Genomic DNA, 57,671 nt, shown 5'->3' with positions numbered 1-57,671 from the left:
CGTCGAGGAGAGCGCGGAAGGACCCCGCCTCGGCGCGACCTGGACCTGGGCCGCCGACGTGCTCACCGAGGACGACGTACGGGCCTTCGCCGACGGCTGGTTCGAGGCGCTGTCCGCCCTGGCGGGCTACGCCCAGCGGCCCGACGCGGGCGGTCTCACCCCGCATGACGTCGGGCTTATAGAGATCACACAGAGCGAGATCGAAGAGTTCGAGGACGAACTGGCCTCGGACTGGGAGAACTGAAGTGGCCCGAACCACCCGCACGGTCGAAGACATACTGCCGCTCTCCCCGCTCCAGAGCGGCCTGCTCTTCCACAGCGTCTTCGACGAGGCGACCCCGGACATCTACACCGTCCAGTCGACCTTCCACCTGGCCGGCCCGCTCGACGCGGGCCGGGCCCGGGAGGCCGCCGAGGCCCTGCTGCGCCGGCACGCGAGCCTGCGGGTGGCGTTCAGGCAGCGCAAGGACGGGGAGTGGGCGCAGATCGTCGCGGCCCGCTACCGGCTGCCGTGGACCGAGATCGACCTCTCCGGCCTCGCCGAGGAGGAGGCCGACGCCGAGGCCCGCCGGGCCACGCTCGCCGACCGGGAGCGCCGCTTCGACATCGGCCGGCCGCCCCTGATCCGCTTCACCCTGATCCGGCTCGGCCCCGCCAACCACCGGCTGGTCTTCACCATCCACCACACGGTGCTCGACGGCTGGTCGCTGCCGACCCTGCTCAAGGAGTTCCACAGCCTGTACGTCTCGGGCGGCGACGCCCGGCGGCTGCCGCCGGTCGCCCCCTACCGCGACTACCTCGCCTGGCTGTCCCGCCAGGACGCCGACGCGGCCCGCGCCGCCTGGGACGGCATGCTCGCCGGCCTCGCCGCCCCCACCCTGGTCGCGGGCTCCGGCGAGCACACCCCGCAGGACCCCGGGCGGCACGAGTTCGGGCTCACCGAGGAGCGGACCCGGGCGCTGACCGCCCGGGCCCGCGCCGCCGGCGTCACCGTCAACACCGTGGTCCAGGCCGCCTGGTCGCTCGTACTGGCCGGTCTCACCGGCACCGACGACGTGGTCTTCGGCGTCACCGTCAACGGCCGCCCGGCCGAACTGCCCGGCATCGAGTCCATGGTCGGCCTGTTCATCAACACCCTGCCGCTGCGCATCCGGCTGTCCCCCGAGGAGACGGCGGGCGAGCTCCTCGGCCGGGTGCACCACGCCCAGGCGGAGCTGATCAACCACCAGTACGTGGGCCTGTCGCAGATCCAGCACCGCACCGGACTCGGCCCCCTCTTCGACAGCTCCGTCGTCTTCGAGAACTTCCCCTTCGACTCCGCGCCGGCCGTCTCCGCCGACGCCGACCCGCTGCGGGTGGTGGGCGCCGAGAGCCACTCGGCCAACCACTTCCCGCTCAGCCTGGTCGGGATGCCGCAGGACACCCTGCGCTTCAAGCTCTTCCACCAGCGCGACCTCTTCGACGACGACGCGGCGGCCCGGATCTCCGAACGGTTCCTGGAGCTCCTGGACACCCTGGTGAGCTCACCGGAGCTGCCCCTGGGCCGGATCGACGTGATCGGCGCCGCCGAGACCGCCCGCGCCCTGGCCGCGGCGGCCGGCCCCGTCGCCGCCGACACGGGCGCCGCCGCAGCCGCCGCCGGCCTGCCCACGCTGCCGGAGCTCTTCACCGAGCAGGCCCTGCTCACCCCCGACGCGCCCGCGGTGCGCGCCGGCGGCCGGGTGCTGACCTACCGCGAACTGGACGCCCGGGCCAGCTTCGTGGCCCGCGACCTCGTCCGGCGCGGGGTCGGCCCCGGCCGGAACGTGGCCGTGCTGCTGCCGCGCGGCATCGACCTGGTGGTGGCCCTCCTCGGCGTCGCCAAGTCCGGCGGCGCCTACGTGCCGCTCGACCCCGAGCACCCGGCCGAGCGGATCGCGGCCGTCCTCGCCGACGCCGCCCCCGTACTCGCCCTCACCGCGCCCGGCACCGACCTGGGCGGCATCCCGACCCTGGCCGTCACCGAGCAGGAGGCCGCCTCCTTCACGGCCGCCCCGCACCCCCACGACCCCGCCTACCTGATCTTCACCTCCGGCTCCACCGGCCGCCCCAAGGGCGTCGTCGTCGAGCACCGCTCGGTGGGCGCCTACCTCGCGCGGGCCCGCCGGGCCTACCCCGACGCCGCCGGCCTGACCCTCGTACACTCCTCGGTCACCTTCGACCTCACCGTGACCGGCCTGTACAGCCCGCTCGTCTCCGGCGGCTGCGCCCACCTGTCCGAACTCCCGGAAGCCGTCGGCGGCCCCCGCCCCACCTTCCTCAAGGGCACCCCCAGCCACCTGGAACTCCTGGACACCCTCCCGCAGGAGGTCTCCCCCTCCGGGACCCTCGTCCTCGGCGGCGAGGCCCTGCGCGGCGAGGCCCTGCGGGCCTGGCGCGCGGCCCACCCCGACGCCACCGTGATCAACGCCTACGGTCCCACCGAGGCCACCGTCAACTGCCTGGAGTTCCGGATCGAGCCCGGCGCCGAGGTCGCCGACGGCCCCGTCCCCATCGGCCGCCCCTTCGACGACGCCCGCGCCTACGCCCTGGACGCGGCTCTGCGCCCGGTCGCCCCCGGCGTCCCCGGCGAGCTGTACGTGGCCGGCGTGGTCCTGGCCCGCGGCTACGAGGGCCGCCCCGACCTCACCGCCGAGCGCTTCGTCGCCGACCCGTGGGGCCCGCCCGGCGCCCGCATGTACCGCACCGGCGACCTCGTCCGCCGCCGCCCGGACGGCACCTTCGTGTACGCCGGCCGCGCCGACGACCAGATCAAGCTGCGCGGCTTCCGCATCGAGCCCGGCGAGATCGAGTCGGCCGCCGCCGCCCACCCCGCCGTGACCCGCGCCGTCGTCCTCGCCCGCGAGGACCGCCCCGGCGACACCCGCCTGGTCGCCTACGTCACCCCCGAGTCCGTGGACGCGGACGCCCTGCGCGCGCACCTCGCCGGCGCCCTGCCCGCCTACATGGTCCCGGCCGCCGTCGTCACCCTCCCCGCCCTGCCGCTCACCCCCAACGGCAAGGTGGACCGGGCCGCCCTGCCCGCCCCCGAGGAGACCGCCACCGCCCTGCCCGTCCAGCGGGCCCCGCGCGACCCCCGCGAGGAGCTCGTCCGCGACCTCTTCGCCGGCGTCCTCGGCCACCCCGGCGTCGGCGCCGACGACGACTTCTTCGCCCTCGGCGGCCACTCCCTCCTCGCCATCCGCCTGGTCAGCCGCCTGCGCGCGACCCTGGGCGTCGAACTCTCCGTCAAGCACCTGTTCCAGAACCCCACCCCGGCCGGCCTGGTCCGCTCCCTGGCCGACGCCGAGGAGGCGCGCCCGCCGCTGCGCCGCCAGGAGCGCCCCGACCGGCTGCCGCTCTCGCACGCCCAGCAGCGGCTGTGGTTCCTGCACCGCATGGAGGGCCCCAACCCCGTCTACAACCTGGCCTCCGCGCTCCGCCTGACCGGTCCGCTCGACCACGAGGCGCTGCGCGCCGCCTACGCCGACGTCCTGGAGCGCCACGAGAGCCTGCGCACCGTCATCGCCGAGGACGAGCAGGGCGCCCACCAGGTCGTCCTCACGGACGTCCGCCCCGAGCTGCGCCACGTGCGCTGCTCCGAGGAGGAGCTGGAGGGGCTGCTCGCCGAGCACGCCCGCCACCCCTTCGACCTGTCCGCCGAGATCCCGCTGCGCCTGTCCCTGTTCGAACTCGCCGAGGACCGGCACGAACTGCTCGTCCTGCTCCACCACGTGGCGGGCGACGGCTGGTCCACCCCGCTGCTCACCCGCGACCTGACCCGCTCCTACGCCGCCCGGGCCGCGGGCCACGCCCCCCAGTGGGACGAACTGCCCGTCCAGTACGCCGACTTCGCCCTCTGGCAGCACGGCCTGATGGGCTCCGAGGACGACCCCGACAGCCGCGCCGCCCGCCAGCTCGCCTTCTGGCGCGAGACCCTCGCCGATCTGCCCGAGGAACTCGCCCTCCCCACCGACCGGCCGCGCCCCGCCGTCGCCTCCTACCGCGGCGACAACATCGCGATCGCCATCCCCACCGACCTGCACCGGGCCGTCGCCGAGCGCGCCCGCGCCGCCGACGTCACCGTCTTCATGGTGGTCCAGGCCGCCCTCGCCGTGACCCTCTCCCGGCTCGGCGCCGGCGAGGACATCCCCCTCGGCTCCCCGGTGGCCGGCCGCATGGACGAGGCACTCGACGACCTCGTCGGCGACTTCATCAACACCCTGGTGCTGCGCACCGACGTCAGCGGCGACCCGACCTTCACCGAACTGCTGGGCCGGGTCCGGGAGACCGACCTCGCCGCGTGGTCCCACCAGGACCTCCCCTTCGAGCGGCTGGTCGAGGTCCTCAACCCGGCCCGCTCCCTGGCCCGCTCCCCGCTCTTCCAGGTCCTCCTGGCCTTCAACAACACCGGCGGCCGCGGCGAGGGCGGACAGGCCGACACCGAGGCCGGCGAAGCCCTGCTCGGCGAGCTGTCCGTGGCCGCCCGCGGCGGCGTCGGCGGCGGCGTCGCCAAGTTCGACCTCGCCTTCAACCTGCGCGAACGCCTCACCGCCGACGGCGCGGGCGACGGCATGACCGGCATCCTCGAATACGCCGGCGACCTCTTCGACCACGCCACCGCCGAACGCCTGGCGACCCGCTTCACCACCGTCCTGGCCCGCCTCGTCGAGGAGCCCGACCGGCGCGTCGGCGCCGTGGACGTCCTGCTCGACGGGGAACGCCCCGCCGCCCTCGCCGGCCCCGCCGAGACCGCCCGCCCGGCCCAGGAGCGCTGGTTCCTCGACCGGTTCGAACAGCACGCGGCCGACCACCCGCACGCGCCCGCCGCGCACGCCGGCGACACCACGCTCACCTACGCCGAACTCAACGCCCGGGCCAACGCCCTGGCCCGGCTGCTCCGCGCGCGCGGGGCCGCCCCGGAGCGGTTCGTCGCCGTCGCCCTGCCCCGCACCGCCGACCTGCTCGTCACCCTCCTCGCCGTCCAGAAGGCCGGCGCCGCCTACCTGCCCATCGACACCGGCTTCCCCGCCGACCGCATCCGCCGGATGATCACGAACGCCGATCCCGCCATCCTCGTCACCACCGGCGAACTGCTGCCCGCCCTGCCCGCCGTGGCCGTGCCGACCGTCCTCGCCGACGAGACCGACACCTCCCCGTACGCGAACGGCGACCTCGACGACGTCCGCGTGCCCGCCGCGAGCGCCGCCTACGTCCTGCACACCTCCGGCTCCACCGGCATCCCCAAGGGCGTGGTGGTGCCCCGCTCGGCCCTCGACAACTTCCTGCGGGCCATGGCCGACCGGTGCGCCATGACCCCGGCCGACCGCCTCCTCGCCGTCACCACCGTCGGCTTCGACATCGCCGCCCTGGAGCTGTACCTGCCGCTGGCCACCGGCGGCGCCGTCGTCATCGCCGGACCGGACACCGTCCGCGACCCCGAGGCGCTGCGCGCCGCCGTCACCCGGCACGGCATCACCGTCATGCAGGCCACCCCCACCCTGTGGCGGGCCGCCACCGGCCGGGACGCCTCCTTCCTCGCCGACGTCCGCGTCCTGATCGGCGGGGAGGCCCTGCCCGCCGACCTCGCCGTCGTCCTGACCGCCTCCGCCCGCTCCGTCCTCAACGTCTACGGGCCCACCGAGACCACCGTCTGGTCCACCGCCGCCCCGATCACCGACCCCACCGCCATCCACCTCGGCGAGCCGCTCGACAACACCGGCGTGTACGTCCTGGACGACCGCCTGCGGCCGGTCGCGCCCGGCGTCCCCGGCGAGCTGTACCTTTCCGGCGCCGGCCTCGCCCGCGGCTACCTCGCCCAACCCGGCCGCACCGCCGAGCGGTTCGTGCCCGACCCGTACGGCGCCCCCGGCACCCTGATGTACCGCACCGGCGACGTGACCCGGCGCACCGCGCACGGCCGGCTGGAGTACGTCGGCCGCGGCGACCAGCAGGTCAAGCTGCGCGGCTTCCGCATCGAGGTCGGCGAGATCGAGAGCGTGCTCGCCGCCCACCCGGACGTCACCGCCGCCGCCGTCGGCGTACGCCCCGACGGGGGCGGCGAACCCCGCCTCGTCGCCTGGGTGGTCGGTGGCATCGACCCGCTCGCGCTGCGCGCCCACCTGGCCGCCGCCGTCCCCGAGTACATGGTCCCCGGCGCCTTCGTGATGCTGGCCGAGCTCCCGCTCACCGCCAACGGCAAACTCGACCGCAAGGCCCTGCCCGACCCCGCCGAGACCCACGACACCACCGGCCGGCCGCCCCGCTCCCCGCAGGAGGAGATCCTCTGCGGCCTCTTCGCCGAGATCCTCAGCCGCCCCCGGGTCTCCATCGACGACGACTTCTTCGCCGTCGGCGGCCACTCCCTGGCCGCGATGCGCCTGGTCGGCCGGATCCGCTCGGTCCTCGACGTGGACGTGCCCATCAGCGCCCTCTTCGAGGCACCCACCGTCGCCGCCCTCGCCGCCCGCCTCACCGGAGCCGCCGCGACCCGCGCCCCGCTGGTCGCCGGCCCCCGCCCCGACCGCCTGCCCGCCTCACCCGCCCAGCAGCGCCTGTGGTTCCTGGGCCGCTTCGAGGAGCCGGGCAGCCCCACCTACAACGTGCCCGTGGTCCTGCGGCTGACCGGCACCCTGGACGAGGACGCGCTGCGCACCGCCCTCGCCGACGTCGTCACCCGCCACGAAACCCTGCGGACCGTCTTCGCCGAGGACGCCGACGGACCCCACCAGGTCATCCTGGACCCCGTCCCGGTCCCGCTGGCCGCCCGGCCCGCCACCGAGGAGGAGCTGCCCGCCCTGCTCACCGAGGCCGCCCGGATCGGCTTCGACCTCGCACGGGAGATCCCGCTGCGCGCCCACCTCTTCGCCCTCGCCCCGGACGAGCACGCCCTGCTCCTGGTCATGCACCACATCGCCGGCGACGGCGGCTGGTCGGTCCCCCTGCTCGTCAAGGACCTCACCACCGCCTACGCCGCCCGGCGCGGCGGCACGGACCCGGCCTGGCGGCCCCTGGCCGTCCAGTACGCCGACTACACCCTGTGGCAGCGCCGGGTGCTCGGCTCCGCCGACGACCCGGCGAGCGAGCTGGGCCGGCAACTCGCCTACTGGCGGGACGCGCTCGCGGACCTGCCCGAGGAACTGACCCTGCCCGCCGACCGTCCCCGCCCCCGCCGGGCCACCGGCCACGGCGCCGAACTGCGCTTCCGGATCCCCGCCGAACTCCACACGGAACTGGAGGCCCTCGCCCAGGCGCACCGGGCCAGCCTGTTCATGGTCGTCCAGGCCGCCCTCGCCGTGACCCTCTCCCGGCTCGGCGCCGGCGAGGACATCCCCCTCGGCACCCCCAGCGCCGGCCGCGTCAACGAGGCACTCGACGGCCTCATCGGCTTCTTCGTCAACACCCTCGTCCTGCGCACCGACCTGTCGGGCGACCCCGCCTTCACCGAGGTGCTCGACCGGGTCCGCGCGACCTCCCTGGCCGCCTACGGACACCAGGAAGTGCCCTTCGAACGGCTGGTGGAGACCCTCAACCCGGACCGCTCCCTGGGCCGGCACCCCCTCTTCCAGACCATGGTCACCTGGAACAACGCCGGCCACGAGACCACCGGCCGGCTCACCGAGGACCTGCCCGACCTGCGGATGCGCGTCGGCGAGGTCGGCACCGGCGTGGCCACCTTCGACCTCCTCTTCGCCTTCTCCGACCTGCGCACCGAGCACGGCGCCCCGGACGGGCTCACCGTCCGCCTGGAGTACGGCACCGACCTCTACGACCCGGCCACGGCCGACCTCTTCGCCTCCTCCCTGCTCGCGGTCCTCACCGCCGTCGCCGCCGACGCCGAACGCCCGGTGCACCGCATCGACGTACTGCCCGAGGCGACCCGCGCCCGCCTGCTCCCCGCACCGCCGGCCACCGGCGCCCGCGCCCACCGGCCGCTCGCCGAGACCTTCGCCGCACAGGCCGCCCGCACCCCCGACACCCTCGCCGTCACCGACGACCGGGGCGCGCTCACCTACCGGGAACTGCTGGAGCGGGCCCGCGCCCTGGCCTCCGAACTGCGCCGCCGGGGCCTGGGCCCCGAGGACCGGGTGGCCGTCGCCCTGCCCCGGGGCACCGACCTGGCCGTCGCCCTCGTCGCCGCCCTCACCGCGGGCCCCGCGTACGTGCCGATCGACCCCGAACTCCCGGCCGAGCGGATCGCCCTGATGCTCGCCGACACCGCGCCCGGGGCGCTGGTCACCACCGCCGCGATCGCCGCGGACCTGCCGGCCGCCGACACCGCCCGGATTCTCGTCGAGGACCCGCTGCCCGCGGCCGACCCGGCCGAGACCTTCCCGGCCGCGCTGCCCGACCACCCCTCCTACGTGATCTACACCTCCGGCTCCACCGGCCGCCCCAAGGGCATCGTGATGCCGCACCGCGCCCTGGCCGGCCTGCTCGACTGGCACGAGCGGGCCGTCCCCGGCGAACCCGGCACCGTGGTGGCCCAGTTCACGGCCGTCGGCTTCGACGTCTCCGTCCAGGAGATCCTCTCCGCGCTCCTGGCCGGAAAGACCCTCGCCGTCTGCCCCGAGGACACCCGCCGCGACCCCCGCGAGCTGGCCCGCTGGCTGGCCGAGCAGGCGGTGGCCGAGCTGTACGCGCCGAACCTGGTCGTCGACGGCGTCCTGGAGGCGGCCCGCGAATGCGGCGCCGACCTGTCGGCCCTGCGCCACATCGTCCAGGCCGGCGAGGCCCTGACCCTGCGGGAGCCGGTCCGCGCCCACCACGCGCACGCCGACACCCTCCTGCACAACCACTACGGACCCGCCGAGACCCACGTGGCGACCGCGTGGACGCTGCCCGCCTCCGTGGCGGACTGGCCCGCCACACCGCCGATCGGCAAGCCCGTCGACGGCGCCCGCGCCTACCTCCTGGACGGGAGCCTGCTGCCGGTCCCGCCCGGCGTCACCGGCGAGCTGCACCTGGCCGGCGAAGCCCTCGCCCGCGGCTACCTCGGCCGGCCCGACCTCACCGCCGAGCGGTTCACCGCCGACCCGTTCGGCGCGCCCGGCGCCCGCATGTACCGCACCGGCGACCTGGCCCGGCTGACCGCCGACGGCGACCTCGTCTACGTCGGCCGCGCCGACCACCAGGTCAAGATCCGCGGCTTCCGCATCGAACCCGGCGAGATCGAGGCCGTCCTGACCGCCCACCCGGACCTGGTCCGGGCCGCCGTCACCGTCCGCGAGGACCGTCCCGGCGACAAGCGCCTGGTCGCCTACGCCGTCCCCGACCGGGGCCGCCCGGCACCCACCGCCGGCGAGCTGCGCGCCCACCTCGCGAGCCGGCTGCCCGCCCACATGGTGCCCGCCGCGTACGTGACCCTCGACGAGCTGCCGCTGACCCGCACCGGCAAGCTCGACCGGGCCGCGCTGCCCGCCCCCGCCCACGAGCAGGCCGCCGCCCGCGCCCCGCGCACCCCGCGCGAGGAGGCCCTGTGCGCGCTGTTCGCCGAGGTCCTCGGGATCCCGGCGGTCGGCGTCGACCAGGACTTCTTCGACCTGGGCGGCCACTCGCTGCTCGCCACCCGCCTGGTCGCCCGGGTCCGCTCCGTCCTCGGGGTCGAACTCGCCGTACGGGGCCTCTTCGAGGAGCCCACCCCAGCCGGCCTCGCCACCCTCCTCGACACGGCCGAAGGCGCCCGCCAGGCCGTGACGCGCCGGGAGCGGCCCGAACGGATCCCCCTCTCGCACGGCCAGCGGCGCCTGTGGTTCCTGCACGGCCTGGAGGGGCCCACCGCGACCTACAACATGCCCACGGCCCTGCGGCTGTCCGGCCCCCTGGACATCGAGGCCCTGTGGGCGGCCGTCGGCGACGTCGTCACCCGCCACGAGTCCCTGCGCACCCTCTTCGCCGACGACCCCGACGGCGGCCACCAGGTGATCCTCACCCCCGAGGAGGCCATCGCCCGCCTGGGCGCCCCGCGCACCGTCACCGCGGCGCCGGACGTCCTCGGGGAGCGGCTCGACGAGGCCGCCGCCCGGCCCTTCGACCTGGCCGCCGAACCGCCGGTGCGGGTCACCGTGTTCCGCACCGGCCCCGACGAGCACGTGCTGATGCTGCTCCTGCACCACATCGCCACCGACGGCTGGTCGGCCCCCGTCCTCGCCCGGGACCTCACCTCGGCCTACGCGGCCCGCCACGCCGGCGGCGCCCCCGGCTGGGAGGAGCTCCCGGTCCAGTACGCCGACCACACGCTCTGGCAGCAGGACGTCCTCGGCTCCGAGACCGACCCGGACAGCGCCGCCGCCCGGCAACTCGCCCACTGGCGGCGGACCCTCGCGGACCTGCCCGAGGAACTGGCCCTGCCCGCCGACCGCCCCCGGCCCCCGGTCGCCTCCCACCGCGGCGACGCCGTGGCCTTCCGGGTGCCCGCCGACCTGCACGCCGGCCTCGCCGGCCTCGCGGGCGAGCGCCGGGCCAGCCTCTTCATGGTCGTCCAGGCGGCCTGGGCCACCCTCCTGTCCCGCCTGGGAGCGGGCGAGGACATCCCGGTCGGCACGCCCATCGCCGGCCGCACCGACGAGGCACTGGACGATCTGGTCGGGTTCTTCGTCAACACCCTCGTCCTGCGCACCGACCTCTCCGGCGCCCCGAGCTTCGCGGAACTCCTCGACCGGGTGCGGGAGACCGCGCTGGCCGCGTACGCGAACCAGGACGTGCCCTTCGAACGGCTGGTGGAGGTGCTCAACCCGGCCCGCTCGATGGCCCGCCACCCGCTGTTCCAGACCATGCTGATGTGGAACAACACCGACGACCGGCTGTCCGACGCCGTCGCCGACCGGTTCCCCGGCCTGACCGCCCGGGCCCTGCCGCTGGGCACGCGGGTCGCGAAGTTCGACCTCACCCTCGCCCTGAAGGAGGCCCACGCGCCCGACGGCACCCCCGCCGGCCTGCACGGCCACCTCGAGTTCGCCGCCGACCTCTTCGACCGGGCCACGGCCGAGGACCTCGTCGAACGGTTCACACGGGTGCTGCGAGCGGTGGTGGCCGCGCCGGGGACGCCGGTGACGGACGTGGACGTGATGGCCCCGGGCGAACGGGAGAGGGTTCTCGGTGAGTGGAACGACAGCGACCGTGAGATTCCGGGGCACTCGGTCCCGGAGCTCTTCGCGGCGCGTGCTGCGGTCGCGCCTGAGGCGCCTGCTGTGGTCTTCGGTGGCGTGGAGGTCTCGTACGGGGAGCTGAACGCGCGGGCGAACCGGTTGGCGCGTTGGCTGGTGGAGCGTGGTGCGGGTCCCGAGCGCCTCGTCGCCGTGGTGCTGCCGCGTTCGGTGGACCTGGTGGTGGCGCTGCTGGCGGTGCTGAAGTCGGGCGCCGGGTACGTGCCGGTGGACCCGGAATTCCCGCAGGAGCGCATCGACCACATCCTGGGCGACGCGAACCCGGTGCTGACGCTCACCGAGGCCGATCTCGCGCAAGCGGATCTGTCCGGGTACGCGGCCGACGACCCGGCGGTGCCGGGCCGGTCGGGCGACCAGGTGGCCTACGTCATCTACACCTCGGGCTCCACCGGCCGCCCCAAGGGCGTGGCCGTGCCGTCCGCGGCGCTCGTCAACTTCCTGACCTCGATGCAGGACCGCTTCGCGCTCACCCGGCAGGACCGCCTGGTCGCCGTGACCACGGTCGGCTTCGACATCGCCGGCCTCGAACTCTTCCTCCCCCTCCTGCACGGCGCCCGGGTGATCCTGGCCGCCAGGGAGACGGTCCGGGACACCGCCGCACTCGCGGCCCTGATCAGGGACTCGTCCGCGACCATCGTCCAGGCCACCCCCAGCCTGTGGCACGCACTGGCCGAGGCGGACGGCGTGCCCGCGGGGCTGCGGGTCCTGGTGGGCGGCGAAGCACTGCCGGCCCCGCTGGCCCGCACCCTCGCGGAGGGCGGCCGGTCCGTGACCAACCTGTACGGGCCGACCGAGACGACGATCTGGTCCACGGCGGCGCCGGTCCCGGCCTCCGGCGAGGTCTCGATCGGCGACCCCGTCGCCAACACCCGCGTCTACGTCCTCGACGCCGGCCTGCGGCCCGTCCCCCTCGGTGTCGCGGGCGAGCTCTACATCGCGGGCGCCGGCCTGGCCCGCGGCTACCACCGCCGGCCCGGCCTCTCGGCGGAACGTTTCGTCGCCGACCCGTTCGGCGCGCCCGGCACCCGCATGTACCGCACCGGCGACCTGGTCCGCCGCACCGCCGACGGCCGGCTCGACTACCTGGGCCGCACCGACTTCCAGGTCAAGGTGCGCGGCTTCCGCATCGAACTCGGCGAGATCGAGGCGGCGGTCCTCGACCATCCGGACGTGACCCGGGCCGCCGTCGTCGTACGCGAGGACCAGCCCGGCGACAAGCGCCTGGTGGCCTACCTCGTCCCGACACCGGACGGCGCCCCCGACGGGGACGTGCTCCGCAAGCACGTCGCCGCCGCCCTGCCCGACTACATGGTGCCCGCCGCCTTCGTCACCCTCGACGCCCTGCCGCTGACCCCCAACGGCAAGCTCGACCGGGCCGCCCTGCCCGCCCCCGCCCTCGGCGGCCTCGGCGAGGGCCGCGCCCCGCGCACCCCGCAGGAGGAGATCCTGTGCGGCCTGTTCGCCGAGGTCCTCGGCGTCGCCGCGGTCACCATCGACGACGACTTCTTCGTCCTCGGCGGGCACTCGCTGCTCGCGGGCCGCCTGGCCGCCAAGGTCCGCTCCGCCCTCGGCAAGGAGATGAGCATCCGCGGCTTCTTCGAGAAGCCCACTGTCGCGGCCCTGGCCGAGAGCCTCGAACGCGCGCAGGCCACCACCACCCGTCCCGCGCTGCGCCGCCGGACCGGGAACAAGGAGAACTCGTGACCACGCTGTCCTTCTCGCAGCGCCGCCTGTGGTTCCTCAACCAGTTGGACGGCCCGAGCGCGATCTACAACATCCCCACCGCCCTGCGGCTGTCCGGCTCGCTGGACCGCGACGCGCTGCGCTCCGCCCTCGCGGACGTCGTGACCCGCCACGAGACCCTCCGTACGGTCCTCGCCGAAGGGGCCGACGGCCCCCGGCAGCTCGTCCTGGACGCCGCCGAGTCCGCCCCCGCCCTGTCGGTGGTCCGGCTCGGCGAGCCCGAGCTGGACGGGGCCCTGGAGGCCGCGGCCCGGCACGAGTTCGACCTGCTCGCCGAGGCCCCGATCCGCTGCACCCTGTTCGAACTCGGCCCGGACGAGCACGTCCTGCTCGTACTCCTGCACCACGTGGCCGGCGACGGCTGGTCGATCCCCGTGCTCGTCCGCGACGTCCTCACCGCCTACACGGCCCGGCTGGCGGGCCACGCCCCGGGATGGGAGGAACTCCCCGTCCAGTACTCCGACTTCACCGTCTGGCAGCAGGAGGTCCTGGGCTCCGAGGACGACCCCGCCAGCGTGATTTCGCAGCAGCTCGCGCACTGGCGCGAGGCGCTCGCCGACCTGCCCGAGGAACTGGGCCTGCCCACCGACCGCCCCCGCCCGGCGGCCGCCTCCCACCGCGGCGACACCCTGCCCTTCACGGTGCCCGCCGACCTCCACGCACGCCTCCTGGAACTGGCCCGCGAGCACCGGGCCAGCCCCTTCATGGTCGTCCAGGCCGCCCTGGCCATCCTGCTGTCCAAGCTCAGCGGCAGCACCGACGTCCCCATCGGCACGCCGATCGCAGGGCGCACCGACGAGGCCCTGGAGGACCTGGTCGGGTTCTTCGTCAACACCCTCGTCCTGCGCACCGACCTCTCCGGCACCCCCACCTTCCGGGACCTCCTGCAGCGCGTCAGGGACACCGACCTGGCCGCCTACGAACACCAGGACGTGCCCTTCGAACGGCTGGTGGAGGTCCTCAACCCGGCCCGGGCCATGGCCCGTCACCCCCTCTTCCAGACGCTGCTCACCTGGAACGACAACGACCAGCGGCAGGCGCGCACGGCGGCGGCCAGCCTGCCCGGCCTGACCGTCTCCGGCCACACGGCCGAGACCCGCACCGCGCGCTTCGACCTCTCCTTCACCCTGGAGGAGCGGCGCGGGCCCGCCGGCGCACCCGACGGCCTCACCGGAGCCCTGAACTACAGCACGGACCTGTTCGACCGGGCCACCGCCGAGTCCGTCGCCGAACGCTTCACGCGGGTGCTGGGCGCGGTGGTGAGCGCACCGGACCTGCCGGTGTCGCGCGTGGACCTGCTGTCCCCGCAGGAACAGGACCAGGTCCTGGAGACGTGGAACGCCACGGACCGCCCGATCGAACCGGTCTCCGTCCCGGAGCTCTTCGCGGCGCGTGCCGCGGTCGCGCCCGAGGCGCCCGCCGTGGTCTTCGACGGTGTGGAGGTCTCGTACGGGGAGCTGAACGCGCGGGCGAACCGGTTGGCGCGTTGGCTGGTGGAGCGTGGTGCGGGTCCCGAGCGGCTCGTCGCCGTGGTGCTGCCGCGTTCGGTGGACCTGGTGGTGGCGCTGCTGGCGGTGCTGAAGTCGGGTGCCGGGTACGTGCCGGTGGACCCGGAGTTCCCGCAGGAGCGCATCGACCACATCCTGCAGGACGCCGATCCGGTGCTGACGCTGACCGCGGCGGATCTCGCGGAAGCGGATCTCTCGGGCTACGCGGCCGATGACGTCGAGGTGGCGGACCGGTCCGGCCGGCAGGTGGCGTACGTCATCTACACCTCGGGCTCCACCGGCCGCCCCAAGGGCGTCGCGGTGCCGGGGGAGGCGCTCGTCAACTTCCTGGCCTCGATGCAGGACCACTTCGCCCTGACCGCACAGGACCGCCTGGTCGCGGTCACCACGGTCGGCTTCGACATCGCCGGCCTCGAACTCTTCCTCCCCCTCCTCCACGGCGCCGGGATCGTGCTCGCCTCGCGCGACACCGTCCGCGACGCCCCGGAACTGGCCCGCCTCCTGCGGGAATCGGGGGCCTCCGTCATGCAGGCCACGCCGAGCCTGTGGCACGCCCTCACCGAGGCCGGCCCGCTGCCGGCCGGGCTGCGCGTCCTGGTCGGCGGCGAGGCGCTGCCCGCCGAGCTGGCCCGTACCCTCGCCGCGGACGGCAGGTCCGTGACGAACCTCTACGGTCCGACCGAGACGACGATCTGGTCCACCTCGGCCACCGTTCCCGCCTCCGGCGACGTCTCCATCGGCCGCCCCATCGCCAACACCCGCCTCTACGTCCTGGACGCGGGCCTGCGCCCGGTGCCGGCCGGCGTGGCCGGCGAGCTCTACATCGCCGGCTCCGGCCTGGCCCGCGGCTACCACCAGCGGGCCGGCCTGTCCGCCGAGCGGTTCGTCGCCGACCCGTTCGCCGCGCCCGGCAGCCGCATGTACCGCACCGGCGACCTGGTCCGCCGGCGCGCCGACGGCAGCCTCGACTACCTGGGCCGCACCGACTTCCAGGTGAAGGTCCGCGGCTTCCGCATCGAACTCGGCGAGATCGAGACGGCCGTCGCCGCACACCCCGACGTCGCCCGCGCCGCCGTCCTCGTCCGCGAGGACCACCCCGGCGACAAGCGCCTCGTGGCCTACGCGGTCCCCGCCGCCGACCGGGCGATCGACCACGCCCTGCTCCGCAAGCACGTGGCCGCCGCCCTGCCCGAGTACATGGTGCCCGCCGCGTTCGTCACCCTCGACGCCCTGCCGCTGACCCCCAACGGCAAGCTCGACCGCGCCGCCCTGCCCGCCCCCGCGTACGGGGTGGAGAGCACCGGCCGGGCCCCGCGCACCCCGCAGGAGGAGATCCTGTGCGGGCTGTTCGCCGAGGTCCTCGGCGTCGCCCGGATCTCGGTCGACGAGGACTTCTTCGCCCGGGGCGGCCACTCCCTGCTCGCGCTGCGGCTCATGACCCGCGTCCGCGCCACCCTCGGCGTGGACCTCCCGGTCCGGCAGCTGTTCGAGACCCCGACCGTCGCCGGCCTCGCCGGGCTGCTCGGCTCCGGCGACGCCGCGCGCCTCCCGCTGACGGCCCGCCCCCGCCCCGAGCGGGTGCCGGTCTCCTTCGCCCAGCGCCGCCTGTGGTTCCTCGGCCGGCTGGAGGGACCGACCGCCGCCCACAACATCCCCACCACCCTGCGCCTGTCCGGCTCGCTGGACCGCGACGCGCTGTCCTCCGCCCTCGCGGACGTCGTGACCCGCCACGAGACCCTCCGTACGATCTTCGCCGAAGACGCCGAGGGCCCCCACCAGATCCTCCTCACCCCCGAACAGGCCCGGCCCGAGCCCGTGTTCGCGCGGACCGACGAGGCCGGCCTGGCCGAGGAGCTGCGGCGGGCCGCCCGCCGCGGCTTCGACCTGGCCGTGGAGCCGCCCCTGCGGGCCCACCTGTTCCGGCTCGGCCCCGACGAGCACGTGCTCATGCTGCTCGTGCACCACATCGCGAGCGACGGCGGCTGGTCCACCCCGATCATGGTCCGCGACCTCACCACCGCCTACGCCGCGCGCTGCGCCGGCGAGGCACCCGCCTGGACGCCGCTGCCGGTCCAGTACGCCGACTACACCCTGTGGCAGCGCGAGGTCCTCGGCTCCGAGGACGACCCCGACAGCCCCGTCTCGCGGCAGCTCGCCCACTGGCGCGAGACCCTGCGGGACCTCCCCGAGGAACTGGGCCTGCCCACCGACCGGCCCCGGCCGGCCGCGAGCTCCTACCGGGGCGACAGCGTGCCGGTGGCGATCCCCGCCGCCCTCCACCGCCGCCTGGAGCTCCTGGCCCGCGAGAACCGGGCCAGCCTCTTCATGGTGGTGCAGGCCGGCCTCGCCGCCCTGCTGTCCAAGCTGAGCGGCACCGCGGACATCCCGATCGGCACCCCGATCGCCGGCCGCACCGACGAGGCCCTGGAGGAGCTCGTCGGGTTCTTCGTCAACACCCTCGTCCTGCGCACCGACCTCTCCGGCGACCCGACCTTCACCGAGCTGGTGGCCCGGGCCCGGCAGACCGACCTGGCGGCCTACGCCCACCAGGACGTCCCCTTCGAACGGCTGGTGGAGGTGCTCAACCCGGCCCGCTCGATGGGCCGCCACCCGCTGTTCCAGACCATGCTGGCCTTCAACAACGTCGACCAGAAGGCCGCCCTCGGCGAGGGCCGGCTGCCCGGACTGACCGTCTCCGGAGACCACGTCGGCACCGGCGTCGCCCAGTTCGACCTGCTGCTCGCCGTGGCCGATGCCCGGGCCGAGGACGGCGCCCCCGACGGGCTCACCGGCCACCTCGAATACAACGCCGACCTCTTCGACCGGTCCACCGCCGAAACCCTCGTGCGGCGCCTGACGCTCCTGCTCGACTCCGTCAGCCAGGACCCCGAGCGGCCCCTGAGCCACGTCGAGCTGCTGGAGGAGGACGAGCGCCGCCGCATCCTCGGCACGTGGATCGACACCGCCCGCGAAGTGCCCCGCGCCACCCTGCCCGCCCTCTTCGAGGCGCAGGCCGCCCGCACGCCCGACGCGCCCGCCGTGCTCTTCGGGGACCGCTCCCTGACCTACGCCGAACTCAACGGCCGGGCCAACCGCCTGGCCCGCCTGCTCACGGAGCGGGGCGCGGGCCCGGAGGGCTTCGTCGGCATCGCACTGCCGCGCACCGAACTGACCCTCGTCGCCGTCCTCGGCGTCCTCAAGTCCGGCGCCGCCTACGTGCCGATCGACCCCGAGTACCCGGCCGACCGCATCGCCCACCTGCTCCGCGACGCCGCCCCCGGCCTGCTGCTCACCACGCGGGACGTGCTGTCCCGGCTGCCCGACGAGGGGCCCGTGCGGATCGTCCTCGACGACCCGCAGACCGGGGCCGCGCTGTCCCGGCAGCCCGCGCACGACCCCTCCGACGACGACCGGGCCGCGCCCCTGCGCCCCTCGCACGCCGCCTACGCCATCTACACCTCCGGCTCCACCGGCCTCCCCAAGGGCGTGGTGGTGCCCCACGAGAACGTCGCCGACCTGGCGGCCTGGGCGGCCGGGGAGTTCGGCGCCGAGGGCATGGCCCACGTCGTGGCCTCCACCTCGCTCAACTTCGACGTCTCCGTCTTCGAGATGTTCGGCCCGCTGCTGTCCGGCGGCACCGTCGAGGTGATGCGGGACGTCCTGGAACTGGCCGACCCCGCCCACGCCGGCCGCTCGGTCTCCCTGGTCAGCGGCGTCCCCTCGGCGATGGCCCAGATCGTCGGGGACGGCGGCCCGCTGGTCACCGCCCGCGAGGTCGTCCTCGCCGGCGAGGCCGTCTCCGCCCGCGACGCCAACGCCATCGTGCGGGCCGTCGGCGCCGGACGGTTCGCGAACATCTACGGCCCCACCGAGGCCACCGTCTACGCCGCCGCCTGGTACACCCGGGACGAGATCGCCGGCGTCCCCCCGATCGGCGCCCCCCTCCGCAACACCCGGCTCTACGTCCTGGACGCGGCCCTGCGCCCCGTCCCGGTCGGTGTCGCGGGCGAGCTCTACATCGCGGGCGCCGGCCTGGCCCGCGGCTACCACCGCCGGCCCGGCCTGTCGGCGGAACGTTTCGTCGCCGACCCCCACGGCCCGGCCGGCACCCGGATGTACCGCACCGGCGACCTGGTCCGCTGGAGCGCCGAAGGCAGCCTCGACTACCTGGGCCGCACCGACTTCCAGGTCAAGGTGCGCGGCTTCCGCATCGAACTCGGCGAGATCGAGACGGCCGTCGCCGCACACCCCGACATCGCCCGCGTCGCCGTCGTCGTCCGCGAGGACCGGCCCGGCGACAAACGCCTCGTCGCCTACGTGGTCCCGGCCACCGGCCGGACCGTCGACGGGGCCCGCCTGCGCGGACACGTCGCCGCCTCGCTGCCCGACTACATGGTCCCCTCCGCGTTCGTCACCCTCGACGCCCTGCCGCTCAACCCCAACGGCAAGCTCGACCGGGCCGCCCTGCCCGCCCCCGCCTACGGGCCGGCCCGCCTCGGCCGGGCCCCGCGCACCCCCCGCGAGGAGATCCTGTGCGGGCTGTTCGCCGAGGTCCTCGGCGTCCCGAAGGTCTCCCTCGACGACGACTTCTTCACCCTCGGCGGCCACTCGCTGCTCGCCACCCGCCTCGCCGGCCGCATCCGCACCACCCTCGGCGAGGAACTGACCATCCGGCAGTTCTTCGAGACCCCGACCGTGGCCGGCCTCGCCGCCGTCCTCGGCTCCGGCGGCCCCGCCCGGACCCCCCTCCTGGCCGCCGCCCGCCCCGAGCGCGTCCCGCTCTCCTTCGCCCAGCAACGCCTGTGGTTCCTCGGCCGGTTCGAGGGCCGCAGCCACACCTACAACGTGCCGACCGGCCTGCGGCTGTCCGGCGCGGTGGACCGGGACGCCCTGCGCTCCGCCCTCGCCGACCTCGTCACCCGCCACGAGACCCTCCGCACGGTCTTCGCCGAGGACGCCGAAGGCCCGTACCAGACCGTGCTCGCCCCCGAGCTCGCCCGGCCGGACCTCCCCGTGATCGAGACCACCGAGGCGGAGCTCGTCGACGCCCTGGAGCGGGAGGCCCGCCACGGCTTCGACGTCAGCGTCGAACCCCCGCTGCGGGCCCGCCTGTTCGCCGTCGGCCCCGAGGAGCACGTGCTGCTGCTCCTCGTCCACCACATCGCCACCGACGGCTGGTCGATGCCGCTGCTCGTCCGCGACCTCACGGCCGCCTACGCCGCCCGCTGCCGCGGCGAGGCCCCCCGATGGACGGCCCTGCCGGTCCAGTACGCCGACTACACCCTGTGGCAGCGCGAGCTGCTCGGCTCCGAGGACGACCCCGACAGCCTCGTCTCCCGGCAACTCGCCCACTGGCGGCAGACCCTGGCCGGGCTGCCCGAGGAGCTGGACCTGCCCACCGACCGCCCCCGCCCGGCCGTCGCCTCCTACCGGGGCGACGTCCTGGACGTGGAGATCCCGGCCGCCACCCACGCCCTGCTCACCGACCTGGCCCGGGAGAACCACGCCAGCCTCTTCATGGTGGTGCAGGCCGCCCTGGCCACCCTGCTGTCCAAGCTGAGCGGGGCCACCGACATCCCGATCGGCACCCCGATCGCCGGCCGCACCGACGAGGCCCTGGAGGACCTGGTCGGCTTCTTCGCCAACACCCTCGTGCTGCGCACCGAGGTGGCGGCCGACGAGACCTTCGCCGACCTCGTCGGCCGGGTCCGGGAGACCGACCTCACCGCCTACGCCCACCAGGACGTCCCCTTCGAACGCCTCGTGGACGTCCTCAACCCGGCCCGCTCGATGGCCCGGCACCCGCTCTTCCAGACCATGCTGACCTTCGACAACGTCGCCGCGCGCGACACCTCCGAGGCCGCCGGCACCGCGCCGCTGCCGGACGTGGCCGCCTCCGGCCAGGGCGTCGGCACCGGGGTCGCGCGCTTCGACCTGATGTTCCGGCTCGGCGAACGGCACACCGCCGACGGCCGGCCCGGCGGGATCGCCGGCGTCCTGGAGTACGCCGGCGACCTCTTCGACCGGGAGACCGCCCGCGGCCTCGCCGACCGGCTGGTGGCCGTCCTGACGGCCGCCGCCGCCCGCCCCCACGCCCCGATCGGCTCCCTCGACACCCTGCCCGAGCAGGACCGCGGCCGGCTGCTCGTGACCTGGAACGACACCGCCCGCGCACTGCCCGCCGACCACCTGCCCGAGCTGTTCCGGCAGCAGGCCGCCCGCACCCCCGACGCGCCCGCCCTCGTCTTCGAGGACCTGACCCTCGACTACCGCGAGCTCGACACCCGATCCGACCGCCTCGCCCACGCCCTCGCCGCGCGCGGCGTCGGCCCCGAGGACCTGGTGGCCGTGGCCCTGCCCCGGACCGACACGATGGTCACGGCCCTGCTCGCCGTCCTCAAGACCGGCGCGGCGTACGTGCCGATCGACCCCGAATACCCGGCCGACCGCGTCGCCTACATGCTGGCCGACGCCGCCCCGGTCCTCCTCCTCACCGACCGCGAGACCTCCGCCGCGCTCCCCGCCGACGGCACCCTCCCCGAGGTCCCGCGCCTGGTCCTCGACGACCCGGCGACCCTCCGCGCGCTCGACGCCACGACCGCGGCCGAACTCGAAGAGGTCCGCCGGCTCGCCCCGCCCCACCCCGAGCACCCGGCCTACGTCATCTACACCTCCGGCTCCACCGGCCGCCCCAAGGGCGTGGTCGTCGGCCACGGCAACCTGCTCAACCTCCTCAACGCGATGCGCGACCACCTGCGGCTGACCGAGGACGACCGGCTGCTCGCCGTCACCACCATCGGCTTCGACATCTCCAACCTGGAGCTGTGGACCCCGCTCGCCCACGGCGCCCGGCTCGTCCTCGCGGCCCGCGAGACGGTCAAGGACCCGCTCGCACTGGCCCGGCTCGTCGAGGAATCCGGCGCCACCGTGCTCCAGGCCACCCCGACCGCCTGGCAGGGCCTGGTGACCGCCCGCCCCGAAGCCCTGCGCGGGCTCGTCAAACTCGTCGGCGGCGAGGCCCTGCCCGGTCCCCTCGGCCGCGCCCTGCACGAACTGGGAGGCTCCCTCACCAACGTCTACGGGCCCACCGAGACCACCATCTGGTCCACCGCCGCCCGCCTGGACGCCGAGACCTGCGAACGGCCGCCGATCGGCCGGCCCCTCGACAACACCCGCGTCTACGTACTGGACGGCGGCCTGAGCCCGGTGGCCCCCGGCGAGGCCGGCGAGCTGTACATCGCCGGCCTCGGGGTGGCCCGCGGCTACCTGGGCCGCCCCGGACTGTCCGCCGAACGGTTCACCGCCGACCCCTTCGGCCCCGCCGGCACCCGCATGTACCGCACCGGCGACCTCGTCCGCTGGAGTGCGGACGGGACCCTCGAATACATCGGCCGCACCGACCACCAGGTCAAGGTGCGCGGCTTCCGGATCGAACTCGGCGAGATCGAGGCCGCCCTGACCGCGCACCCAGAGGTCGCCCAGGCGGTGGTCGTCGCCCGCGAGACCACCCCCGGCGACAAGCAGCTGGTGGCCTACGCCGTGCCCGACCGGGGCGACGGGGCGCGCGACACGGAGCGGGAGACCCGCCAGGTCCGGGAGTGGGAGGCCGCCTACGACGCCCTCTACGACGAGCCCGGCTCCGACACCTTCGGCGAGGACTTCGGCATCTGGCGCAGCACCTATACCGGCGAGCCGATCCCCCTGGAGGAGATGCGGGAGTGGCGCTCCGGCACCGTCGAGCGCATCCTCGCCGGCCGGCCCCGCCGGGTGCTGGAGATCGGCGTCGGCACCGGCCTGATCCTCGCCCACGTCGCCCCGCACTGCGAGAGCTACTGGGGCACCGACCTCTCGGGGGCCGTCGTCGAACGGCTCCGCGCCGAGGTGGCCGGCCGGCCCGAACTCGCCGACCGGGTCACCCTGACCACCCAGCCCGCCCACGACATCGACGGCCTGCCCCGGGGCGCCTTCGACACCGTCGTGCTCAACTCGGTGGTCCAGTACTTCCCGAGCGCCGACTACCTCACCGACGTACTGGCCAAGGTGACGGAACTGCTCGCGCCCGGCGGCACCGTGTTCGTCGGCGACGTCCGCAACCTGCGCACCCTGCGCCCCCTGCGCGGGGCCGTCGCCCTGCACGGCCGGGACGCCGACACCCGATCCGACGCCGACCGGGACCGGCTGCGCGCCGGGATCGAGCGCAGCGTGAGCCGGGAGAAGGAACTGCTGCTCGCCCCCGAGTGGTTCACCGAGCTGCGGGCGAGCCTGCCCGCGGTCCGCGGCCTGGACCTGCGGATCCGGCGCGGCGTCCACCACAACGAGCTGACCCGGCACCGCTACGACGTGGTGCTGCGCACCGGCGCCGCCCCCGGCCTGGACGTGGCCGACGCCCCCGCGCTGGCCTGGGGCGAGCGGATCCGCGCGATCGAGGACCTGGCCGCCGAACTGGCCGGGTCGGCCCCCCGCCTGCTGCGGGTCACCGGCATCCCCAACCGCCGGGTGCTCGCCGAGGCCGAAGCCGTCCTGGAACTGTTCGGCCGGGAGCCCCGCCCGGTCGCCGGGCCCGCCGGGGGAGTCGACCCCGAGGAGCTCCACGCCCTCGCCGACCGCGCCGGCTACCGGGTGGCGATCACCTGGTCGGGCGCGGCCGCGGCCGCGGGTACGGACGAGGACGGCGAGGCGGGGGCGCTGGACGCGGTCTTCGTCGCCGCCGGACCCCAGGCGGCTCCCGTACCGGACGAGCCCGCCGACCTCGCGCTGACGGGGGTGTACCGGGCGGCGCCCGACGCCGGCACCGGCCGCGCCCACGCCAACGATCCCGCCCGCTGGCGCGAGACCGACGGCCTGGGGACCGCTCTGCGGGACCGGCTGAAGGACACCCTGCCCGCGCACATGGTGCCCGCGGCCGTCGTCACCCTCGACGCGCTCCCGCTGACCCCCAACGGCAAGGTCGACCGCAAGGCGCTCCCGGCCCCCGACTTCTCGGCCCGGGTCGCAGGCCGGCCGCCGACCACCCCGCGCGAGGAACTGATGTGCGCCCTGTTCGCCGAGGTGCTGGGCCTCGCACGGGTGGGTCTGGACGACAACTTCTTCGAGTTCGGCGGGCACTCCCTGCTGGCGACGAGGCTGTCCGGCCGGGTCGGCGCCGTCCTCGGCGTGGAGGTGCCGCTGCGCCGGCTCTTCCAGGCACCCACCCCCGCCGAGCTGCTCCGCGCCCTGGAGCCGGCGGGCGAACCGGACGGGCACGGGGTGCTCGTACCGCTGCGGGCGTCCGGTTCCGCCTCACCGCTGTTCTGCGTGCACCCGGCCGCCGGCCTCAGCTGGTGCTACCTCGGACTGCTCGCACACCTCGGCCCCCAGTACCCGCTGTACGGGCTGCAGGCGCGCGGGACGGACGGCGCCGAGCCGCTGCCCGCCTCGATCGAGGAGATGGCCGCCGACTACGCCGACCGGATCCGCTCGGCGTCCCCCGAAGGCCCGTACCGGCTCGTCGGCTGGTCGGTCGGCGGGACCATCGCCCACGCGATCGCGGCCGAACTGGAGCGGCGGGGCGAGCGGGTGGAACTGCTGGCCATCCTCGACGCCTACCCGGTGGCCGACGCCGTCGGCACCGAACCGCCCGGCGAGGCCGCGATCGTCGCCCGCAACCTGCGGGCGATCGGCTTCGACTTCCAGGAGTCCGAGCTCACCCCCGAGACCTTCCCCATCGACCGCTACCGGGCCTTCCTGGCCCGCGAGAACAAGGTGATGGCCCGGTTCGAGGCGCACGAGATCCTCGCCATGAAGGACGTCTACGTCAACAACACCCGGCTCATGTGGTCCCACACCCCCGGCCACTTCAGCGGCGACGTCCTGTTCGTCACCGCCGAACGCGACCGCGGGGCGCTCGCCCTGGAGCGGGGCCACCGGGCCTGGGAACCCCACGTGGGGGGAGTCGTCGAGAACCACCCCGTCGACTCCGACCACGAGGGCCTGATGACCCGGCCCGGACCCATCGCCCACGTCGGACGGCTGCTCGCGGAGCGGCTGGAGGCCCTGGACGCGGCCGCGGCGGCCGGCGGGGCGGGCGGGGCGGGCGGGGCGGGCGTGCGTAGAAACGGCGTAGACGCCGCACGCAGGCTCGGCGCATGACAACGGTGGACGAGAGGACGGTTGCGGCGCTCCCCCTTCGCCGCAACCGTGACTTCCTCCTGTTGTGGACGGGCAACTGGCTGCAGTTCTTCGGCTCCCGCATGGGCGGGGTCTGCTACCCACTGCTCGCACTCCAGATCTCCGGCGGGTCGGCCCGAGCCGTCGGCCTGGCCTCGGCGGCGGCCGTGCTGCCGTACGCCGTGGTCCAGTTGCCCGCCGGAGTTCTGGTCGACCGCTGGGACCGGCGCACGGTGATGCGCGTGTGCGCGGCGGGCCGGACCCTGGTCCTGGGGACGGTGGCCGCGGCGGTGTTCCTCGGCGGGCTCGGCATGGGCTCACTGCTGGCGCTGATCGCCGCCGACGTCTCCCTGACCATCGTCGCCGGCCTCGCCGAACGGGCCGCCGTACGCACCGTCGTCCCGGCGGCCCACCTGACCGCCGCACTCTCCCAGAACGAGGCCCGCGGCAGGATCGCGGGTCTCCTGGGCGGGCCGGCGGGCACCGTGCTGTTCACCTGGGCGCGCTGGAGCCCCTACCTCGCCGCCGCCGTCGGCGCCGTCATCGCGGCCGTCAACCTCCGCTTCATCCGGGCCGACTGCAAACCGGCCGCCGCGGCCGGGCACCGCCGGATCCGCGAGGACCTGGCCGACGGACTGCGCTGGCTGCGGGGGCAGCACGGGCTGCGCGCCATGCTGCCCGTGCTGACCCTGGCCGCCGCCCTGCTCCAGGTGGTCTCGCTCGGACTCGTCGTGATCCTGGTCAAGGAGCAGGGCCACGCGGAGTCGACGGTGGGCCTGGTGCTCGGGATCAGCGGATGCGGCGGGGTGCTCGGCGCGCTCACCGCCCGCTGGTGGATGGCCCGGTTCTCGCTGCCCGTCCTCCTGATCGGCGGCCTGGCCCTGTGGTCCGCGCTGATGGCCGCCATGGCCTGGGCCACAGGACCGATCGCCCTGGGGGCGCTGTTCGGCGCGATGAACACGATCGGCGCGATCTTCGGGGTGGCCACCGCCGTCTACCAGATGACCGCCACCCCGGAGGCGCTCCAGGGCCGGGTCGCGGCCCTGGCCGGGCTCGTCACCGCCGCCGGCACCACGGCCGGCGCGTTCGGCGCCGGCGGGCTCCTCGGCGAGTGGGGCGGCTCCCGCGCCCTGCAGGCCGCCGCCGCCGGGATGGCCCTGCTCGCCCTGGTGGCCGGGCTGGTCCCGGCGGTACGGCGGGCCAGGATCGCCGGACCGGAGCCGGCCGCCCCACGGCCCGAGGACACCCCCACGTCCCCGGCGTCCCCCGCGTCCCCTGCTCCCGCTTCCCCCGCCCCCAAGTCCTGACCGACCCCCACCGGTCCCACCTCCGAACTCCCCCCACCCGCACTCCCGCCCGCTCCCCCCACCCCGCCCGCTCCCCCACCCGCACCCACCCGGACCACCGAAGGACCGTCCATGGACCTGAGCCTTTTCTACTTCGCGCACGACTCCACCGCGCCGGGTCAAGCCGGCCGGTACGAACTGCTGATCGAGGGGGCGAAGCTCGCCGACCGGGCGGGGCTCGCCGCCGTGTGGACGCCGGAGCGGCACTTCGACCCCTTCGGCGGGGCCTACCCGAACCCGGCCGTGCTCGGCGCCGCCCTGGCCATGTCCACCCAGCGGGTGGGCATCCGCGCCGGCAGCGTCGTCGCCCCGCTCCACCACCCGGCCCGGATCGCCGAGGAGTGGTCGGTGGTGGACAACCTGTCGGGCGGCCGGGCCGGCGTCGCCTTCGCGTCCGGCTGGAACACCGTCGACTTCGCCCTGCGGCCCGAGAACCACGCCGACCGGCGCACCCTGGTCCGCGAGACCGCCGAGGAGGTCCGCCGGCTGTGGCGCGGCGAGGCCCTCGCCACCACCGACGGTCTCGGCCGCCCCGTGGAGATCCGGGCCTACCCGCCCGCCGTCCAGCCCGAGCTGCCGATCTGGCTGACCTCGGCCGGCGGTGTGGACACCTTCCGGGCCGCCGCCCGGATGCGCGCCGGCATCCTCACCCACCTGCTGGGCCAGTCCCTTGAGGAGGTGGCCGGCAAGATCGCCGAGTACCGGCGGGTCGCCGCCGAGGAACACGAGGGCTGGGGCGGCCACGTCGTCCTGATGCTGCACACCCTGCTCGGCGACGACCTCGACCGGGTGCGCGAGCAGGTGCGCGGGCCCTTCACCCACTACCTGAAGAGCTCCGCCAACCTCACCGCCAAGTCGTTCACCGGCAAGGACATCGACCTGTCCGAGCTGAACGCCGAGGACATGGACTACCTCGCGGCACGCGCCTTCGACCGCTACTTCGAGACCGGAGGCCTCTTCGGCAGCGTCGAGCGCGCCGCCGAACTGCTGCCGCACATCAGGGCTCTGGGCGTCGACGAGATCGGCTGCCTCGTGGACTTCGGAGTGGAGTCCCGGGCCGTCCTCGACGGCATCGAGAAGCTCGGAAAGCTGAACGAGATCATCTCCCGATGAGACAGGAGACGTCATGAGCACCACCCTGCGGGCGGACCGGACCTGGTCCCCGCGCGAGATCACCGGAGCCGAGGCCGAGGGCCGCGGCCTGGCCGAGCACCTCACCGAGCTCGCCGCCGAGGGTCTCACCGACCTGCTGACCGAGCACAAGGCGCTCGTCTTCCGCGGTTTCGGAGTCACCCCCGAGTCCGTCGAGCCCGTCCTCGACCGGCTGCTGCCCAACCGGCTGCCCTACGTGCACGGGAACTCCCCGCGCACCCGGGTCAAGGGCAACCTCTACACCTCCACCGAGTACCCGCAGCGCTTCACCATCTCGATGCACAACGAGCTGAACTACGCCCGCCGCTGGCCGGCCCGGCTCGCCTTCTACTGCGAGGTGGCCGCCGAGTCCGGGGGCGCCACCCCGGTCGTGGACGGCGCGCTGTGGCTGGAGTCCCTGGACGCCGAGGTCCGCGAGGCGTTCGCCGGCGGGATCCGCTACGTGCAGAACCTGCACGACGGCTACGGCCTCGGCAAGAGCTGGCAGGACACCTTCGAGACCGACGACCGGGCCGAGGTGGAGCGCTTCCTGGAAGCCTCGGAGGCCGAGTGGGAGTGGGGCCCGGACGGCATCCGCGTGGTCCAGCACCGCCGGTCGACCACCACGCACCCGGTGACGGGCGCCGAGGTCTGGTTCAACCAGGCCGACCAGTGGCACCCGGCCGGCCTCGGCGACGAGACCGCCAAGGAGCTGTACGACATCCTCCCGCCGGAGGAGTTCCCGCAGTACGTCACCTTCGCCGACGGCAGCCTCATCCCGGACGGGTACGTCACCCAGATCCGCGACCGGGGCCTGGAGCTCGCCGTGGACGTCGACTGGCGCGTCGGCGACGTGCTGCTGATCGACAACGTGCTGACCGGCCACGGCCGGCGCCCCTTCGAGGGCTCCCGCCGCATCCTGGTGGCCATGTCCGACTGACCGCGCGGACCGCGCCCCCGTTCTCCCCGGGCCACCGGGGAGGACGGGGGCCCCGTCATGCCCGCAGGAAGGCGAGGACCGCCAGCACCCTGCGGTGGCCCTCGGTGTCCACCGGCAGGTCCAGCTTGGCGAAGATGTTGCCGATGTGCTTGTTCACGGCCGCCTCGCTGATGAACAGGTCCGCGGCGAGACGGGCGTTGGACCGGCCCTCCGCGAGCAGGCCGAGCACCTCGCGCTCCCGGGGGCTGAGCCGCTCCAGGGGGTCCTGGCGCAGCCGTACGAGCTGGTGGATCACCTCCGGGTCCACCACCGTCCCGCCGGCCGCGACCCGTTCGATCGCCGCCGTGAAATCGGCCACCGCGCTCACCCGCTCCTTGAGCAGGTAGCCCACCCCGGCCCCGCCGCCCGAGTCCAACAGGCCCAGCGCGTAGGAGCGTTCCACGTACTGGCTGAGGACGAGCACGGGCAGCCCGGGGAACTCCTCGCGCAGCCCCACCGCCGCCCGCAGACCGTCGTCGCCCATCGTCGGCGGCATCCGCACGTCGGTGACGATCAGGTCGGGCCGGTCGGCGCGCACGGCCCCGACCAGGGCGTCGGCGTCGCCGACCGCCGCCACCACCTCGTGGCCGAACCGCTGCAACAGCCCGACCAGGCCCTCGCGCAACAGGACGGCGTCTTCCGCCACGATCAGGCGAAGCGACACGGAACCTCCACATGCAGCAGGGTGGGACCACCGACCGGGCTCGAAACCCGCATCCGGCCGTCGAGCGCCGTGACCCGGTCGGCGAGACCGGTCACCCCGCTGCCCGCCTCCGGATCGACACCGCCGCGGCCGTCGTCCGTGATGTCGAGGATCAATAGATCGGAATGGTACCGTCCGTGCACCTTCGCGGTCGTGGCCCCACTGTGTTTGGCGATGTTCGTCATGGCCTCGTTGATCAGGTAGTACATCGTCGTCTCCAGCTTCCTGGGCAGCCGTTCGGGCAGCCGCAGGTCCACCGTGACCGGGATCGGGAACCGGCCCGCGTAGTCCTCGATCGCCGCGACCAGCCCGTGATCGGCCAGCACCGGCGGATTGAGCCCCCGGATCAGGGCCCGCAACTCCTGGTGGGCGGTGGACAGCTGGCCCTCCGCCTGGGTGAGCAGCTCGGCCTGGGGCGACCCCTCCGGGGTGTCCAGCCGCAGCATCGCCAGGGTCATCCCCAGGGAGACCAGCCGCTGCTGCGCCCCGTCGTGCAGATCGCGTTCGATCCGCACCCGCTCGGCGTCGAAGGAGTCCAGCAGGCGGGACTGAGAGGCGCGCACCTCGCGCAGCTCCTCCCCGAGCTCCCGGTCGCGCGGGGCGAGGAAGGTGCGGGCCATGGCGGCCCGCGCCCCCGCCCACGAGGTCACCGTGTAGGGCGAGGCGAGCAGCACGATCCCGCCGAAGACCGTCCAGGGCCAGGTGTCGCCGTCCACCGAGGCGATGGTCATGGCGGGCACCCCGAAGGAGAAGCCCAGCACCAGCAGGTCCAGCCACCACAGCGCGGCCGCCGAGACCAGCGTGAACATCAGCTCCCGCCAGGTCACCTGCTCCTTGAGGCGCGTGGCCAGCCAGGCCTTGACCCCGGGCTCCTCCGGGCGGCGGTGCGGATCGGGCAGGTGGTCGAGGTCCACCAGCCGCAACCGCCGGCGTTCCACCGAGGCCACCACGGTGGAGGCCAGCACCATCCCCACCAGGGGCGCGATGCCGATCAACACCACCAACAGCGCGAGCCCCGCCGCCAGACCGACCGCGAAGACCATGACGGCCGCCGCGCCGACCAGGACGCCCCCCGACAGATAGGCCAGGGACCGCCAGGGCCAGCTCGAGGTCAGGAAGCTCAAGGGGCGCTGAGCCATGGCCTGCCAGGCCGTTGTAGGACGCATGGGATCACCGTAACCCGGCCCTTCGAGCCGGTGGGGTAGAGCTGTCTCTACCTCAGGAGTAGAGGGTGGATCAGTGCCCCGCCCACCCCTCCTGCAGTGAAATCGACCCATGACGACAACGAGGCAAACCCCCGTACAGGACGCGGTCGAACTCCACGGAGTGCGCAAGGTCCACGGCGCCGGCGACCGCTCCGTGACCGCGCTGGACGGCGTCTCCATCGGCTTCCCGCGCGGCACCTTCACCGCCATCATGGGCCCTTCCGGCTCCGGGAAGTCCACCCTGCTGCAGTGCGCGGCGGGACTGGAGCAGCCGACCGACGGGCGGATCGTCCTCGCCGGATCCGACATCGGCCAGATGAACGAGAAGGAGCGCACCAAGCTCCGCCGCGACCACATCGGATTCGTCTTCCAGGCCTTCAACCTCGTCGAGTCGCTGACGGCGGCCCAGAACGTGGAACTGCCGTCCCGGTTCGCCGGCCGCCGCGTCGACCGCGAGCAGGTCGCCAAGGCGCTCGCCGCGGTCGGTCTCGCCGAGCGCGCCGGCCACCGCCCCAGCGAGCTCTCCGGCGGCCAGCAGCAGCGCGTCGCCCTCGCCCGCGCCCTGGTCACCCGGCCCGACGTGCTCTTCGCCGACGAGCCCACCGGCGCCCTGGACACCGTCACCTCCAAAGAGGTGCTGCAGATGATGCGGATGCTGGTCGACCAGGAGGGCCAGACCACCCTGATGGTGACCCACGACCCGGTGGCGGCCGCCATGGCCGACGTCGTCGTCTTCCTCAAGGACGGCCGGATCGCCGACCGCGTCCCGCTCAGCCGGGACGCCAACGGCGGCAACGCCGCCGCGATCGCCGCCCACATGGCCGGGCTGGAGGCGTGATGCTGATCCTCGCGAACGTACGCGAACGCTGGTCCGGATTCCTCGGGGCCTTCATCGCCGTCCTGGTGGGCGTGGCCCTCATCACCACCACCCTGGTCATCTACGACTCCTCCCGCCCCACCGTCCAGCCCCGGTACGCCGGCACCGCCGCCCTGGCCCTGCCCGAGCAGGCCCTCGACGCGGACGGCAGCCCCGAGGACCGGATCCCGTGGAGCAAGGCCGAGGCCGAGCCCCTGCTGGCCGGACTCGACGCGGTCCCCGGAGTGGCCGGCGTCGTGGTGGACCGCTCCTTCTACGCCCAGGCCATCGTCGGCGACAAGCCCGTGACCGACGAGGGCGCCCTGGAATCCGGCCACGGCTGGGACAGCACCCGGATGGCGCCGTACAAGCTGGTCTCCGGCAAGGCCCCGAGCGGCGACCGCGAGGTCGTGGTCGACCGCGCCCTGGGCGCTGCCGTCGACAGCGAACTCACCGTCAACATCACCGCGGGCCGCGAGCGGTTCACCGTCGTCGGCACCGTGGACGGCCCCGGCTACTACTTCAGCGAGGCGTTCGCCGCCAAGCAGCAGCCCGGCGTCCGCGCCATCGCCCTGATCGCCGACAAGGGCGCCTCCGCCGGCGCGATCGCCTCCGGTGCCAAGAAGGCGCTGGGCGGCAAGGGCACCGTGGTCTCCGGTGACGGCCGCTCCGCACTCCAGCCCGAGTACATCGAGCACAAGCGGTTCCTCGGCGTCCAGCTCATCAGTGCCATGGCGATCCTCGGCCTGTTCACCACGGTCTTCGTCGTCGCCTCCATGCTGGTCCTGGCGACCGGCATGCGCCGCCGGGAGATCGGCCTGCTGCGCACCATCGGCGCCGGCCCCGACCAGGTCCGCCGCATGATCCTCGGCGAGGCCGCCGTGGTCGGTGTGCTCGGCTCGATCGCCGGCTGCCTGGCCGGCATCGCCGCCACCCCGCTGCTGCGGGGCATCCTCAAGGGCCTGGACGTGACGCCGCCGAACCTGGAGATCACCGTCTCCGCCTGGCCGCTGCTCGCCGCCTCCGCGATCGGCATCGGCGTCAGCGTCATCGGCGCCTGGGCCGCCGGCCGCAAGGCCGCACAGGTGGCCCCGATCGAGGCCCTGCTCGACAGCCGGTCCGCCAACCAGGGCATGGGCCGCGGTCGTTGGATCGCCGGCCTGGCCGTCCTCGGCACCGGAGTCGTCCTCGCCATCGGCACCGCCACCACCGGCGCCGACAACCGCATCAACATGGCGATCTTCGCCACCATGACGCTCATCGTCGCGGCGGCCCTGCTGACCCCCGTCTTCGTGGGCCACATCGGCCGCGCCCTGACCGCGCCCTTCCAGCGGAACGGTTCGGCCGGTCCGGTCCTGATCCGGGCCGAGATGGTCGCCAACTCCCGCCGCGCCGCCTCCCTGGTGGCCCCCGTGATCGCCGCCGTCGGCTTCGCGGTCCTGCTCAGCGGCATCGTGGAGACGATGCGGGTGGCCTACCCGGCGGGCGAGGCCCTCAAGGTCGCCGGCCAGACGATCGTCACCCCGGCCGGCACCCCCGGCAACACCGACGAGGTCGTCGCCGCCAACCCGGTGGGCAAGGCCTCCCTGCCGACCCGCGCCTTCGTCTCCGCGGCCGCCGACAAGCAGACCGTCCTGGACGTCCTGGGCACCCGCGACCAGCGCTGGAGCAAGCCGGGCGAGGCCGTGCTCGGCGAGCGGACCGCCAAGGAGCTGGGCCTGAAGCAGGGCCAGAGCGTCCCGGTCCGGTTCGCCGACGGCGCCACCGTCACCCTGCGGGTCGGCGAGGTCCTGCCCGACGACCCGGCCCGCGGCGACTTCGTGGTCCCCCGCGACCTGGTCCGCGCCCACGACCCGTCCGCCCTCACCGACGACATCTTCGTACCGGCCGAGGCCAAGGCGTCCGACGCCGTCCCCGGCACCGCCCTGCACGACGCCGCGGCGTACGCCCTGGCCGACTACAACACCGACTCCAAGCTCACCGACAGCCTCGCCAACATGCTCATCGTCATCGCCGTCGGCTACAGCGTGATCGCCGTCGCCAACAGCATGGCCATGGCCGCCCACGGCCGGCGCCGGGACTTCGCGGTCATGAAGTCCGCCGGCGGCACCGTCCGCCAGCTGCTCCTCCTCTCCGTCGGAGAGACCGCGATGGTCGTCATCGTCGGCGCCGCCCTCGGCATCCTGGTGACGCTGCCCCCGCTGGCGGGCATGGCCTCCGGCCTCTCCCAGGCCACCTCCTCCGACGTGAGCCTGCACCTGAACACCGGAGCCATCACCTGGGCGGTCATCGGCACCCTGCTGGCGGCGATCGCGGCCGGGGTCACCGTCACCTGGCAGACGATGCGGAGGAAGACGGCATAGGACGGGACGAACGCCCGCGAGGGGCGAGGGACACGCCGGACGGCGGCCCCGGGGGACATCCCCCCGGGGCCGCCGTTCTCGTGCGCCCAACCGACCCCGACCGACCCCGACGGACGGAACAACCCCCAGGAAACCGGACACACCCTCCCCCGAGCCCGTCGCTTATAGAGCACGGATAGCGCCACTGACTGTGCTGGTCGGTGCAAGCGCGATGGGAGGCGATGACAGTGACCGTTCCGGACCTGCGTACGCAAACACGGTGGCTCAGGGAATTCCGCAGGGTGGCCCGGCCCCGGTGCCGGCTCGTGTGCGCCCCACACGCCGGCGGCACCGCGCACGCGTACCGCACCTGGCCCACGGGCCTGCCGTCCGACGTCGAGGTGCACGCCGTGCAGTACCCCGGCCGCCAGGACCGGCTCGGCGAACCCGCCCCCACCAGCATGGACGACCTGGTCGGCCCGGTCGCCGACGCGCTGGAGCCCTTCCTCGGCGAACCCCTGGCCCTGTTCGGCCACAGCATGGGCGCCATCGTCGCCTACGAGGTGACGCTCGAACTCGAACGCCGCCACGGGCAGGTCGTGGACCTGCTCGCCGTCTCCGGCTCGCGCGCCCCCCACCACCGGGAGGAACACGACCGGCACGAACTGGGCGACGCCGAGCTCATCGAGGAACTCCGCGGCCTGAACGACTCCTTCGAGGACCTGCTGGCCGCCCCCGAGCTCCTCGACCTGGTCCTGCCCTCCATCCGGGCCGACTTCGGCGTCGTCGGCCGCTACCGGCGGACCACGCCCGAGCCCGTCCGCGCCCCCCTGCTCGCCCTCGGCGGCACCACCGACCCCGACGTCGGCCCCGAGGACCTGCCCCGCTGGCGCGCCTGCGCGGGCGGCGCCTTCAGCACCCGCACCCTGCCCGGCGGCCACTTCTACCTCACCGACGAGCAGCCCGTCCTCGACGTGCTCACCCCCTGGCTCCCCGCCCGTCGCCCCGCCGCCCACCGATCCGCGTGACCCGGCGCTCCGGGCCGGCCCCGACCCCACGACACAGGAGTACGCGCAGCATGGTTGACCTGTCCGGCGCCACGAACGTCGTCGAGATCTTCACGGAGCACGCCCGCGCGCGCGGCGACTACCGCGCCGTCGCGATCGTGCGCGACCCCTCCGACCCCGCCACCGCCCAGTGGCTGACCTACGAACACCTGGACCGGGCGGCCCGCGTCTGCGCCCGCGAGCTGCTGCGCTCCTGCCGCCCCGGCGACCGCGTGCTGCTCCTCCAGCCGAACTCCGCCGAGTTCGTCGTCTCCGTACTCGGCTGCTTCTACGCCGGCCTGGTCCCCGTACCGTCCTCGATGCCCGGCCGCTACAAGCAGGACCAGCGCCGCGTCCGCGGCATCGCCCGCGACGCCGAGGTGAGCTGCGTGCTCACCGCCCCGGACGAGCTGGCCGACGTGACGGCCTGGGCCGAGGAGCAGCAGCTGGACGTCCCGGTGCTCATCCCGGACGTCGACCCGGCCCCGCTCGACGAACCGTTCACGCCCCACGCCGCCGGCCGCTCCGACCTGGCCCTGCTCCAGTACACCTCGGGCTCCACCAACGACCCCAAGGGCAGCCGCGTCACCCACGCCAACCTCCTCGTCAACGCGGCCGCGATCGACACCTACCTGCCCGTCCTCGAAGGACAGCGCTACGGCGGCTGGCTGCCCAACTACCACGACATGGGCCTGATGGGACACATCCTGTCCCCGCTCCTCGTCGGCCACGGCATCGCCCTGATGACCCCGGCCGCCTTCCTGCGCCGCCCCCGCGCCTGGCTGGAGCTGATCGACCACTTCGACATCGGCCTGTCCGCCGCCCCCAACTTCGCCTTCGAGCTGTGCCTCACCCGCGTCCCCGAGGACCAGATCGCCGACCTCGACCTCTCCCGCTGGTCGCAGACCATCAGCGGATCGGAACCGGTCAAGGCGAGCGTCCTCGCGGACTTCGGCGCCCGCTTCGCCGCCGCCGGCCTGCGCCCCGAACAGATCACCCCCTGCTACGGCATGGCCGAGACCACCCTGCTCATCTCGACCACCTCCAACCGGGTCCCCGTCGTCCTGAACTGCGACCCCGCCGAGCTGGAACAGGGCCGGGTGGTCCCCGCCGCCGAAGGCACCGGACGCGCCCTGGTCAGCTGCGGTGAGCCCCGCGAGCTCGACGCGCAGATCGTCGACCCGGCGACCGGCCGGGCCCTCCCGCCCGGCACGGTGGGCGAGATCTGGCTGCGCGGCCCCCTGGTGGTCGACGGCTACTGGCGCAACGCCGAGGCCACCGAGGCCACCTTCGGCCGCCACCTCGCCGACGACCCCGAGGACCAGGGCGGCTGGATGCGCACCGGAGACCTCGGCACCCTCGTGGACGGCGAGGTGTACGTCACCGGACGCATCAAGGAGATGATGATCGTCCGGGGCCGCAACATCTACCCCCACGACATCGAGCACGAACTGCGCCAGCAGCACGAGGAGCTGCGCGACACCGTCGGCTCCGTCGTCACCGTCCCCACCGGCCTGGACACCGAGGGACGCCTCGTGGTCATCCACGAGGTCCGCCGCCGCTCCGCCGACGAGGAACTCGCCCGCCTCGCCGCGAGCATGCGCAACACCGTGGCCCGCGAGTTCGGCCTGCGCGCCGACTCCGTGCTCCTCATGCGGCGCGGCGCGGTCCGCCGCACCACCAGCGGAAAGATCCAGCGGGCCACCATGCGCGCCCTCTTCGCCAACGGCGAACTCGAACCCCTGTGGGCCGACGGCTACGCGGCGGCCGAGCCGGCCCTCGCCACCGCGGCGGGGGAACGCGGATGAGGACGTCCGACCTCGACACCCGGCTCACCGGGTGGTCCCGGCCGGGCGGCCCCTTCGACACCGACCTCCTCGCCGCCCACGACGAGGCCGAGACCTTCCCCGCCGAGGCGTGCGCCGCCCTCGACGGCTGGGGCCTGCCCGAGTACTACGTACCGGTCCGGCACGGGGGCCGCCTGGACCGGCTGGACGAGGTCCACGCCCTGCTGCGCGGGATCGCCGCCGTCGACCTGACGGTGGCCGTGGGCCACGGCAAGACCTTCCTCGGAGGCGCCTGCGTGTGGGCCGCGGGCTCCGAGGGGCCCGCCGCGCTGCTCGCCCGGCACGTCCTCGCCGGCGAGCCCGTGGCCTGGGGGCTCACCGAGCCCGGCGGCGGCAGCGACCTGCTCGCCGGCTCCCTCACCGCGACCCGCCACGGCTCCGGCTGGCGCCTGAACGGCCGCAAGTGGCCGGTGAACAACGCCACCCGGGGCAACCTCATGTGCGTCCTGGCCCGCACCGACCCGGCCGGCGGGGCGCGCGGGTTCACCGTCTTCCTGATCGACAAGCGCTCCACCGCCGCCGACACCGTCCGGCCCCTGCCCAAGCTGCCCACCCACGGCATCCGGGGCGCCGACATCAGCGGCGTCGAGTTCCTGGACGCGAGAGTCCCCGCCCACGCCCTCGTCGGCACCGTGGGCGGCGGCCTCGAACTCGTCCTCAAGGCCCTCCAGCTCACCCGGATCATCTGTGTCGCCCTGTCCCTGGGCGCCGGCGACCACGGCCTGGCCCTGCTCCGCCGCTACCTCGGCGAACGCCGGCTCTACGGACGGCAGCTGGCCGACCTGCCCCACGCCCGGTCCGTCGCCGGCCGGTCCGTCACCCGCCAGTTCCTGGCCGAGGCCCTCTCCCACACCGCCGCCCGCGCCGCCCACGAGGTGCCCGAGGAACTGAGCGTGGTCTCCGCCGTCGCCAAGGCGTCCGTCCCCGGCCTGGTCCAGGGCCAACTGCGCCTGATCGGGGACCTGCTCGGCGCCCGCGGCTTCCTCACCGGGGTCGAGGGGTACGGGGTCTTCGCCAAGGTGGAACGCGACCACCAGGTCGTCCCCCTCTTCGACGGCAGCACCTGGGTCAACCGGGCGGGTCTGGCCGCGGCCCTGCCGCTGCTGCGGCCCGGCCGGCGGACCGGCGGCTCCGCCTCGGCGCCGCCCGCCGACTGGCTGCGCGAGGAGCACCGGCCCGCCCCCTTCGACCCGCGCCGGCTGCGGCTGATGGCCCCCCGCGACTCCGTCCTCGGCTCCCTGCCCGGCCTGGTGGCCGATCTCGCCTCCGGCCCGCAGTCCGACGCGACCGCCGAGACCGTCCGCCTGGCCCGCTCGCTCCTGGCCGAGTACGAGCGCCTGGGCGCGGACCTCGCCGGCATCCGCCCCACCGGCGGTCCCCCGAGCACCGCCGCCATGCGGCTCGCCGAACGCTACGAGTGGTGCTTCGCCGGCGCCGCCGCGCTCGCCCTGTTCAGCGCCCGGCCCCGGCACCACGACCGTCCCTGGTGGCGGGACGGGCTGTGGCTGCGCGGCTGCCTCGCCCTGGTCCTGGAGAACCTGGGCACCCGGCCGCCCGAGGCCGCGGCCGTGTACGACCGGCTCGGCGCGCTCCTGGTGGGCGAGGCCGGCGCCCACGTCACCGTGCTCGACGAAGACGCATCGGTGGAGGTGCCCGCATGATCGACTTCCGGTCCCGTACGGACCACCTGGAGAAACTGCTCGGCGACCCCTGGGACGAGGCCAACCCCACCGGCTTCGCCGCGACCGTGGCCGCCGACGAACGCGAGGAGACCGCGCCGGCCGCCGGGGCCGCCCTCGACGGGTTCGGCATCCTCGCCGAGTTCGTCCCGGAGGGGCTCGGCGGCCGGTTCGCCCGGGCCGACCACATGATCGAGCTGATGCGCTCGGTCTACCGCCGCGATCCGGCCCTGGGCCTGGGCCACTGCGCAGGCCAACTCCTCGCCGGCGTCAACGTCTGGACCGCCGGCTCGCCCGAGCAGCAGAGGGCCGCCGCCGACCTGCTCCTCGACGGCCGCAAGATCGCCTGCGCCTTCCACGAACTCGCCCACGGCAACGACATCGGCGCCGCCGAGTTCGCGGCCGACCCGACCGGCGCAGGCCTGCGCCTGCGCGGCCGCAAGGAGACCATCGCCAACCTCGACCGGGCCGACGCCCTCGTGGTCCTGGCCCGCACCGACCCGGGCGGCGGGCCCCGGTCCCGCTCCCAGCTCTTCCTGCCCGCCGCCCGGCTCGACCCCCGGCACGTGCGCTTCCTGCCGAGGTTCCGCTCCGTCGGCATGCGCGGGGTGCGCCTGGGCGGCATGGAGGTGACCGACCTGCAGGTCCCCGCCGACGTGCTGCTCGGCGCCCCGGGCACCGGCGTCGAAACCGCGGCCCGCGCCTTTCAGGTGACCCGCATCGCCCTGCCCGCCATGAGCACCGGCCTGCTCGACACCGCCCTGCGCGTCACCCTGCACCACACCCGCCGCCGCCGGCTCTACGGCCGGGAGGCCGCCGCCATCCCGATGGTGCGCACCACGCTGGCCGAGGCCTTCGCGGACCTGCTGATCTGCGAGGCGTTCTCCCGCACCGCGGCCCGCGGCCTGCACCTGCGCCCCGAATCCGGCAGCGTCCACGCGCCGGCGGTGAAGTACCTGGTCTCCGGGATGCTCCTGGACGCCGTTGAGCGGCTCTCCCTGGTCATGGGCTCGGAGTTCTACCGCCGCGACGGCGAGCACGCCGTGTTCCAGAAGCTCGCCCGGGACGTCAAACCCATCGGCTTCGGCCACATCGCCCGCGCGGCCTGCCTGTCCGCCCTGCTGCCCCAACTGCCCGGCCTGGTCGGCCGGGCACGCCGGAGCCCCGCCCCGGCGCCCGCCGCCCTGTTCACCGCCGAGGCCGAGCTGCCCCCGCTGGACCTGCCCGGACTGCGGCTGGTCGCGGGCGGCCGGGAGCCGCTCGCGGCCTCGCTCCGCGCGGCCCTCGACGAGGACCTCCCGCCGGCGGTCCGGCCGCTCGTGGAAGAACACGTACGACGCCTCGACGAGCTCGCCGACGCCGGCGCCGCCCTGCGGCCCCGGGACCTGTCGATCTCCGCCGACGTCGCCGTGCGCGAGCTCGTGGCCCGCTACACGGTGGCGCTCGCCGCCGCCGCGTGCCTCGGGGTCCACCGCCACGCGCCGGCCGGTGACTTCCTGTCTCGGCCCGAATGGCTGGCCGCCGCGCTCACCCGGCTCGCCGGATGCGAGTCGGCGGCCCCCGTCGACCTCCCGTCGGAGGTGGAGGGGGCGCTCGTCGAGGAGCTCGTGGACCGCGACGACCGCCGGCTCTCCTTCGGCCTCGCCGCCCGCCCCTACGCGTAGGGGCGGGCACGCCCGCCCCCATGCCCCGCCCCACATCCCCCCCCCACACACACACCCTCGCCCCTCTGTCCCTTCGTCCCTGTGTTCCTTCACGACCCGAGGAGAATCCCGTGACCACGCCCGGTTTTGACCCCACCGTTCCGGCCGACCTGGAGGCATGGCTCGTCGAGCGGGTCGCCGAGTACCTGCCGGACCTCACCGAGACCATCGACCCGTACCGGGAGCTCGGCGAGTACGGCCTCGACTCCATAGCGGTGGTGGCCTTCACCGCCGACGTGGAGGACCGGCTCGGCATCGCCCTCGACCCCACCGCCGTCTGGGACTACCCGACCGTCGCCCAGTTGGCGAAGTACATCGCGGGCGAGCTGGACGAGCGGCGTCCGCAGGCCGCCTGACACGTCGCCCGTGTCGCCCGGCGCCACCCCGTGCCGGGCGACACGGCGCGGACGCAAAGGAAGGGGGCCGCGGTGGTGATCCCGCCGCGGCCCCCTTTCCCGTGCGCGGATCAGGCCGCGTCGCCCGCCATCGCCCGGACCAGGCTGAGCGGGCGCATGTCGGTCCAGCTCTCCTCGACGTACGCGAGGCAGGCGGTACGGGAATCCTCCCCGTGCACGGCCCGCCAGCCCGCTGGGATCTCGGCGAACGCCGGCCACAGCGAGTGCTGACCCTCGTCGTTGACGAGCACGTAGTACGACGCCTCGTCGTTCTCGAACGGATTGGCCACGGTGACACCTCACAAGTGCGCGCGGAACTGCGGTCGGTGAGAGCCTCGGACGCCCGTCTACAGCATTCCTACGGCGCCGTCCCCGCCCGGCGGCCGTGCGGGCGCCGGACCCCCGGGGCCCGGGGGCGGGGCCGCCCGGGCGGGGGACGCCGCGGGCCGTCGGCGCCGGTGCTGTCAGTTTGATGCCATCGCAACAGGTTGACGCTTGCTTTACCTGGCGGAGAGCCGAAACCGATGGCCAGAATCATTCTCGTGGAAACACGCCGACACCGATCGGAAGACCGCCGATGAGAACACGGTGCGTATCCGTAAGTGTGGGGCGATCAGAGTACGAAAGACATTGGGGGAGTTCGGAAATGAAGTCCGCAGTATTCTTCCAGAAGGTTTCCGTCATCATCGCCGGTATCGTCGTTCTGCTCGCCGCGCCGACGGCCGCGGGCACCGCCTTCGCCGACGAGCAGGAGCCGGGCTGGCAGACCCCGACGCCCGTGGTCGGGGACATCCTCCCCACGGTGATCCCCGAGCCTGGCTGGCAGATTCCCCCGGCGGGCATCTCCGGATGACCTCTTGAGCAATTGACACCGAGATCACCCCTCCCCGACGGATCGGGGAGGGGTGATCCTTTTACTCGCGAGTACGTGTTACACTGCGCGGCGCCGTGGAGGACTTGGGTCGGGGATTCCCGACGACGGGTATGGGGGACACGTGCTGGAGCCCATTGGGTTGAGTGTGGACGCAACAGAGATTTATCGGGCCTCATTGCTGAATTCGTGTGGATCGATCGAAGAATTGACGCAGTTGGTCGACCGTCCGATCGATACCGTCCGTGACGCCCTGGACGAGTGCGTCCGGCTGGGGCTGATCCGGCTGTCCTGGGAGGTTCCCGGCCAGCTGCGGGCGATCAGTCCCGATGTCGCGCTCCAGGCCCTGCTGGCCCGTCAGGAATCGGCCCTGCTGGCCCGGCAGCGCGAGATGGCCGAGACCCGGGTGGAGGTCGCCCGGCTGATGGAGGAGTTCTCCGCCTCCCGCAACCAGCGCCGGCGCAGCGAGGTCGAACGGCTGGAGGGCATCGACCAGATCCGCGACCGCATCGAGGAGCTCACCCTCGCCTGCGAGCGGAGCCTGGTCACCCTGGCCCCCGGCGGACACCAGACCTCGGAGAACCGCAAGGCCAGCCGGCCGCTCAGCGAGTCCCTCCGGGAGCGCGGGGTCGACGTCCGCACCATCTACCTGGACAGCATCTACAACGACCCCGCCACGCTGGAACACGCCCGGTGGCTCGTCGAGTTGGGCAGCGACGTCCGTACGGTGGCCTCCCTGCCCACCCGCATGATCATCTTCGACGGGGAGGCGGCGATCCTGCCCATGGACCCCGAAGACAGCGGGACCGGGGCCCACCTCTTCCGCGGGCGCGGCCTGCTGGCCAGCCTCTCCGAGCTCTTCCAACTCGTCTGGGAGAGAGCCGCCCCCATCACCACCGCCCGCAGACAGCGGACCAGCACCGACTCCCAGGGGCTGACCAGCCAGGAGAGGGCCGTCCTCCGGCTTCTCGGCGAGGGGCTCACCGACGAGGGGGTGGCCCGCAAACTCGGCGTCTCGGTGCGCACCGGCCGGCGGATCACCGCCGACCTCATGGGGAGGCTCGGGGCCAAGAGCCGCTTCCAGGCCGGATTGCGCGCGGACCGCCTCGGCTGGCTCGACGAGGTCCCGTTCTCGGGCGTCGACAGCGAATCCGACCACGCCCTCGCCGACCTCCTGTCGCGGGACGGGGAGCCCGCCGGCCCGGAAAGCAAACCGCGCGCCGGCGCGGTCACATGACGGCCGGCCGGCCTCAGACGGCCCGGCCCCGTACCTCCGGGGAACGCAGGAACCCGCCCCGGTAGAACAGGAGCGGACCGGCGTCCTCGGCGGCGTCGCTCACGGTCAGGTCCACCACCCGGCCCACGACGATCCGGTGGTCGCCGGCCGGGATCACGGACTCGATGCGGCAGTCCACCCAGGCCAGACCACCGCCGATCCGCGGCGAACCCGTCCCTGCGGCCGGGCTCCAGGCCACCCCGGCGAACTTGTCGGCGCCGCTCTGCCCGAACCCCCGGCACAGTTCGGCCTGGTCCGCGCCCAGTACGGTCGCGCAGAACGACCCCGCCCGCTCGATGCGCGGCCCGGTCGTCGAGGTCTCGGCCACCGCGAAGGACACCAGCGGCGGATCCAGGGAGAGCGAGGCGAAGGACTGACAGGCGAATCCGACCGGCCGGCCCTCGTCGACGGCGGAGATGATCGTCACCCCCGTGCAGAACCGGCCGAGCACCTCCCGGAAGCGGCGTCGGTCGAAGCGGACGGCGGTGGCGGTCGTGTTCACGAGAACCTCACAGGACAGAAGGGACGACGGAGAACGGGCCCGTCCGTCGGACGGCGGCGCTCCGGCGTGCCACGACGGGAGCGGATCGCCGTACCGTGTCCTTCCGGTCCTCCGCGCCCTCGCCACCGTCGTCCGGCCGACTCGCCGAGTGGCGTTTCCCGCCACATCGCCGGCGGACCAAGCTCCCCGCGCCCCCTACACGTCGCCTATATGGGCCCAGGCGGTCTCGACCGTTCCACGAGCCGGCGCCGAGGGCTCTGAGAGAGATCCCGAAGGAGCCGGCGCTACCGTCGGACGGTCGGCACGTACCCGAACGGTCCTGGTCCGGTCCCTCCGGCGGCGCACTCGCAGGAGTACGCGCACCGGGGCCGGACCGCGGCACGCCGGGGGTGCGGGCCGGGGCATAGGAACGCCGTAGGCGCTCGGCATTCGATGGGGCACTGCCCAGACGGCCCGCGCACGCTCCCTTCCCCTCCCACCGGCCGGCCGATCGGGGTCCGGCCGCCCGGCACGGGCCTCGGACCCCGGCTCGGCAGCTCGTCACCCGTCGGACGTTGGAGAAAGGCCGGTATGGCGATGGAGGACTGGACCCCTCTGGAAATCGACCCAGAGGGAATCGGCGGCCCGGAGGAGCTCGTCGAACGACTGGAGGCCATGGGGCCGGGGGAGTTGACCGACCTCCTCACGGAGGAGAAGGCCGTCGTCTTCCGCGGTTTCGACATCACCTCGGACACGCTCGACGACATCCTCGGCCTCGTGCTTCCCGACCGGGCCGGGCCCGCCCGCCGGCCCGCCCGGCGCGACCGGATCGGCGGCGGCCTGCGGACCGCGGCCGAGGACCGGCCCCACGTCACCGTCCAGCCGCACAACGAGATGAGCCACAGCCACGCCTGGCCGACCCGGCTCGCCCTCTACTGTCACACCGCCTCCACCACCGGCGGCGCCACCGTGGTCGTCGACGGCGAGCGCTGGCTCGCCGCCCTGGAGCCCGAGCTGCGCGAACGGTTCGCACCGGGCGTCCGCTACGTGCGGTACCTGCACGACGGCCCCGGCCTCGGCGAGAGCTGGCAGGACGCCTTCGGAACCACCCACCGCGAGGAGGTCGAGGTCTTCCTCGACTGCACCGGAGCCGAGTGGTCCTGGAAGGCCGACGGCGGCATCCAGGTCGCGCAGATCCGACCCGCCACCGTCCTGCACCCGGTCACCGGCGCCGAGGTGTGGTTCAACCAGGCCCACCGGTGGTATCCGCCCGGCCACGGCGACGACACCGGCGACGCGCTGGCCCGGATCCTCCCGGGCGACGTGCCGCCCCGGAACGTCACCTTCAGCGACGGCTCCCCGATCCCCCAGGAATACGTGCTCCAGATCTCCGACCGGGGCTTCGCCCGCGCCGTGGACATCGAGTGGAACCGGGGCGACCTGATGCTCCTCGACAACGTGGCACTGGCCCACGGACGCCGCCCCTTCACCGGCCGCCGACGTATCTGTATGGCCATGTCCGACTGATGGCCCCCGCCCCGATCCCGTCAGGAAGCCGCCCCATGCACGATGCCTCTTATCGAACCCTGCACGAGACCGACGCCGTCCACGTCTGGCAGGGCGAGGCCCCGGACGAACCCGATCCGGGGGCGCTCGCCCTGCTCTCGCCGGAGGAGCGTGCCATCGCCCTCGGCCGCCCCGCACCCGTCGGCACCTGGTACGCCCACGCCCACGCCGAGGTCCGCCGCATCCTCGCCGGCTACCTCGGCGCCGACCCCCGGGAACTGCGCATGGGCCGGTGGCCCTGCCCGCGCTGCCCCGACCCCGCCCACGGCCGCCCCCGACTGCTCTTCCCGCGCACCGGGCTCGACTTCAACCTGTCCCGCTCCGGCCCGCACTGGCTGCTCGCGGTCGCCGCCGAGCGCCCGATCGGGGTGGACCTGGAGACCGCGCGCGTCCTGGACGACATCCGCAGCACCTCGCTCGTCGTCATGTCCCGCGCCGAGCTGCGCCACCTCGCGCTGCTGCCCGACGACCGCGCGCGCACCGCCGCGTTCTACCGGGCGTGGACCCGCAAGGAGGCAGTGGTCAAGGCGAACGGCGTCGGTGTCGTGGCCGATCTGAGGACCATCGACGTGCAGCCCCACCTGCCAGGACCGGTGGAGGTCCGGCACGTCGAGGCCCGCGGCCCGGAGCTGTGGACGGTACGGGACCTTCCGATCGGCCCGGACCGGTACGCGGCCCTGGCCCGGGAACCCGAGAGCACCGGACCGGTCCTGCTGATCGATCCGGCCGGACCCGGCACCGCCGTGGTCCCGCTCGCCGAGCCGGCCGCCGCGGGGCCGGGCCGCGTGCCCGCGGCGCTCCCCGCAGGGTGACGCGCGCGCTCGCGGCCCGGCCCGGCGCGCCGGTCCTCAGGCCGCCGATTCCTCGAAGGCGTAGCCCGTCCCGGCGAACAGCCGCAACAGCTCGTGGAGTCGGTACACCAGCATGCCCGGCTCGTCCGAGACGGTCAGCAGCCCGTCGTCCACCAGGGCCTCCAGGCCCTCCTCCACCGTGGCCGCCTCCAGCCCGAGCTCCCGGGCCGCCGACTGCGCGGAGAACACCTCCTGCCCCAACCGGGGCAGGAGCATCAGCAACTCCCTGTGCTCCAGACCCAGCCGGCGCAGCGAGACTCCCAGGCTGCGGGGGACCGAAAGCCCCCGCGCCTGCAGCTCCCGCAGCCGGATCCGCGGGTCCGCCAGCCGGCTCGCGAGCCGCCCCAGCGAGGCACCCGGCCGAGAGGCCAGCCGGGTCGCGACGATCCGCAGGGCCAACGGCAGCCCCGCACAGTGCCGGACGATCTCCCGCGCGGCCTGCGGCTCGGCCGCGATCCGCGCCGGGTCCACCGACGCGCACAGCATCCGGAAGCTCTCCTCGGTCCCGAGCGACCCCAGCACGATGGTGTGCAGCCCGCCGATCGGCCCCAGTGCGGTCCGGCTGGTGATCAGCACCGCGGGCTCCGGGGCTCCCGGCAGCAGCGGCGCCAACTGCAGTTCGTTGACCGCGTTGTCCAGGAGGATCAGCAGCCGGCGCCGGGCGGTCCGGGTCCGGTACAGCCGGATCAGCTCGTCCAGGTCCGGTTCGGCCGCACCCACCGGCTCGCCGAGCGCCCGCAACAGGGCGACCAGCACGTCCCGGGGATCCTGCGGCGAGCCGTCGGGGTGGCTCAGGTTCACGTACAGCTGGCCGTCGGGGAAGGCGTCCAGGCAGTCGTTGGCCGCCCGTACCGCGAGCGCCGTCTTCCCGCACCCCGCCATGCCCGTCAGCAGGAACCGCCGCGCGTGCCAGGAGCGGCCCTCGGCCGACGGCAGCAGCCGGCGCAGCTCGGCGAGCTCCGCCTCACGACCGGTGAAGTCCGGGATGTCCGGCGGCAGCATCGCCGGCGGCGCGAGCACGGCGGTCGGCGGCCCGGCCGGCGTGTCCGGAATCGGCTCGCCGGTCAGCACCGCCTGGTAGGCCGCCGCCAGCTCCGCGCCCGGATCCACTCCCAGCTCCTCGGCCAGGACCCGGCGCCCCTCGTGGTACGTGGTCAGCGCGTCGGCCTGCCGGCCGTCCCGGTACAGGGCCTTCATCAGCTGCGCCCGCATCCGCTCGCGCACCGGGAACTCGGCGACCAGCGCCGTCAGCTCCGGCACCACCCGACGGTGCCGGCCGAGCGCCAGGTCCACCTCGATGCGGTTCTCCGTCGCGGCGGCCCGCGCCTCCTCCAGCCTCGGCAGCTCGGTGTCGGCCAGGAACTCCGCCACGTTCGACAGGGCGGGCCCCCGCCACAGCTCCAGCGCGTCCCGAAGCTGCGCCTGGGCGCGTTCCAGGTCGCCGGCCTCCTGCGCCTCCGCGCCGAGCCGGGCCAGCCGCTCGAACTCCAGGAAGTCCACCCGGGCGTTCCCGGTGTCCATCGCGTAGCCCGGCAGCTGCCGAACGATGCTCACGCTGTCGCCGAGCTGCGTCCGCAGGCGCGAAATGTACGTGTAGATCTGTGCGCTCATCGTGGCCGGCGGGTTCCACCCCCACAACAGGTGGCTCAGCCGGGCGTCGGAGACCATCCGCCCTTTGGCCAGCAGCAGCGCGGCCAGCACGGTCTTGACCTTCGCACCCGACAGCAGAACACGTTCCCCGTCTCTGTGGACCTCCACCGGGCCCAGAATCCGGAACTCCATGGCACCCCCCGTTTGGTTGCTTTCCGGGGGTCCAGTCTCGGACCGAATTGGCCACCGTGGCAGCTTCCGTCCTGTCAGGACGTTGCGGCGGCAGCCCCCTGCAACCTCCTGCCACGAAGCCCGCCCCGACAGGGTCTGACGCTCCGGCATAGCGTTCACTCTCAATCTATTGCAACGTCCGCACGGCCTCCGTTGCATTAATCCAGAGAACCACTGCAACGATTTCAGAGCTCTGACCTGCGATAATGCTGTTCTTGCGCAACGATTCTGTTGTCGGATCCTCGAATGCAACGTAGCGTTTCTCTCATCAGAAACAGCGAGCCGAAGGAAAAGACCATGCAGAAGTTCGACACCACCGCCCCGATCTCCGCCGTCCTGGACATCCCCGCCGGACAGATCCGGTTCATCGCCGCCGACCGCGCCGACACCACGGTCGAGATCCGGCCCGCGAACGCTTCGAGCGGCCGGGACGTGACGGCGGCCGAGCAGACCACGGTCGAGTACGCCGACGGGGTGCTGCGGATCGCGGCCGCTCCGGCGAAGAACCGGATCCTCGGCAACTCCGGCTTCGTGGAGGTCACCGTCCAGCTGCCGGCCGGCTCCCGCGTCGAGGCGAAGGCCGCGAGCGCCGAGCTTCGGGGTGTCGGGCGCCTCGGCGATGTCACCTTCGAGGCCGCGCAGGGCAGGGTCAAGCTCGACGAGACGGCGGGTGCCCGCCTCACCCTCCAGGCCGGTGACGTTGCGGTCGGCCGTCTGGGCGGCTCGGCGGAGATCAGCACCCAGAAGGGCGACCTGAACATCGCCGAGGCGATGGGCGGCACGGTCACCCTGCGCACCGAGTACGGCGAGATCGCGGTCGGTGCCGCCCGCGGCGTCTCCGCCTCCCTGGACGCCGGCACCGCCTACGGCCGGGTCCTCAACGCGCTCACCAACACCGACGGCGCCACCGCAGGCCTGAACATCCACGCGACCACCGCCTACGGCAACGTCACCGCCCGCAGCCTCTGAACAACCAACTCCCCCCACCAAGGACGGACACACAAAGAATGAGCACCACGCAGGACTACCAGGCTGCGGAGCAGCTCCTCCGCCGCCCCGCCCGCCCCGGCGAGCTCGTCACCGGCGACAAGGTCAGGCCGCAGTGGATCGACGGAGGCGCCCGCTTCCTCTACGCGGTGAGCAACGGCGTCGGCAGGCGGTTCGTACGGGTCGACCCGGCGGCGGGCACCCGCGAGCCGGCCTTCGACCACGCCCGGCTCGCCACCGCACTGGCCGCCGCCTCCGGGCAGCAGGTAGACCCCGAGGCCTTGCCGTTCATGGCCATCGAACTTGCCGGGAACGCCGTGGAGTTCGCCGCGCTCGGTGAGTACTGGCGCTGCCGCCTGGACGACTACACCTGCGAGCGGGCCGAGTTCACGCCGCCCGGCAACCCCCTCGACGTGCTGTCACCCGACCAGAAGACCGCGGTGTCCCAGCGCGGGCACGACCTGTGGGCCCGCTCCCTGTCCGACGGCCGCGAGTGGCCCCTGACCACCGACGGCGAGCCCGACCACCGGTACGGCTCCGGCCCGGACTCCACGAGCAACGCCACCCTGCTGCGCAAGATAGGCCTGCCGCACCTGCCGCCCGCGGTGGCCTGGTCGCCGGACTCGACGAAGGTCCTCGCCCACCGGACCGATGAGCGCGGCGTCCGGCAGACCCACCTCGTGGAGGCCAGGCCCGCCGACGGCAGCGCGCCCCGCCCGCACACCCAGCGGTACGCCTACGCCGGAGACGAGAACCTCCCGCAGGCCGAGCTCGTCGTACTGGACGTCGCCGCGGGCACGGTCGTCCGCGCGCAGACCGAGCCGCTGCTCATGCCGCAGCTGTCGCCGATCACGGCCAAGTGGGCGTGGTGGGCCCCGGACGGCTCGGCGGTGTACTACCTCGCCCGGCCCCGCGACCTGCGTACGCTCACCCTGCACCGGCTGGACCCGGCCACCGGCGAGGTCACGACGCTCCTCAGCGAAACCGGGACCACCCGGGTCGAGCCCAACCAGTGGCTGTACGAACCGCCGATCGTCCGGATCCTGGCCGACGAGGTGCTGTGGTACTCGCAGCGCGACGGCTGGGGCCACCTGTACCGCTACGACCTGCGCACCGGCGCACTGCTCGGGCAGGTCACCTCCGGACCGTGGGCGGTGCGCCAGATCCTGCACGTCGACGAGGCCGACCGCACGGTGTACTTCACCGCCTCCGGCCTGGTCGAGGAGGACCCCTACCGGCGCACGGTGTGCCGGGCCCGCCTGGACGGCTCCGGCTTCACCAGGATCACCGAAGACGACCTGGACCACGTCATCACCCTCCCCGACCACCAGGAGTACTTCATCGACTCCGCGTCCACGGTCGACACCCCGCCGGTGACGACGGTCCGCGACTGGTCCGGACAGGTCCTGGTCGAGCTGGAGCGCGCCGACATCGGCAAGCTCACCGCCACCGGCTGGACGCCGCCGGAACGCTTCCGCGTCAAGGCGGCCGACGGGGTGACGGACATCTACGGAATCCTCTACCACCCCCGGGGCTTCGACCCCGCCCGGCGCTACCCGGTGGTGGACAACCTCTACCCCGGCCCGCAGGTCACCCGGGTCGCCCCGTGCTTCGACCCCGGCGGCATGGGCCTCGACGCGGAACCCCTCGCAGCCCTGGGCTTCGCAGTGGTGGCACTCGACGGACGGGGCACCCCCGGCCGCAGCAAGTCCTTCCACGACGCCTCCTACGGCCACCTGGCCGACGCCGGCAACCTGGCCGACCACGTCGCGGCCCTCCGCCAACTGGCCGAGACCCGGCCGTGGATGGACCTGGACCGGGTGGGCGCCTTCGGCCACTCCGGAGGCGGGTTCGCCGCAGCGCGCGCGATGCTGGACTTCCCCGAGGTGTACAAGGCCGCAGCCGCCCTCTCCGGCTCGCACGACGCCCGCCACTTCAACGCGGGCTTCGTGGAGACCTACGACGGCGCGGACGACCCCGAAGCCTGGGCCCGTACCTCCAACGTGGACCGCGCACACCGGCTGGCGGGCAAACTCCTCCTCATCCACGGCGAAATGGACGACCAGGTCCACCCCGACCACACCCTGCGGCTCGCCGACCGGCTCATCGCCGCCGGCAAGGACTTCGAGCTGCTCATCGTCCCCGGCGCCGAGCACACGTTCATCGACTGCCTGGCCTACGTCCGCACGCGCTGCTGGGACTTCCTGGTCCGCGAACTGATGGGCACACAACCCCCCGCCTACCGCCCCGCCCCCATCGCCATCGGCCCCGAGCTGCTCGCCGAGCTGTTCGCCTGAGCCCCGGCTCCCGACTGCCCGCACCCAGCCCGCCCGACGCCGACCATGGAACACGGAGGGCGCGGCCCTCCGCCCGCCCGCCGAACACAAGGCAAGCGCCCCCGTCCCGCACCTTCACCTACGGCGCCACCCGGAAGGAGCGGGACCCCTAACCCACCACGGCGTCGATCTCCACCTCGACCAGCCACTCGGGGTCGATGAACCGGGACACCTCGACGACCGTCAACACGGGCCGCACAGCAGCGAACCGCTCCCCGTGCGCCCGTGCGGCCTCCTTCCACGTGGTCACATCGGTGAGCATGATGCGCGTCCGCACCACATCTCCCAAAGACGCCCCGGCCTCCTCCAACGCCCGCTCGGCGATGTCCAGACACCGCACGGTCTGCGCATGGACGTCCCCCACCCCCACGGTCGCCCCGTCATCCCCGATGGGAGCCGTACCGGCGACCGCCACGTACTCCCCCTTCCGAACCGCCCGCGAAAACCCGATCTCCGGCTCCAACGGCGACCCGGAGCCAACGTTCTGTCGAATCCGTCCCATCCCGCCATGCTCCCAGACCGTTCGAATCCCCCGACGGCGGCCCGGCGGCGAGCCAACGGGCTACGGCCTCGCCGCCTGCTCCCGCCGCCACTCCTCGGCGGCCTGGAGCATGGCGTGCCCGACGCGCTCGAAGAACTCCCCGATGTCCTGCAGCCGGGCCCCCGCCGGCGTGGTGGCGCCGAGGGTCCGGGCCCCCGTTCGGGCGAAGTCCGCCAGCGCGGAGTTCTGGCGGGCGCTGGCCATCCAGCCCCGGAACCAGGCGTCCGCGTCGATGACGTAGCGGTCCCGCCGCCGGTGCGGGTCGCGCTCCCGCCGAACCAACTCCTGCCGCTCCAGTTCACCGATCGCCTTGGACACGGACGCGGCACTGACCCGCAGCCGCTGCACGAGCTCGGCGGCCGACAGACTGCCACTGTCGGTGAGATACAGGCAGGTGAGCACGCGCGCGGTCATCCGTGACAGCCCCGTACCGACCATGATCGCGGTGAACTGCTCCTCAAGCCCATGCACCGCCTCAGCCTCAGCCTCCGGTCCAGGAGAGGCGGCAACCCTGCTCCGGCGAGCACGCTCCTGCGTGGCCAAGTGCGCCCGATCGGCCTGGTATCCGTCAGGGCCGCCGTTGCGCGCCACCTCCCGCGTGACGGTGGACAACGGCCGCCCCAGCCGCCCGGCGATCTCGGTGGGGGTCAGCCCCTCACCCAGCCCCTCGGCGATCCTCCGACGGTCCTCGTGGGTCAGCCTGCCTCCGGGCATGAGTGGAACCTCCTGTGATCGCGCGCTGGGTACCCAGTCTTACGTTCACCCCCAGCTCATTGCAACCCCGCACCAAAAGGCTTGCGTTCACCAACAGGCCCATTGCAACAAACCCCAAAAACCCCTACCAGCAAGCCAGTTAGTAGGCCCCAATCAGTTGCCAATCCAATAAACGCAAGTTAGCTTTCACTAAACCCGAAAAGGAAGTCATCACAGGGAGCTCCCCCATGACATCGCTACTCGACCCCGCACGCCCCACCGGGCACTCCACCCTGCGCACCGCGTGGCGAACCTGGCACCGCCCCCTGCTGATCTGCGCAGCCCTCATGTCGGCCCTCATGCTCCTGAGCGGCATCGGCATGGCCGTCGACAGCCGGACCCTCCTCGGCGAGTCGGTATGGGCCAAGCCCCTGAAGTTCGCCTTCGCCTTCACCCTCTACACGGCCACCCTGGCCTGGCTGCTGACCAAGCTGAACAAGGGCAGACGCCTGGCCCGCTGGACCGGCACCGTCTTCGCGCTCGCCGCGACCGCCGAAGTCGCCGCCATCACCCTCCAGGCGGCCCGCGGCACGTTCAGCCACTTCAACGCCGACCAGAGCGACCCGATCACCCTGGCCCTGGTCCCCGTCCTCACCCTCGGCGTCATGGTCATCGTCATCGCACAGCTGCTCATCTCGACAGTCGTACTGATCCAGCGCACAGGCGGCCGGGACCTGAACCGGGCACTCCGCGCCGGCCTCGCCCTCGCCACCGCCGGCATGCTCATCCCCATCTACTGGATGGCCGGCGCGACCCACCCCCGCACCGTCACCGACGCCAACGGCACCGACATCCCGATGTACCAGGGCCACGGCATCGGCGACCCCGACGGCCACGGCATGCCCCTCACCAACTGGAGCACGACCGGCGGCGACTTCCGCGTCCCGCACTTCTTCGCCCTCCACGGCATCCAGGCGCTCCTCCTCCTCACCGTCGCCCTGATAGCCCTCTCCACCCGCCACCCCCGGCTCCGCGACGAGCGCGTCCGAGCCCGCCTGATAGGCACTGCCGCCCTCGGCTACTCCGGCCTGGTAGCGGTCGTCACCTGGCAGGCCGCCCGCGGCCAGTCCCTGATCCACCCGGACACCGCAACCCTCACGGCCTTCGCCGCGGTCCTCCTCCTCACCGCCGCGATCACCATCCAGGTCATCCGAGCCGGCCGCCTCACCCCCTCACGCCGCGAATCATCGACATGAGCGACCGATGGGTCTCCCCGTCGGCGGCCACGACGAGCCCACGCCCCTCCGGCCCGACCGGGCCGCCGTCAACTCCCGTCACCACACACCCCGCAGCCCGGCACAACGCGATGCCGGCAGCAAAATGCACGCTCCCCGACAAATCCCCGCCGTCGGTGGCGTACGCGGCGCGCTTCCCACCAGCCACCCACGCCAAGGCCAACGTCGTGGACACGACCCGAGGCCGGAACCTCTCGACGAACCCAGGGTGCGCCAGCAGCCCCACAGCCCGAAAGCCGGGCGCACTGGGGAACGGCGGATCCAGATTGACGTCCACCAGCCCGCTACCAGAGGAAGGCACGAGCCGCACATCGCCCCCACCACTGCGCACCCAGGCCGAGGCCCCACCGTCGGTGAAGAAGACCTCACCACTGAACGGATCGGCCACGGCCGCCGCCCCACCGCGCAGCGCCACGTTGACGGCCACCGCCATATTCCCGACGGCGTAGTTCAGCGTCCCGCACAAGGGATCCACCAACCACTCCCGCTCCGCCCCCGAAGCCCCCTGCCGCCCCCCTTCCTCCCCGAGCACGTCGTCATCGGGCCTGGCTGCACGGAGAACACCAAGGATCGCCTTCTCGGCCCCCACATCGGCAGCAGTGGCGAAGTCCCCGCCCCCCTTGTCGACACGGGCGACCCGGCGGCCGTACATGCCGCGCACCACATCCGCCCCGGCCCGCACCGCAGCTATCGCGACCTCGGCATCATCAAGCCCCGCATAAGAGTTGATCATGTCCCGCACAATACCGACGGCAACCCCACCCCCACAGGAAGCAGAGAAGCGCAGACATGATCAGGGGATGGACATGGCGAATCAGCTGACGCGGGCCGTGGAGGACGGCGATACGGCCGCGGTGGCACGGCTGCTGGATGCGGGCGCCGAGGTGGACGCTCCGAACACGGATCGGTGCACCGCGCTGGAGCTCGCGGTACAAACAGAACATGTCGAGATGGTGCGTCTCCTCCTTGCCGCAGGGGCAGATCCGCACCAGCGGACAGGTGAGTACGAAGAACTGACGCCGCTACTCGAAGCGGTGACGCGGGGGCACACCGCAGTGGTGAGCGCCCTGCTCGATGCCGGGGCTCCCACCTGTGCCCAGGGCAAGATGAGCTGGCTGCCGCTGGTGGTGGTGCCGGACGGAGACCAAGGCCACGAAATCGTGGACCTGCTCCTGGACCGCGGGGCGGACGTCAACGGTCTTATGAAGGACTGGACACCTCTCGAATGGGCGGCTGCTCGCGGACAGGCGGAGATGGTGCGCCACCTGCTTGCCCGCGGTGCGACGTCAACAGCGGAGGCCCTGAACGAGGCATACGCGCGGTGGAACGGGTCTCCGGAGGCCGTAGCGAAGTACGGACCCGTCATCAACACCCTACGCGCCGCAGATCGTGATCTCGCTGGCCAGTAAATCTGTACAGCCGCCATGCAGGTTGGTTGTGCTGGCCGACGACGCCGGACCCGGGTGGTCCTCCTCTTCCCGAGTCTATCCGGGTATCAAAATGATGCATGGGCGAAGGAACCGTTGAGGTTGATCGGCACGAGGGCTGGCCATGGCCCGCGAGGAGGTTCGGTCCCGCGTGCGAGGGGCTGGATGGGTCAAGAGGAATCGTTCCTTCGATCCCTATTGGGTGATCCCAGATAAAAAGTGCAGGTCGAATCCCTCAGCTGGGTTAGGGGTGTGGCCGAACCGTTTCGAATGAAGGGAAGTCACACCGTGGTGCTTTCAGGCGGCGGCCTCAATGCCCTTGTCCATGTTCTGTTGAGTGGTCTCGCCGGGCTTCTTGGGGCCATTCTCTAACAGTCCGTACAGCAGATCCCGGCCGACGGAGTGCAGCGATCCCCAAGTCCGAAGGCCCGGGCCTGACTGAGTGAAACGAGGTGGGCTCCGGTAAAGCAAAGCGAAACCGGAGCCCTCGTCTCGTTCACTCCTGGGTGCTGTTTTGCCTGTGAGGGTTGGGGGGAGTATCGGGTTGCCGCCGGCCGCGGTGTTCGCGGGCTGGGGCGGATCGGGAAGGCGTGTCATGGCTCAGGGGACTGTGAAGTGGTTCAACGCGGAGAAGGGGTTCGGGTTCATTTCGCCGGATGACGGTACTCCGGACGTGTTCGTACATTTCTCCGAGATCGATGCGTCCGGGTTCCGCTCGCTTGAGGAGAACCAGCGGGTGGAGTTCACCACCGGCCAGGGCCCCAAGGGCCCCCAGGCACAGCAGGTCCGCCCCATCTGATCCTTCCTCCTGCACTGTTGCCAATCTGTCCCCGCACAGCGAGCCCGTGCGTGGTGGGTGACAGGGCTGGTCCCGGTAGGCCCCGAGATCCTCCGGCTGGCAGGGCTGGTCCCGTCGAGCACAGCGAGCCCGCGGAGGCGACCCAGACAGCACGGCCCTGCCAGGAGACCGTAAGTACCTGTTTCTGAACCTAAAAGGCCAGGTCAGAGACAGGACCACCCCGGCGAGGCTGTATGGCACGTTCGCCGAACGGTTGCAGTAACCATTCGGCGAACGGCAGTCCTGAGGCGCATGGGGGCAGGTGTCGTACGGCACCTTCATCAGGGGCACCCGGGTGCCCCCGGCCAGACGGGCCGCAGCCAGTCTGGGCGAGGTTCAAAGGTCGGGCAGGTGCAGGCGGTGTGGGCCCGCACTGCCGCCCGGACACGGCCAAGGCCGGCAGGCCGGTACCCGCGGTGGACCCTGCTCCCCCGGATAGGGGAGCAGGGATCGTGCGGCGGCCGGATCCGCGGGAGGGGGCTGTTCGGAGAGGCTTGGTTCACGGCGGGGGGACATCGGACCGCCACCCGAACCCGAGCATCCCGGAGGACCTGATGGCGACCGATAGCGCGACCTCACTGCCCGCCCGTCAGCCCGCATGGCCCGGTTACGTGGCCGCTGTCGCGGCCCTGGGATACGCCGCGCCGCACTTCTGGTGGGGCGCCGGTATCTCGTCGATGTTCCCCGGGGACTTCGCCACGGCCCCGCACGCAAACCTGGAGGCCGCCATCGGCTACTGGATGATGGGCGCCCTGGCCGCGTTCGGCGCCGTGCTCTCCCTCGCCCTGGTCCGTCCCTGGGGCCGCCGCATCCCGGCCCTCCTCATCGCCGTCCCGTCGGGACTCGCCGCGATCGGCATGACCCTCTGGGGCTTCACGTACTTCGCGATGCAGTACCTGCTCTCCGCCGACCGCGTGGTTTCGGCCCCGGCCTTCGCAGCCAAGGACGCGCATCCGCAGGCCGCCTGGGGGCTGTTCTGGTACGCCCTCTTCCTGATCTGGGGCATCACCCTGGGCATCGCGGCCTGGCAGCGCCTGCGCGCGCGCCCCCTGGCAGCGTGATCGCGGGCCACCCAGGCCGCCGAGCTCTCATCCCACACGCGTAATCACCACAGCAGCCCCGGCGCCCCCAGGGCTGCTGTGGTCCCTTGGAGAATCAGCCTTCTTGCCAGTTCGCGCTACCGGCTCCTGAGCCACCGCCGCATTCGCCCGAGGATGTTCCCCTCTGGCTTGCCGCCGGGTGCCTCCCGTTCTCGTGAACAACAGGCTCGGCGCCGGCCCCAAGGCACCTCCCGAACCGCTGGAGAAAAGCTGCTCTTCGACGCGTATAGAGCCAGGGTGTCGTGGTGGGGGAGCGGGGTGGACTTCCTGAAGTCGCGCGGATGGAGATGAGTGGTGCGGCGGTGGGCCGGCTGCTGGAATTGCGGGCGACGCGTCGGCTGACGGCAGGCCATGTACGGGTTGTGACGGGAGCGTTCGGGGTGTCGGAGCGGACGGTGTGGCGCTGGCCCGCTGCGCCCGGTCCCGGGTGCTCGGTCGCGCACGGCGCGGCATCGTTTCTTGTGAAGCCGAGGTTCGTCGACCCGGGCAGGAAGACGACCGCGCTTCAGTGGGTAGAGAAAGGGGTCGATGACTTTCTGGCAGCAGGCTGGGAAGTTCTTAGATGTCCACCGCTAAGCAGCTCCGAGCGGACGAAGAGCCGGAGAACGATGTGCCGCGCTAGAGGCCGCGCCATGGTGCGGCCCCCTCTCCTTCCCCAACCCGCAGGCGAGCCCCACACGACCGCCGTGCCTGCTGCCAGCTGGCCCGCAGAGCGGGCCCTACGGCCTGGAGGCGAAGCGGATATACCAACAGGCCGAAGCCCCAGACCCCGTGAAACCGGATCACCTCCCGCGCGGAGCGCGGGAGCCCTGGCACTTGCGGAGCAGACCTGCTCTGGTCGAGGCACGACTTGGCCCGAAGGGGGTTGTGGAGCCGGCGGGATTCGAACCCGCGGACCGGGGGAGGCAGGCCCGCCCAGTACCCGGTCAGTCGGTGTAAGAAGAGCCTTTCCTACGCCGATCGCAATTGGCCGCTCTGCCACGGCTTCGAAACCAGCGGGAGTGGCTGCTCCCGCTCTGAAGACGCTAGTAGCACCGTGGCGAGAGTGCGAAGGCTTTCCTTTCGACAGGGGCCCGCGCCCCGCCGCCACAGGACACCGCCCCTGCTGCAGGCGCCCGCAGAGCGGGCTTGTTCCTGGAGGCGGAGCCGGAAGGACTTTGGGTGGGGGAGCAGAGCGGACCCACCCAACGGTCCAGAGACCCGGTCCCCGTGAGACGGGGTCACCTCCCGCGCGGAGCGCGGGAGCCCTCGAAGCGGACCTTCGCCGAGCGGAGCGAGGCGGAGGAACCCCCAGCCCGCAGGGCCGGCCTTGGCTCCGCGAAGCGGAGCCTTCGCGGAGCCAAGCGCGGATCTGGAGCGAAGCGGAAGAACTCCGGCCCGAAGGGCCGGCTCGGGTCCGCGAAGCGGACCTCCGCCGAGCGCAGCGAGGCGGCCGAACTCCCTGTTCCGGAGCGAAGCGGAGGAACCCCGGCCCGAAGGGCTGGCGAGGAACCCCCAGCCCGCAGGGGGGCTCTGGCTCCGCGAAGCGGAGCCCCGCCGAGCGCAGCGAGGCGGTGGAACTTCTAGTTCCGGAGCGAAGCGGAGGAACCCCGGCCCGAAGGGCCGGCTCTGGGTCCGCGAAGCGGACCTCCGCCGAGCGCAGCGAGGCGGCCGAACTCCCTGTTCCGGAGCGAAGCGGAGGAACCCCGGCCCGCAGGGCCGGCTCTGGGTCCGCGAAGCGGACCTCCGCCGAGCGCAGCGAGGCGGTTTCTTTCCCAGGCGCGCAGCGCCTGGGGT

At 73.5% G+C, this 57,671-nt stretch carries 31 protein-coding genes and 1 tRNA gene (1 of these 32 running past the window's edge); 23 read left to right on the top strand and 9 right to left on the bottom strand.

Annotated features, from left to right (window positions below; genetic code table 11):
- From ACFWBN_RS27440 to ACFWBN_RS27415, 6 genes are all read left to right on the top strand, one after another.
- On the top strand, window positions 1-244 hold the end of the coding sequence (locus ACFWBN_RS27440) for a non-ribosomal peptide synthase/polyketide synthase (protein ID WP_385180255.1). It extends 20,294 nt beyond the left edge of the window; the window shows 244 of its 20,538 coding nt (coding positions 20,295-20,538); the start codon falls outside the window, past its left edge; its stop codon occupies window positions 242-244.
- 1 nt (window position 245) lies between these two features.
- Window positions 246-12,887: an amino acid adenylation domain-containing protein gene (locus tag ACFWBN_RS27435; RefSeq protein ID WP_385180252.1), complete on the top strand. Its 12,642-nt coding sequence runs from the start codon at window positions 246-248 to the stop codon at window positions 12,885-12,887.
- Window positions 12,884-24,562 (top strand): amino acid adenylation domain-containing protein, encoded by an 11,679-nt coding sequence (locus ACFWBN_RS27430; RefSeq protein ID WP_385180249.1) that lies wholly within the window; start codon window positions 12,884-12,886, stop codon window positions 24,560-24,562. Before ACFWBN_RS27435 ends, ACFWBN_RS27430 begins: the two co-directional genes overlap by 4 nt.
- Window positions 24,559-25,887, top strand: a complete 1,329-nt coding sequence (locus tag ACFWBN_RS27425; RefSeq protein WP_385180246.1) for an MFS transporter — start codon at window positions 24,559-24,561, stop codon at window positions 25,885-25,887. Before ACFWBN_RS27430 ends, ACFWBN_RS27425 begins: the two co-directional genes overlap by 4 nt.
- 111 nt (window positions 25,888-25,998) lie before the next feature.
- A complete protein-coding gene (locus ACFWBN_RS27420; protein ID WP_385180243.1) occupies window positions 25,999-27,039 on the top strand; it encodes a MupA/Atu3671 family FMN-dependent luciferase-like monooxygenase in 1,041 nt (346 codons plus the stop codon).
- A 13-nt stretch (window positions 27,040-27,052) separates the two neighbouring features.
- Window positions 27,053-27,997, top strand: a complete 945-nt coding sequence (locus ACFWBN_RS27415) for a TauD/TfdA family dioxygenase (protein ID WP_385180241.1) — start codon at window positions 27,053-27,055, stop codon at window positions 27,995-27,997.
- Window positions 27,998-28,052: 55 nt separating this feature from the next.
- On the opposite strand, the gene ACFWBN_RS27410 is transcribed toward ACFWBN_RS27415, so the two are convergent.
- Both ACFWBN_RS27410 and ACFWBN_RS27405 read right to left on the bottom strand, forming a co-directional pair.
- Complete coding sequence (locus ACFWBN_RS27410) at window positions 28,053-28,700, bottom strand: LuxR C-terminal-related transcriptional regulator (protein ID WP_385180238.1); 648 nt, start codon at window positions 28,698-28,700, stop codon at window positions 28,053-28,055.
- Window positions 28,685-29,905, bottom strand: a complete 1,221-nt coding sequence (locus ACFWBN_RS27405; RefSeq protein WP_385180235.1) for a sensor histidine kinase — start codon at window positions 29,903-29,905, stop codon at window positions 28,685-28,687. Before ACFWBN_RS27405 ends, ACFWBN_RS27410 begins: the two co-directional genes overlap by 16 nt.
- Before the next feature lie 109 nt (window positions 29,906-30,014).
- Here ACFWBN_RS27405 and ACFWBN_RS27400 point away from each other — a divergent pair, with 109 nt between their 5' ends.
- The 7 genes from ACFWBN_RS27400 (at window position 30,015) to ACFWBN_RS27370 (ending at window position 39,773) form a co-directional block, all read left to right on the top strand.
- The gene (locus ACFWBN_RS27400) at window positions 30,015-30,782 is read left to right on the top strand and encodes an ABC transporter ATP-binding protein (protein ID WP_385180232.1); all 768 of its coding nucleotides are present in this window, start codon (window positions 30,015-30,017) and stop codon (window positions 30,780-30,782) included.
- Window positions 30,782-33,163, top strand: coding sequence for an ABC transporter permease (locus tag ACFWBN_RS27395; RefSeq protein ID WP_385180230.1), 2,382 nt, complete (start codon window positions 30,782-30,784; stop codon window positions 33,161-33,163). The genes ACFWBN_RS27400 and ACFWBN_RS27395 overlap by 1 nt, the downstream gene beginning before the upstream one ends.
- 305 nt (window positions 33,164-33,468) lie before the next feature.
- Window positions 33,469-34,170: a thioesterase II family protein gene (locus tag ACFWBN_RS27390; RefSeq protein WP_385180227.1), complete on the top strand. Its 702-nt coding sequence runs from the start codon at window positions 33,469-33,471 to the stop codon at window positions 34,168-34,170.
- A 50-nt stretch (window positions 34,171-34,220) separates the two neighbouring features.
- The gene (locus tag ACFWBN_RS27385; protein ID WP_385180224.1) at window positions 34,221-35,996 is read left to right on the top strand and encodes a fatty acyl-AMP ligase; all 1,776 of its coding nucleotides are present in this window, start codon (window positions 34,221-34,223) and stop codon (window positions 35,994-35,996) included.
- On the top strand, window positions 35,993-37,696 hold the full coding sequence (locus tag ACFWBN_RS27380; protein WP_385180221.1) for an acyl-CoA dehydrogenase family protein: 1,704 nt from the start codon (window positions 35,993-35,995) through the stop codon (window positions 37,694-37,696). The genes ACFWBN_RS27385 and ACFWBN_RS27380 overlap by 4 nt, the downstream gene beginning before the upstream one ends.
- Window positions 37,693-39,378: an acyl-CoA dehydrogenase gene (locus ACFWBN_RS27375; protein WP_385180218.1), complete on the top strand. Its 1,686-nt coding sequence runs from the start codon at window positions 37,693-37,695 to the stop codon at window positions 39,376-39,378. The genes ACFWBN_RS27380 and ACFWBN_RS27375 overlap by 4 nt, the downstream gene beginning before the upstream one ends.
- Window positions 39,379-39,488: 110 nt before the next feature.
- Entirely contained in the window at window positions 39,489-39,773 is a 285-nt protein-coding gene (locus ACFWBN_RS27370; RefSeq protein WP_385180215.1) for an acyl carrier protein, read from the top strand.
- A 110-nt stretch (window positions 39,774-39,883) separates the two neighbouring features.
- On the opposite strand, the gene ACFWBN_RS27365 is transcribed toward ACFWBN_RS27370, so the two are convergent.
- Window positions 39,884-40,102 (bottom strand): MbtH family protein, encoded by a 219-nt coding sequence (locus ACFWBN_RS27365; RefSeq protein WP_385180212.1) that lies wholly within the window; start codon window positions 40,100-40,102, stop codon window positions 39,884-39,886.
- A gap of 356 nt (window positions 40,103-40,458) precedes the next feature.
- Here ACFWBN_RS27365 and ACFWBN_RS27360 point away from each other — a divergent pair, with 356 nt between their 5' ends.
- Both ACFWBN_RS27360 and ACFWBN_RS27355 read left to right on the top strand, forming a co-directional pair.
- The gene (locus tag ACFWBN_RS27360) at window positions 40,459-40,665 is read left to right on the top strand and encodes a hypothetical protein (protein ID WP_385180209.1); all 207 of its coding nucleotides are present in this window, start codon (window positions 40,459-40,461) and stop codon (window positions 40,663-40,665) included.
- Window positions 40,666-40,900: 235 nt separating this feature from the next.
- Complete coding sequence (locus ACFWBN_RS27355) at window positions 40,901-41,920, top strand: LuxR C-terminal-related transcriptional regulator (RefSeq protein WP_385180206.1); 1,020 nt, start codon at window positions 40,901-40,903, stop codon at window positions 41,918-41,920.
- 13 nt (window positions 41,921-41,933) lie between these two features.
- Here the strand turns inward: ACFWBN_RS27355 and ACFWBN_RS27350 are convergent, their stop codons facing one another.
- Complete coding sequence (locus ACFWBN_RS27350) at window positions 41,934-42,461, bottom strand: flavin reductase family protein (RefSeq protein WP_385180203.1); 528 nt, start codon at window positions 42,459-42,461, stop codon at window positions 41,934-41,936.
- Window positions 42,462-43,031: 570 nt separating this feature from the next.
- Between ACFWBN_RS27350 and ACFWBN_RS27345 the strand changes: the two genes are divergently transcribed.
- Entirely contained in the window at window positions 43,032-43,967 is a 936-nt protein-coding gene (locus tag ACFWBN_RS27345; protein WP_385180200.1) for a TauD/TfdA family dioxygenase, read from the top strand.
- A gap of 35 nt (window positions 43,968-44,002) precedes the next feature.
- Window positions 44,003-44,818 carry a 4'-phosphopantetheinyl transferase family protein gene (locus tag ACFWBN_RS27340; protein WP_385180197.1) on the top strand — a complete coding sequence of 272 codons (816 nt, stop codon included), beginning with the start codon at window positions 44,003-44,005 and terminating at the stop codon, window positions 44,816-44,818.
- A gap of 36 nt (window positions 44,819-44,854) precedes the next feature.
- On the opposite strand, the gene ACFWBN_RS27335 is transcribed toward ACFWBN_RS27340, so the two are convergent.
- Complete coding sequence (locus tag ACFWBN_RS27335) at window positions 44,855-46,615, bottom strand: BTAD domain-containing putative transcriptional regulator (RefSeq protein ID WP_385180194.1); 1,761 nt, start codon at window positions 46,613-46,615, stop codon at window positions 44,855-44,857.
- 360 nt (window positions 46,616-46,975) lie between these two features.
- On the opposite strand from ACFWBN_RS27335, the gene ACFWBN_RS27330 reads away from it, so the two are divergent.
- Together ACFWBN_RS27330 and ACFWBN_RS27325 are read left to right on the top strand one after the other, a co-directional pair.
- Window positions 46,976-47,647 carry a DUF4097 family beta strand repeat-containing protein gene (locus ACFWBN_RS27330; RefSeq protein WP_385180192.1) on the top strand — a complete coding sequence of 224 codons (672 nt, stop codon included), beginning with the start codon at window positions 46,976-46,978 and terminating at the stop codon, window positions 47,645-47,647.
- Between the two features lie 38 nt (window positions 47,648-47,685).
- Window positions 47,686-49,962: a DPP IV N-terminal domain-containing protein gene (locus tag ACFWBN_RS27325; protein ID WP_385180190.1), complete on the top strand. Its 2,277-nt coding sequence runs from the start codon at window positions 47,686-47,688 to the stop codon at window positions 49,960-49,962.
- A 148-nt stretch (window positions 49,963-50,110) separates the two neighbouring features.
- On the opposite strand, the gene ACFWBN_RS27320 is transcribed toward ACFWBN_RS27325, so the two are convergent.
- On the bottom strand, window positions 50,111-50,503 hold the full coding sequence (locus ACFWBN_RS27320; RefSeq protein ID WP_385180187.1) for a RidA family protein: 393 nt from the start codon (window positions 50,501-50,503) through the stop codon (window positions 50,111-50,113).
- Window positions 50,504-50,563: 60 nt separating this feature from the next.
- The gene (locus tag ACFWBN_RS27315) at window positions 50,564-51,256 is read right to left on the bottom strand and encodes a MarR family transcriptional regulator (RefSeq protein WP_385180184.1); all 693 of its coding nucleotides are present in this window, start codon (window positions 51,254-51,256) and stop codon (window positions 50,564-50,566) included.
- 227 nt (window positions 51,257-51,483) lie between these two features.
- On the opposite strand from ACFWBN_RS27315, the gene ACFWBN_RS27310 reads away from it, so the two are divergent.
- Window positions 51,484-52,491, top strand: a complete 1,008-nt coding sequence (locus ACFWBN_RS27310) for a hypothetical protein (RefSeq protein WP_385180181.1) — start codon at window positions 51,484-51,486, stop codon at window positions 52,489-52,491.
- Here ACFWBN_RS27310 and ACFWBN_RS27305 read toward each other — a convergent pair.
- Window positions 52,460-53,263 carry an inositol monophosphatase family protein gene (locus ACFWBN_RS27305; protein WP_385180178.1) on the bottom strand — a complete coding sequence of 268 codons (804 nt, stop codon included), beginning with the start codon at window positions 53,261-53,263 and terminating at the stop codon, window positions 52,460-52,462. The genes ACFWBN_RS27310 and ACFWBN_RS27305 overlap by 32 nt on opposite strands.
- A 67-nt stretch (window positions 53,264-53,330) precedes the next feature.
- Between ACFWBN_RS27305 and ACFWBN_RS27300 the strand changes: the two genes are divergently transcribed.
- The 3 genes from ACFWBN_RS27300 (at window position 53,331) to ACFWBN_RS27290 (ending at window position 55,856) form a co-directional block, all read left to right on the top strand.
- A complete protein-coding gene (locus ACFWBN_RS27300; RefSeq protein ID WP_385180174.1) occupies window positions 53,331-53,939 on the top strand; it encodes an ankyrin repeat domain-containing protein in 609 nt (202 codons plus the stop codon).
- 613 nt (window positions 53,940-54,552) lie between these two features.
- A complete protein-coding gene (locus tag ACFWBN_RS27295) occupies window positions 54,553-54,756 on the top strand; it encodes a cold-shock protein (protein WP_030832902.1) in 204 nt (67 codons plus the stop codon).
- A gap of 593 nt (window positions 54,757-55,349) precedes the next feature.
- On the top strand, window positions 55,350-55,856 hold the full coding sequence (locus ACFWBN_RS27290) for a DUF3995 domain-containing protein (protein WP_385180169.1): 507 nt from the start codon (window positions 55,350-55,352) through the stop codon (window positions 55,854-55,856).
- Between the two features lie 907 nt (window positions 55,857-56,763).
- On the opposite strand, the gene ACFWBN_RS27285 is transcribed toward ACFWBN_RS27290, so the two are convergent.
- A tRNA-OTHER gene (locus tag ACFWBN_RS27285) sits at window positions 56,764-56,883 on the bottom strand.
- Window positions 56,884-57,671 lie beyond the last annotated feature (788 nt).

Origin of the sequence: Streptomyces sp. NPDC059989 (genome assembly GCF_042736975.1) — a bacterium.
In the GTDB taxonomy this organism is placed as follows: Bacteria; Actinomycetota; Actinomycetes; order Streptomycetales; family Streptomycetaceae; genus Streptomyces.
This window is presented reverse-complemented; position numbering and strand designations above follow the sequence as displayed.

Bases quoted from the DNA above. Each gene is read 5' to 3' on its own strand.
- ACFWBN_RS27425 (WP_385180246.1), top strand. From the start codon at position 24,559: ATGACAACGGTGGACGAGAGGACGGTTGCGGCGCTCCCCCTTCGCCGC.
- ACFWBN_RS27330 (WP_385180192.1), top strand. From the start codon at position 46,976: ATGCAGAAGTTCGACACCACCGCCCCGATCTCCGCCGTCCTGGACATC.
- ACFWBN_RS27405 (WP_385180235.1), bottom strand. From the start codon at position 29,905: ATGCGTCCTACAACGGCCTGGCAGGCCATGGCTCAGCGCCCCTTGAGC.
- ACFWBN_RS27325 (WP_385180190.1), top strand. From the start codon at position 47,686: ATGAGCACCACGCAGGACTACCAGGCTGCGGAGCAGCTCCTCCGCCGC.
- ACFWBN_RS27345 (WP_385180200.1), top strand. From the start codon at position 43,032: ATGGCGATGGAGGACTGGACCCCTCTGGAAATCGACCCAGAGGGAATC.
- ACFWBN_RS27315 (WP_385180184.1), bottom strand. From the start codon at position 51,256: ATGCCCGGAGGCAGGCTGACCCACGAGGACCGTCGGAGGATCGCCGAG.
- ACFWBN_RS27320 (WP_385180187.1), bottom strand. From the start codon at position 50,503: ATGGGACGGATTCGACAGAACGTTGGCTCCGGGTCGCCGTTGGAGCCG.
- ACFWBN_RS27310 (WP_385180181.1), top strand. From the start codon at position 51,484: ATGACATCGCTACTCGACCCCGCACGCCCCACCGGGCACTCCACCCTG.
- ACFWBN_RS27375 (WP_385180218.1), top strand. From the start codon at position 37,693: ATGATCGACTTCCGGTCCCGTACGGACCACCTGGAGAAACTGCTCGGC.
- ACFWBN_RS27290 (WP_385180169.1), top strand. From the start codon at position 55,350: ATGGCGACCGATAGCGCGACCTCACTGCCCGCCCGTCAGCCCGCATGG.
- ACFWBN_RS27420 (WP_385180243.1), top strand. From the start codon at position 25,999: ATGGACCTGAGCCTTTTCTACTTCGCGCACGACTCCACCGCGCCGGGT.
- ACFWBN_RS27400 (WP_385180232.1), top strand. From the start codon at position 30,015: ATGACGACAACGAGGCAAACCCCCGTACAGGACGCGGTCGAACTCCAC.
- ACFWBN_RS27300 (WP_385180174.1), top strand. From the start codon at position 53,331: ATGGACATGGCGAATCAGCTGACGCGGGCCGTGGAGGACGGCGATACG.
- ACFWBN_RS27395 (WP_385180230.1), top strand. From the start codon at position 30,782: ATGCTGATCCTCGCGAACGTACGCGAACGCTGGTCCGGATTCCTCGGG.
- ACFWBN_RS27305 (WP_385180178.1), bottom strand. From the start codon at position 53,263: ATGATCAACTCTTATGCGGGGCTTGATGATGCCGAGGTCGCGATAGCT.
- ACFWBN_RS27340 (WP_385180197.1), top strand. From the start codon at position 44,003: ATGCACGATGCCTCTTATCGAACCCTGCACGAGACCGACGCCGTCCAC.
- ACFWBN_RS27360 (WP_385180209.1), top strand. From the start codon at position 40,459: ATGAAGTCCGCAGTATTCTTCCAGAAGGTTTCCGTCATCATCGCCGGT.
- ACFWBN_RS27415 (WP_385180241.1), top strand. From the start codon at position 27,053: ATGAGCACCACCCTGCGGGCGGACCGGACCTGGTCCCCGCGCGAGATC.
- ACFWBN_RS27380 (WP_385180221.1), top strand. From the start codon at position 35,993: ATGAGGACGTCCGACCTCGACACCCGGCTCACCGGGTGGTCCCGGCCG.
- ACFWBN_RS27295 (WP_030832902.1), top strand. From the start codon at position 54,553: ATGGCTCAGGGGACTGTGAAGTGGTTCAACGCGGAGAAGGGGTTCGGG.
- ACFWBN_RS27385 (WP_385180224.1), top strand. From the start codon at position 34,221: ATGGTTGACCTGTCCGGCGCCACGAACGTCGTCGAGATCTTCACGGAG.